53 protein-coding genes, 1 riboswitch and 1 other annotated feature (1 of these 55 running past the window's edge) are annotated in these 57671 nt (G+C 44.7%); of the genes, 20 read left to right on the plus strand and 33 right to left on the minus strand.

The window, feature by feature from the left end:
- The 10 genes from addA to pyrR form a co-directional block, all read right to left on the minus strand.
- On the minus strand, positions 1–2251 hold the 5' portion of the coding sequence (gene addA / locus FFM75_RS02090; protein ID WP_137627541.1) for a helicase-exonuclease AddAB subunit AddA. Its footprint begins 1502 nt before the window's first position; 2251 of the gene's 3753 nt are visible here — the first part of the coding sequence; it begins with the start codon at positions 2249–2251; the stop codon falls past the left edge of the window.
- Complete coding sequence (locus FFM75_RS02095) at positions 2244–5825, minus strand: PD-(D/E)XK nuclease family protein (protein ID WP_137627542.1); 3582 nt, start codon at positions 5823–5825, stop codon at positions 2244–2246. The genes addA and FFM75_RS02095 overlap by 8 nt, the downstream gene beginning before the upstream one ends.
- Positions 5826–5943: 118 nt before the next feature.
- Positions 5944–6582 (minus strand): orotate phosphoribosyltransferase, encoded by a 639-nt coding sequence (pyrE, locus tag FFM75_RS02100; RefSeq protein ID WP_137627543.1) that lies wholly within the window; start codon positions 6580–6582, stop codon positions 5944–5946.
- The gene (gene pyrF, locus FFM75_RS02105; RefSeq protein WP_137627544.1) at positions 6575–7300 is read right to left on the minus strand and encodes an orotidine-5'-phosphate decarboxylase; all 726 of its coding nucleotides are present in this window, start codon (positions 7298–7300) and stop codon (positions 6575–6577) included. The genes pyrE and pyrF overlap by 8 nt, the downstream gene beginning before the upstream one ends.
- The gene (locus tag FFM75_RS02110) at positions 7297–8214 is read right to left on the minus strand and encodes a dihydroorotate dehydrogenase (protein WP_137627545.1); all 918 of its coding nucleotides are present in this window, start codon (positions 8212–8214) and stop codon (positions 7297–7299) included. The genes pyrF and FFM75_RS02110 overlap by 4 nt, the downstream gene beginning before the upstream one ends.
- A gap of 11 nt (positions 8215–8225) precedes the next feature.
- Positions 8226–11402 (minus strand): carbamoyl-phosphate synthase large subunit, encoded by a 3177-nt coding sequence (gene carB / locus FFM75_RS02115; RefSeq protein ID WP_137627546.1) that lies wholly within the window; start codon positions 11400–11402, stop codon positions 8226–8228.
- The gene (locus FFM75_RS02120) at positions 11395–12489 is read right to left on the minus strand and encodes a carbamoyl phosphate synthase small subunit (protein ID WP_137627547.1); all 1095 of its coding nucleotides are present in this window, start codon (positions 12487–12489) and stop codon (positions 11395–11397) included. Before FFM75_RS02120 ends, carB begins: the two co-directional genes overlap by 8 nt.
- Positions 12486–13778, minus strand: coding sequence for a dihydroorotase (locus FFM75_RS02125; RefSeq protein WP_137627548.1), 1293 nt, complete (start codon positions 13776–13778; stop codon positions 12486–12488). The genes FFM75_RS02120 and FFM75_RS02125 overlap by 4 nt, the downstream gene beginning before the upstream one ends.
- Positions 13762–14718: an aspartate carbamoyltransferase catalytic subunit gene (locus FFM75_RS02130; RefSeq protein ID WP_137627549.1), complete on the minus strand. Its 957-nt coding sequence runs from the start codon at positions 14716–14718 to the stop codon at positions 13762–13764. The genes FFM75_RS02125 and FFM75_RS02130 overlap by 17 nt, the downstream gene beginning before the upstream one ends.
- A gap of 153 nt (positions 14719–14871) precedes the next feature.
- Positions 14872–15411 carry a bifunctional pyr operon transcriptional regulator/uracil phosphoribosyltransferase PyrR gene (gene pyrR, locus FFM75_RS02135; protein ID WP_137627550.1) on the minus strand — a complete coding sequence of 180 codons (540 nt, stop codon included), beginning with the start codon at positions 15409–15411 and terminating at the stop codon, positions 14872–14874.
- A 434-nt stretch (positions 15412–15845) separates the two neighbouring features.
- On the opposite strand from pyrR, the gene FFM75_RS02140 reads away from it, so the two are divergent.
- The 3 genes from FFM75_RS02140 (at position 15846) to FFM75_RS02150 (ending at position 20495) form a co-directional block, all read left to right on the plus strand.
- Positions 15846–17435, plus strand: a complete 1590-nt coding sequence (locus tag FFM75_RS02140; RefSeq protein ID WP_137627551.1) for a PucR family transcriptional regulator — start codon at positions 15846–15848, stop codon at positions 17433–17435.
- Positions 17436–17534: 99 nt separating this feature from the next.
- A riboswitch (purine riboswitch) is annotated at positions 17535–17633 on the plus strand.
- Positions 17634–17692: 59 nt separating this feature from the next.
- The gene (locus FFM75_RS02145; protein ID WP_137627552.1) at positions 17693–19033 is read left to right on the plus strand and encodes a nucleobase:cation symporter-2 family protein; all 1341 of its coding nucleotides are present in this window, start codon (positions 17693–17695) and stop codon (positions 19031–19033) included.
- 178 nt (positions 19034–19211) lie between these two features.
- Entirely contained in the window at positions 19212–20495 is a 1284-nt protein-coding gene (locus FFM75_RS02150; protein WP_137627553.1) for an NCS2 family permease, read from the plus strand.
- Between the two features lie 72 nt (positions 20496–20567).
- Here FFM75_RS02150 and purD read toward each other — a convergent pair whose 3' ends face one another.
- The 15 genes from purD to FFM75_RS02225 all read right to left on the minus strand — a co-directional run bounded on the left by purD (position 20568) and on the right by FFM75_RS02225 (position 36062).
- On the minus strand, positions 20568–21809 hold the full coding sequence (gene purD, locus FFM75_RS02155) for a phosphoribosylamine--glycine ligase (protein WP_137627554.1): 1242 nt from the start codon (positions 21807–21809) through the stop codon (positions 20568–20570).
- A 27-nt stretch (positions 21810–21836) separates the two neighbouring features.
- Entirely contained in the window at positions 21837–23369 is a 1533-nt protein-coding gene (gene purH, locus FFM75_RS02160) for a bifunctional phosphoribosylaminoimidazolecarboxamide formyltransferase/IMP cyclohydrolase (RefSeq protein WP_137627555.1), read from the minus strand.
- Positions 23370–23948 (minus strand): phosphoribosylglycinamide formyltransferase, encoded by a 579-nt coding sequence (purN, locus tag FFM75_RS02165; RefSeq protein ID WP_137627556.1) that lies wholly within the window; start codon positions 23946–23948, stop codon positions 23370–23372. It lies immediately after the preceding gene.
- Positions 23941–24960 (minus strand): phosphoribosylformylglycinamidine cyclo-ligase, encoded by a 1020-nt coding sequence (gene purM / locus FFM75_RS02170; RefSeq protein ID WP_137627557.1) that lies wholly within the window; start codon positions 24958–24960, stop codon positions 23941–23943. Before purM ends, purN begins: the two co-directional genes overlap by 8 nt.
- A gap of 15 nt (positions 24961–24975) precedes the next feature.
- Positions 24976–26421: an amidophosphoribosyltransferase gene (purF, locus tag FFM75_RS02175; RefSeq protein WP_137627558.1), complete on the minus strand. Its 1446-nt coding sequence runs from the start codon at positions 26419–26421 to the stop codon at positions 24976–24978.
- On the minus strand, positions 26406–28625 hold the full coding sequence (purL, locus tag FFM75_RS02180) for a phosphoribosylformylglycinamidine synthase subunit PurL (RefSeq protein ID WP_137627559.1): 2220 nt from the start codon (positions 28623–28625) through the stop codon (positions 26406–26408). Before purL ends, purF begins: the two co-directional genes overlap by 16 nt.
- Positions 28618–29298, minus strand: coding sequence for a phosphoribosylformylglycinamidine synthase subunit PurQ (gene purQ / locus FFM75_RS02185; RefSeq protein ID WP_137627560.1), 681 nt, complete (start codon positions 29296–29298; stop codon positions 28618–28620). Before purQ ends, purL begins: the two co-directional genes overlap by 8 nt.
- Positions 29299–29301: 3 nt before the next feature.
- On the minus strand, positions 29302–29556 hold the full coding sequence (gene purS / locus FFM75_RS02190; protein ID WP_137627561.1) for a phosphoribosylformylglycinamidine synthase subunit PurS: 255 nt from the start codon (positions 29554–29556) through the stop codon (positions 29302–29304).
- Positions 29556–30290, minus strand: a complete 735-nt coding sequence (gene purC / locus FFM75_RS02195; protein ID WP_137627562.1) for a phosphoribosylaminoimidazolesuccinocarboxamide synthase — start codon at positions 30288–30290, stop codon at positions 29556–29558. Before purC ends, purS begins: the two co-directional genes overlap by 1 nt.
- Positions 30291–30292: 2 nt before the next feature.
- Positions 30293–31423 carry a 5-(carboxyamino)imidazole ribonucleotide synthase gene (gene purK / locus FFM75_RS02200; RefSeq protein ID WP_137627563.1) on the minus strand — a complete coding sequence of 377 codons (1131 nt, stop codon included), beginning with the start codon at positions 31421–31423 and terminating at the stop codon, positions 30293–30295.
- Positions 31407–31889, minus strand: coding sequence for a 5-(carboxyamino)imidazole ribonucleotide mutase (purE, locus tag FFM75_RS02205; protein WP_137627564.1), 483 nt, complete (start codon positions 31887–31889; stop codon positions 31407–31409). The genes purK and purE overlap by 17 nt, the downstream gene beginning before the upstream one ends.
- Before the next feature lie 298 nt (positions 31890–32187).
- Positions 32188–33507, minus strand: coding sequence for an NADPH-dependent oxidoreductase (locus FFM75_RS02210; protein WP_137627565.1), 1320 nt, complete (start codon positions 33505–33507; stop codon positions 32188–32190).
- A gap of 18 nt (positions 33508–33525) precedes the next feature.
- Complete coding sequence (locus tag FFM75_RS02215) at positions 33526–34134, minus strand: NADPH-dependent FMN reductase (protein ID WP_137627566.1); 609 nt, start codon at positions 34132–34134, stop codon at positions 33526–33528.
- A 97-nt stretch (positions 34135–34231) separates the two neighbouring features.
- Positions 34232–35257: a lipoate--protein ligase gene (locus FFM75_RS02220; protein WP_137627567.1), complete on the minus strand. Its 1026-nt coding sequence runs from the start codon at positions 35255–35257 to the stop codon at positions 34232–34234.
- A 13-nt stretch (positions 35258–35270) separates the two neighbouring features.
- Positions 35271–36062: a tyrosine-protein phosphatase gene (locus tag FFM75_RS02225; protein ID WP_137627568.1), complete on the minus strand. Its 792-nt coding sequence runs from the start codon at positions 36060–36062 to the stop codon at positions 35271–35273.
- A gap of 146 nt (positions 36063–36208) precedes the next feature.
- Between FFM75_RS02225 and FFM75_RS02230 the strand changes: the two genes are divergently transcribed.
- Together FFM75_RS02230 and FFM75_RS02235 are read left to right on the plus strand one after the other, a co-directional pair.
- Entirely contained in the window at positions 36209–36844 is a 636-nt protein-coding gene (locus FFM75_RS02230; protein WP_137627569.1) for a carbonic anhydrase family protein, read from the plus strand.
- A gap of 42 nt (positions 36845–36886) precedes the next feature.
- The gene (locus FFM75_RS02235; RefSeq protein ID WP_137627570.1) at positions 36887–37696 is read left to right on the plus strand and encodes an alpha/beta hydrolase; all 810 of its coding nucleotides are present in this window, start codon (positions 36887–36889) and stop codon (positions 37694–37696) included.
- A gap of 700 nt (positions 37697–38396) precedes the next feature.
- Here the strand turns inward: FFM75_RS02235 and FFM75_RS02240 are convergent.
- The gene (locus FFM75_RS02240) at positions 38397–39371 is read right to left on the minus strand and encodes an asparaginase (RefSeq protein ID WP_137627571.1); all 975 of its coding nucleotides are present in this window, start codon (positions 39369–39371) and stop codon (positions 38397–38399) included.
- A gap of 213 nt (positions 39372–39584) precedes the next feature.
- Between FFM75_RS02240 and FFM75_RS02245 the strand changes: the two genes are divergently transcribed.
- The 8 genes from FFM75_RS02245 to FFM75_RS02280 all read left to right on the plus strand — a co-directional run bounded on the left by FFM75_RS02245 (position 39585) and on the right by FFM75_RS02280 (position 46008).
- On the plus strand, positions 39585–39983 hold the full coding sequence (locus tag FFM75_RS02245; RefSeq protein WP_137627572.1) for a 3D domain-containing protein: 399 nt from the start codon (positions 39585–39587) through the stop codon (positions 39981–39983).
- Between the two features lie 302 nt (positions 39984–40285).
- On the plus strand, positions 40286–41044 hold the full coding sequence (locus tag FFM75_RS02250; RefSeq protein WP_137627573.1) for an ABC transporter ATP-binding protein: 759 nt from the start codon (positions 40286–40288) through the stop codon (positions 41042–41044).
- A gap of 15 nt (positions 41045–41059) precedes the next feature.
- Positions 41060–42847, plus strand: coding sequence for an FtsX-like permease family protein (locus FFM75_RS02255; RefSeq protein WP_223876587.1), 1788 nt, complete (start codon positions 41060–41062; stop codon positions 42845–42847).
- Between the two features lie 22 nt (positions 42848–42869).
- Positions 42870–43148 carry a hypothetical protein gene (locus FFM75_RS02260; protein WP_137627574.1) on the plus strand — a complete coding sequence of 93 codons (279 nt, stop codon included), beginning with the start codon at positions 42870–42872 and terminating at the stop codon, positions 43146–43148.
- 31 nt (positions 43149–43179) lie between these two features.
- Positions 43180–43551 (plus strand): GntR family transcriptional regulator, encoded by a 372-nt coding sequence (locus tag FFM75_RS02265; RefSeq protein WP_137627575.1) that lies wholly within the window; start codon positions 43180–43182, stop codon positions 43549–43551.
- Complete coding sequence (locus tag FFM75_RS02270; protein ID WP_137627576.1) at positions 43548–44420, plus strand: ATP-binding cassette domain-containing protein; 873 nt, start codon at positions 43548–43550, stop codon at positions 44418–44420. The genes FFM75_RS02265 and FFM75_RS02270 overlap by 4 nt, the downstream gene beginning before the upstream one ends.
- A complete protein-coding gene (locus FFM75_RS02275; RefSeq protein ID WP_137627577.1) occupies positions 44410–45210 on the plus strand; it encodes an ABC transporter permease in 801 nt (266 codons plus the stop codon). Before FFM75_RS02270 ends, FFM75_RS02275 begins: the two co-directional genes overlap by 11 nt.
- 24 nt (positions 45211–45234) lie before the next feature.
- Entirely contained in the window at positions 45235–46008 is a 774-nt protein-coding gene (locus FFM75_RS02280) for a hypothetical protein (RefSeq protein WP_137627578.1), read from the plus strand.
- Positions 46009–46209: 201 nt separating this feature from the next.
- On the opposite strand, the gene FFM75_RS02285 is transcribed toward FFM75_RS02280, so the two are convergent.
- Entirely contained in the window at positions 46210–46680 is a 471-nt protein-coding gene (locus FFM75_RS02285; RefSeq protein WP_137627579.1) for a universal stress protein, read from the minus strand.
- A 177-nt stretch (positions 46681–46857) separates the two neighbouring features.
- On the opposite strand from FFM75_RS02285, the gene FFM75_RS02290 reads away from it, so the two are divergent.
- Both FFM75_RS02290 and FFM75_RS02295 read left to right on the plus strand, forming a co-directional pair.
- The gene (locus FFM75_RS02290) at positions 46858–47097 is read left to right on the plus strand and encodes a hypothetical protein (RefSeq protein WP_137627580.1); all 240 of its coding nucleotides are present in this window, start codon (positions 46858–46860) and stop codon (positions 47095–47097) included.
- Positions 47098–47177: 80 nt separating this feature from the next.
- Positions 47178–47597: a GtrA family protein gene (locus FFM75_RS02295; RefSeq protein ID WP_137627581.1), complete on the plus strand. Its 420-nt coding sequence runs from the start codon at positions 47178–47180 to the stop codon at positions 47595–47597.
- Between the two features lie 49 nt (positions 47598–47646).
- Here the strand turns inward: FFM75_RS02295 and FFM75_RS02300 are convergent, their stop codons facing one another.
- Positions 47647–48114, minus strand: coding sequence for a hypothetical protein (locus tag FFM75_RS02300; RefSeq protein ID WP_137627582.1), 468 nt, complete (start codon positions 48112–48114; stop codon positions 47647–47649).
- 214 nt (positions 48115–48328) lie between these two features.
- Here FFM75_RS02300 and FFM75_RS02305 point away from each other — a divergent pair, with 214 nt between their 5' ends.
- Together FFM75_RS02305 and FFM75_RS02310 are read left to right on the plus strand one after the other, a co-directional pair.
- On the plus strand, positions 48329–48652 hold the full coding sequence (locus tag FFM75_RS02305) for a hypothetical protein (RefSeq protein ID WP_137627583.1): 324 nt from the start codon (positions 48329–48331) through the stop codon (positions 48650–48652).
- A gap of 117 nt (positions 48653–48769) precedes the next feature.
- Entirely contained in the window at positions 48770–48955 is a 186-nt protein-coding gene (locus tag FFM75_RS02310; protein WP_137627584.1) for a hypothetical protein, read from the plus strand.
- Positions 48956–49040: 85 nt separating this feature from the next.
- Here the strand turns inward: FFM75_RS02310 and FFM75_RS02315 are convergent, their stop codons facing one another.
- The 3 genes from FFM75_RS02315 to FFM75_RS02325 all read right to left on the minus strand — a co-directional run bounded on the left by FFM75_RS02315 (position 49041) and on the right by FFM75_RS02325 (position 51926).
- A complete protein-coding gene (locus FFM75_RS02315) occupies positions 49041–50237 on the minus strand; it encodes a MalY/PatB family protein (protein ID WP_137627585.1) in 1197 nt (398 codons plus the stop codon).
- A gap of 50 nt (positions 50238–50287) precedes the next feature.
- Positions 50288–50519, minus strand: a binding site (T-box leader).
- A gap of 18 nt (positions 50520–50537) precedes the next feature.
- A complete protein-coding gene (locus FFM75_RS02320; RefSeq protein WP_223876588.1) occupies positions 50538–51071 on the minus strand; it encodes an NUDIX hydrolase in 534 nt (177 codons plus the stop codon).
- Between the two features lie 219 nt (positions 51072–51290).
- Positions 51291–51926, minus strand: coding sequence for an LVIS_2131 family protein (locus FFM75_RS02325; protein WP_137627586.1), 636 nt, complete (start codon positions 51924–51926; stop codon positions 51291–51293).
- Positions 51927–52111: 185 nt separating this feature from the next.
- Here FFM75_RS02325 and FFM75_RS02330 point away from each other — a divergent pair, with 185 nt between their 5' ends.
- Complete coding sequence (locus tag FFM75_RS02330) at positions 52112–52426, plus strand: hypothetical protein (protein ID WP_137627587.1); 315 nt, start codon at positions 52112–52114, stop codon at positions 52424–52426.
- 103 nt (positions 52427–52529) lie between these two features.
- Here the strand turns inward: FFM75_RS02330 and FFM75_RS02335 are convergent, their stop codons facing one another.
- Positions 52530–54251 (minus strand): glycoside hydrolase family 13 protein, encoded by a 1722-nt coding sequence (locus FFM75_RS02335; RefSeq protein WP_137627588.1) that lies wholly within the window; start codon positions 54249–54251, stop codon positions 52530–52532.
- A 156-nt stretch (positions 54252–54407) separates the two neighbouring features.
- Between FFM75_RS02335 and thrC the strand changes: the two genes are divergently transcribed.
- Both thrC and FFM75_RS02345 read left to right on the plus strand, forming a co-directional pair.
- Positions 54408–55904 carry a threonine synthase gene (thrC, locus tag FFM75_RS02340; RefSeq protein WP_137627589.1) on the plus strand — a complete coding sequence of 499 codons (1497 nt, stop codon included), beginning with the start codon at positions 54408–54410 and terminating at the stop codon, positions 55902–55904.
- Between the two features lie 15 nt (positions 55905–55919).
- A complete protein-coding gene (locus FFM75_RS02345) occupies positions 55920–56717 on the plus strand; it encodes a Cof-type HAD-IIB family hydrolase (protein WP_137627590.1) in 798 nt (265 codons plus the stop codon).
- A gap of 176 nt (positions 56718–56893) precedes the next feature.
- Here FFM75_RS02345 and FFM75_RS02350 read toward each other — a convergent pair whose 3' ends face one another.
- On the minus strand, positions 56894–57460 hold the full coding sequence (locus FFM75_RS02350; protein WP_137627591.1) for an NUDIX hydrolase: 567 nt from the start codon (positions 57458–57460) through the stop codon (positions 56894–56896).
- Between the last annotated feature and the right edge of the window lie 211 nt (positions 57461–57671).

A 57671-nucleotide genomic window follows, 5' to 3' on the forward strand; every position in this document is an offset into this window, starting at 1 on the left:
GGCGTTGTGGACCAGCAGGCATCCCACCCACATAATCTAGGAAGCCCGTCCGGTCATAAATCCGCCAAATCAGGGTCACTAATTGATTGCGCCGCGCTAAATCACGAAATTCTGTCAGTTGTCGCATAAACCGATCAACCTTATCAAAGACGACATCGCCGTAATTATCATGAGCTCGTTGTGGATAACTCGTGTGAAAGTCGCGCAGTGCTTGGAAATAATCACTGGTTTTATTTTGGATCCGTAAATAAACTAACTGATTTTCATCGAGCCCAACCATCGGCGACCGCAAGACCGCCACTAATGGAATATCTTGATACGGGTTATCAATAATCGACAACATCGACATCATAATGCGGATTTCCGTCGTTTGGAAATAGTTTTGCGCATCATTTACCACAATCGGAATATGCAGTCGTTTAAACACATCAATAATCGTCAAGTTATGGTTACGAGTCGGCACCAGCAAGGCCACATCACTATACCGTAATGGCCGATACGTTTGAGTGCCACGGTCATAGATTGGCTTAGCTTGGGCTTTTAAAGCCAAGATCTTTTGCGCAACCATCATGATACTACCTTCAGCCGGATCATCGATTGAAAAATCGGCTTCACTAGTATCGTCATCAGTTGTTTGGTCAGCCTGACCACTTTGGTAGAGCATCAAACTAGTTGTTTGTGGCAAGTCAGCGGGATAATCTTTGGGCCCATACTTCAAATAAGCCGCTTGATCGTATTCAATTTGACCAACTGGCGCATCCATCAATTGACTAAAAATCAAGTTCGTTAACTTATCCACATTTTCAACTGACCGGAAGTTTTCAGCTAAAACAATCCGCTCCCCATGTTCTGGGTGATTGCCAAAATCATGGTACTTGTGTAAAAACAACAACGGATCAGCTAAACGGAATTGATAAATCGACTGCTTCACATCGCCGACCATGAACATGTTGCCCGGTTCAGCTTGTGATAATAACTGTAAGATTCTTTCTTGTAAGCTGTTAATATCTTGATATTCGTCGACCATTACTTCTGAAAACTGCGCTTGTAATTGCGTTAACGCCGCTTGGCCACTTTCATTTTGACTCGTTAAAATTTGCAAACTCAATTGTTCCAAATCATTGAAATCTAAAACATGCCGACGCCGTTTTTCAGCGGCAAAAGCCGTCTTAAATGTAAGCGTCGCTTTGACTAATTCATGCACTAACGCTTCGGCTCCCGCCATAATATCTAAGACTTGTTGTTCATCGCTCACAAAGTAGTCGTCGGCTAATTTGCTCATTTGATCTTTGACTTCTTTAACCGACGCATTAACGGCGGTGCCAATCATCGTGCGCACCTCGTCATCTTTATACTTCTTAGCAATCGTCCCAATCTTAAAGTCCTGACAGATGGCCCGTAGTTCATTCCAACTTAAGTCTGCAACTCGAGCCACCAAATCAGCTAAAACAACTTGGGCTTGTTGTAAGTTTTTCACGGTCGCTGGCTTTAGATCACTGTTTTCTGCTTGATCTAAACACTGGGTGATCGTGGTTAACATATTTTGAAAGAGTGGTTTTAATTGCGGCAACACTTGTTGCTGATAAAAAGTCGAAGTCGTTAATTGGGCGCTGTCCACATGATAAGCTGTGGGCAATTGTTGCAACCAAGCTTTTGGATCTGGTGTGGATTGTGCAAAATCAAATAAGCGCATGACTAGTCGACTTAACCCATCGTCACTACGGTCATTAGAAAAGTTAGCCGTCAGTAGCGCAAATAAGTCACCGTCTTCGCCATACAAGTCTTCGCGCACCGTGTCCCAAACTTGGTCACGAATCAATAAGCCTTCAGTATTATCGGTCAACAAGCGGAACACTGGATCTAAATCAATCACATAGTAATACCGCTGAATCAGACGATTACAAAAAGCATCTAACGTACTAATATTGGCGACCCCTAACAAATTGAGCTGCCGCCGTAAAGGTTGAATCTCTGGACTAGCCAAGGTTGCTTTAGCATGTTGGTCTAGGAACTGCGCGATTTCCGCATTCAACCGCTTCTCCAGTTTTTGCTTCATGTGCTTGGCCGCCAAATTCGTAAACGTCACCACTAATAGTTGATCGACATCGATCCCGGCTTTTAGTTTCTGCATAATGCGTTCAATCAACACTGTCGTCTTACCGGATCCGGCCGAGGCTGACACTAACAAGTTATTCCCCTGTTGGTCAATCGCGGCTTGTTGACTAGCCGTATATTGCGTTTTATCACTCATGTTTGGGCTCCTTTCCAAAATCAGCGGCCAGTCGATCCAAAACTTCACTCGGGCTCAATGGGGGTAGGTCGCGATAATTATTTTCTGATAACATCGCATCAAATGCCATAATCGCCAAATATGGCGAATATTGTAGCGCTGTTTGTTTATCATTTAAGCGAATTGGATTTATCGCCACTTCACCAGCAAAAATCTGCTTGGCAGCCTCAATAATCAATCGCCGATTATTAGCCAACAAGTCATTTAATTGGTCTTCAGTAACCAATGGTGCCGTTTTAGTGCTGCCATACGCCCCATCCGTTTTACGACTAAACGGATAAATCTTTGAATGGTTGTAGCCTGTCTGTTTTGGTAAGTCCGTATCCAATTGCTGTAATAATTTAGGATCATCAACAACGACCCCTTTATACTTATTCGCCTTTAACAACGCTGCTTCAAATCCCGCTTTGGTTTCACTTGGTTTCAATGTTGGGTTTTGAATATGCATATATAGTGCGCCCGCCAACTTAATCTTGTCGGTCTCATTACCAACGATTGCTTGTTCATTAACCAAAACAGCGTTCAAATAGGTCAGCATCTGCATCGCCAAGCCATAATAAGCTTGTTGAAAATCAAATTTGTGTTGGGATGACTTGTAATCCACAATACCCAGATACCGTTGGTCAGCAACCTGAATTTGGTCCAAACGGTCGATTTTACCACGGACATGCACGCTATGCGTCTTATCCACTTGAAAATCTAGCGCTTTTAACCCCTGTTCTTTACCAACATTACCGAATAATAATTCCGTTTGTTGTGGGGTTGCCGTTGAATGTAGACTTTGATTGCGAATCGCAAAGACTAACTGCCGCACCGTATTCAGTAACTGCTGGCGTAAATAGGCCATCCGGTTAGAACTCGATAAAATGATGAATTGTGGCTGAGCCAAAACATCCAATGATACTTGATTTAAAAACTGTTCCAAAGTCGCATCGTTAACAGCTGATAACGTCAAGCCTTGCGCATGGACCAACTTGATCACACCATCTAGCACGGCATGGAAAAACTCACCGGTACTAGCTGGTGATAATTCAAACACATCGCGTTCACGCAACTTTAATCCGTATTTTAAGAAATACGCATATTGATTGCGGTAGAATTCTTCAAGTTTAGAAATCGAGGTATAAATTTGGTTGCCATATAACGCCTGCACGCTCTTTTTAGTCAACGGGGTTGGCACATTTCGGTAGCTCAAACCGGCCAAAAGTTGTTGGGCCAGTTGTCCAAATTCAACATCTTGACTTAACTCCCGGCGTAGCCAAACCCAAATGGGTGCCGGCCGCAGTGGCGCCCCGACATGGTTATGGTCAGCATTCGTGGTTAACACGTCACGATACACTTGAATCACATGAGTGATCGTCCGCCGCTTTGACCCAACAAATGGTGCAACTTTAGGTTTGGTTGGATCCGGTGCCGCAAGATAAGTGGGAACTTTCAAGTTGAAATGTTGTTGAATCTGAACCACGTAACTAGATAAATTCAATTCAGCTTCGTTATCATCTTTTAGTGGTGCACTCAAATACAATCGCTCAGTCGCCGTCAAAAATGCCAAATAATTCAAATAGCGTTCGTCACCCAATTGAACGACGGCTGAGTCGGCCAAATAATGGTCACCTTCTAGGTCGGCCAATGGTGCTTGTAACTTATCCTTGTCAGTATCGCTCAACAAATCATTGGTCATAATCCGGTCAGGCATCACTAAATCCGTTGCCCCAATCAATAGAACCACTTTGCGATTTTGACTTTGTTCGCGTCCGCTTTCTGAAATCGTGACCTGATCTAACGTCGATGGGATTTGCGCATACCCCGCACCTTCAAAGCCAGCTTGCAATAACGCTAAGAAGTCTTCAACCTCAAATGGGGCCGACCCTAACATCGTCACATAGTCATCCAACATCTCACAAAACGTTTGCCACGTTTGTTCAGGCTCACTCGCCGTTGTTAAATCACCAACGTCAATCGCTTGGTCGCGCCAAGCCATTAATTGTGTATCGACCCCATTTTGCATGAGGAAGTTCACCAACAACGTCGCCGCGGTCCGCCCATCTGGCGCGGCCGCAAGTTGCTTAAAAAATGGTGGTAACGTTTGAGCGACAAAATGGTGAATCAAATTGATTTGTGCAGTAATCGCCACATTCTCATCCGTTTCGATGCCGGCATCGCCCGCTGTAAATTGAAAATATTGCCAATCTTCCGCTTGCGTCCAGCGGCGACCGCTGTAACCACTCTTTAAAATAAAGTTTTCGGTTAAATCAACCGCTTGCCGATAAGCTTGGCGCGCCATGGGCTTGCCTTGAACTTGCGGTAACAGCAATTCCGTTTTTAAGACCCGCATCACATCGCGATATTGATACTGCTTGTCATTGAGATCAAATAGCGCACTGATTAACTCAACTAACGGATGATCAGCCATCGACCGCCGTAAGTCTAAGAAATACGGGATTTCCATGGCATGAAAGATGGGGGCAATCATCGTGTCATAACTCGTTAAGTGCCGCGTAACAACCAAAAAGTCCCGATAATGATAGCCCTGATCAGCCACTAATTGGCGAATCAAGCGGGCCACTTGCGCAACTTCAGTTTGACGGGTATCAGTCCGAAAAACGTTGATTGCTGATTTAGCCGGCGCCGTGGTCACCGGGTACCCGTGGCCACGCCACAAATCATCTAACGCTGCCAAGTCCGGTGATACCCGCACTTGAGTTGCTAAAACATCTGGCTTTTGGGTAATCTGGCGCACTTGGGCGTATTGGGACAACCGGTAATAGAGTCGGGCTGGTTGGTAAAACAGCGTCCCATTTAATGGTGCTTTTTTAGGTGCGGCTGGCAACACCAAACTAACCGTTACTTCGGCGCCACGCTCTAACATCGTTGTCAGTACCGCCTGTTCTTGCGTTGATAATTGAGTAAATAGTTCCAAATACACGTGGGTACCATGCAAGTCTTGATGTTGCAAGTATTGGCTCAACTGCGCCAAAACATCGGCATTCTTCAAATACTGACCCGCAGTGGCCGCATCAAAATCAGCATAAACGATTGCTAAATCATGTAACTTCGCTTGCAAATCACCGGCGGGCGCATTTTCTGCTAACTGAACAACTTCCGCTGGTGATAAATTCGCTAATTGTAGCTCATTGATTTCCTTAGCTAATTGGGTAATGAAGCCGGTCTGTCCCACTTCCCCACCAAATAAACGTAAATCATCGGCATGCGTGCGCAAAATTTTGAATAATAGCATATTAATTCCGGCACTTGATAGCCGCGGCAACTGATAAGCCGCTTCGTTTTTCATTAAATACCAGGCCAAACGTGTAAACGAAAAAATCTGCACTTGCGTCTGGGCGTATAACGCCGGTTGCGCCGCAGCAGTTGCCAATTGATTCAAGACATCGACTTCAGTATCGAATTTAACGTGGTTAGGCACTAAGTAAAAGAATTGATCTTGTGGTCGATCAGCGAGTCGCTCGCGCAGCAACCGCAATAATACTTGCCGATGATCGGCTTTAGCCGCACCTAAAACAAACTGTAAACTCACATTGAAACCTCCTCTATCATGAACAAACGTTCTCATATTTATGTTTAATTATCGCATATCTACGGTGACAAAAAAAGCGCATCGACTGAAAAGTCGCGCGCTTTACGATAACTTTAGATTAGTGTTGTTGGCCCCAAGTTGTTGGGTTTTGACGCCAAGCATGTAACGAGGCTAGCCCTGCATCGTCAATGTAATTAGCGTCATGGGCCACTTTAATTAAGGTCGTGTAATTTGACAAACTGAACAGTGGCAATTTAGCCGCGGCAAAGTTTGTGGTCGCAGCATCCAACTGATAGCTAAAGACTGAACCGACCGCTAAGATGTCGCCACCTTCAGCTTGAACCGCCTTAGCGGCTTGTAAGACACTACCACCAGTCGAAATTAAGTCATCAAGCATGACCACTTTTTGGCCGGCTTTTAGGACCCCTTCAATCTGACGCCCAGCCCCATGATCTTTAGGCTTTGACCGCACATAAATCAAAGGTAAATCTAAGATTTGCGCGACCCAAGCCGCATGTGGGATACCAGCAGTGGCAACCCCTGCAATGACTTCAGCCTCAGGATATTGGTCCCGAATAATGGCCGCAATCCCATTCGCGATATGATTACGAACTTCCGGATAAGAAATCGTTAACCGGTTATCCGTATAAATCGGGCTATGAATCCCACTTGCCCAAGTAAAAGGATCATTGGGCCGTAACGTCACGGCTTGAATCGATAATAAATCTGTTGCAATTGTTGCGGCAATTTCAGTCATGTTGTGCTGCACTCCATTCTGTCAAAATTTGTTGATAAGCTTGAACTGGATCACTAGCTTGTGTAATCGGCCGACCAATAACTAACCCATTACTGCCGACTTTTGCGGCCGCCGTTGGGGTCATGACCCGTTGTTGGTCATCGGCAGCGGCACTAGCAGGTCGAATGCCCGGGGTAATCCCAAGAAAGTCTGTGCCAACGGCTTGATGAATCGCCGCGACTTCTTGTGCCGAGCAAATCACCCCATCACAATCACTCGCTTGCGCCAATTGTGCGTAGTGCACGACGCTAGCTTGAACCGTCCCAGCAATTTGTTGATCGGTATTTAAAATCGTTTGGTTCGTCGAAGTTAGCTGCGTAATCGCCAATAATTTAGGTGCTGGCAACCCAGCATCATTAGCACCGGCTAACAGGCCACGCTTAGCGGCTGCTAACATCACGTGACCACCAGCGGCATGGACCGTTGTGTACCGAACGCCTAATCGGCCGATCACCCGCATCGCTGATGCAACTGTATTGGGAATATCATGTAGTTTTAAGTCTAAGAAGACGGCATGACCACGCGCCTGGACAGCTTTTACGATAGCCGGGCCTTCCGCATAAAACAATTCCATCCCAATCTTAACCGCTAATTGCTGGTCGCTTGGAAATTGATCTAAAAAGGCTAAGGCTGCTTGACCGGTTGGAAAGTCTAAGGCAATAAAAATTGGTCGTTTCATCCTTGAACCTCCGCAATTAAGTCTTGTAAGCTCTCAATCCCATATTTATCCATCGCAGCTGGTAAGCCCGCGATGATATCCGTGCAAGCCGTTGGCTGACCATACGTGGCCGCACCAACTTCAACTGCATTCGCACCGGCAAGATAAAATTCCAAGACATCTTCTGGCGTAAAGACACCACCGACACCGATAATTGGTAACTTCGTTTGTTGGCGAACGTCGTGAATCATCCGCACAGCTAACGGATGAATCGCCTTGCCTGATAAACCACCAGTCCCATGTGCCAAGATTGGTTGGCGGGTCTTTAAGTCAATCCCCATTCCAGTTAACGTATTGATCATCGTTAACCCACTAGCACCACCGGCTTCTGCCGCCGCGGCGATTGGAACGATATCCGTCACATTCGGGGTTAGCTTCATAAAGACTGGCTTATCAACGGCCATGACGATTTCACGAGTTAAGTTTTCAACCATCGCTGGATCGGTTCCAAAGGCCAAGCCGCCTTTTTCAACGTTTGGACAAGAGATATTGATTTCAAGTAACTTCACATTTGGGGCTGTCGCCATTTTAGCTGCGACCGCGACGTATTCATCAAACGTATTACCAGCTACACTGCCGACAATCGGTAAATTCGGATAGTGGGTCGCTAACCATGGTAATTTTTCACTCAAAACCACGTCAATGCCTGGGTTCTTTAACCCAATCGCATTTAACCAACCGGCCGTCGTCGGTGCCGTGGTTGGTCGTGGGTTACCGACTTTGGCTTCAGCAGTCGTGGATTTGATCACCAAACCACCTAAAGCCCCTAAGTCTAATTGTTGGGCCATTTGTTGGCCATAAGCCGCAGTCCCACTGGCTGGCATCACAGGGTTGTCGAGGGTCACCCCAGCTAAATCAACGGTTAATCGTCCCATACTATCTCCTCCTATAACGCTTGCGTGACAAACGATTGTGATTCTAAAACTTGTAAGATTGCAGCCACCGTATCCAACGCCGTAAACAATGGAATCCCATGGGCAATCGAGGTATTTCGAATTAACGCGCCATCATCAGCCGCATGTTCTTCATCTGAAACCGTATTAATAACGACCTGCACTTGACCGGCTTCCATTTGTTGTAGCAAGTCATGTTCACCGCCATCGATTTTATCAACCACTTTCACATCTAAGTCGTGGTTAGCCAAGTAAGTCGCCGTCCCAGTGGTCGCCATCAATTGATACCCTAAGTTATGGAACCGTTGGGCTAGCTTCAATGCTTCTGGCTTATCGTCATCACGAACCGTGATCAAGACATTACCATGTGCTGGAACATGTAACTTAGCGGCTTCAAAAGCTTTATACAATGCTTTTGACATCGTTTGGTCACTGCCCATCACTTCACCGGTTGACTTCATTTCAGGTCCAAGTAAACTATCGACCTGATTCAGCTTCGAAAATGAGAAGACCGGCGCTTTGACATGGACTAACCGCCCAGGCTTCACCAAACCAGTTTCAAAGCCTTGACTAGCTAAGCTTTGACCTAAGATGACCCGGGTGGCCACTTGGGCCATTGGAATCCCCGTGACCTTGCTTAAGAATGGCACCGTCCGACTCGCCCGTGGATTGACTTCAATCACGTAAACTTGTTCATCATGAATGACAAATTGAATGTTCATCATCCCAACACAATTTAACGTGATGGCTAATTGCTGCGTATAAGTTACGATTTGATGTTGGACTGCCGCCGATAATGATTGTGGTGGATAGACTGCCATCGAGTCCCCGGAATGGACCCCAGCCCGTTCGATATGTTCCATAATACCTGGAATCAAGACCGTTTCACCGTCACAAATGGCATCAACTTCACATTCCTTACCCACGAGATACCGGTCAATCAAGACCGGATGATCATGGGACACTTTAACCGCATTGTGCATGTAATAATCGAGATCCGCCCGTTTTTTGACGATTTCCATCGCTCGACCACCTAAGACATAACTTGGCCGGACTAAGACCGGATAACCAAGCTTATCAGCAATCGCTAAGGCCGTCGCTTCATCACTGGCAGTATCGCCAGCTGGTTGTGGAATAGCCAATTGCTTGATTACTTTATCAAATTCATCCCGGTCTTCGGCCCGATCGACATCAGTCACGCTAGTCCCGAGGATTTTAACCCCATGTTCAGCTAACGGCGCCGCCAAGTTGATGGCTGTTTGCCCACCAAACTGCACAATAACGCCAGTTGGCTGTTCTAAGTCAATCACATTCAAGACATCTTCTAACGTCAATGGTTCGAAGTACAACTTGTCTGAAATCGAGAAGTCGGTCGAAACTGTTTCGGGATTACTATTCATAATGATAGCTTCATAACCCGCTTTTTGAATCGCTTTAACCGAATGAACTGTTGCGTAATCAAATTCGACCCCTTGACCGATACGAATTGGACCTGAACCCAAGACCAAGACTGATGGCCGCTCCGTCACTTGACTTTCATTTTCATACTCATAAGTCCCATAGTAATAAGGCGTTGTTGATTCAAATTCACCTGCACACGTATCTACCATCTTATAAACGGGTTGTAAGTGATTATCTTGCCGGAATTGGCGTACTGTATCGGCCGTTTCATGCCAGAAATCGGCGACGACTTGGTCAGAAAAGCCATTCCGTTTGGCCGTTGTTAAGACCTCTAAATCATCGACATGGGCTTGTAAGTCACGTTCAATTTCAATGATATGCAATAACTTGTCTAAGAAGAACACGTTGATTTTCGTAATCTCCGCCAGTTCTTCAATCTTATACCCGCGACGAATGCCTTCAGCTAAGTAGAAGAGCCGGTCATCTTGCGCATGAATCAACTTATCACTTAACGTATCATCATCAACCTTAGCTAAGGCTGGTTCGTCAATATAGTTGACCCCAATTTCCAAAGAACGTACTGCTTTTAGCGTGGCTTCTTCAATATTTCGGCCAATCGCCATAACTTCGCCAGTGGCCTTCATTTGTGTCCCTAACCGCCGATCAGCATGGGTGAACTTATCAAATGGCCAGCGTGGAATCTTGCAGACCACATAATCTAGTGCTGGTTCAAATTCCGCATACGTGGTCCCAGTGACCGGATTCTTGATTTCATCTAAGTGTAAGCCGACCGCAATTTTGGCGGCCATCTTCGCGATTGGATAACCGGTTGCTTTTGAGGCTAATGCTGATGACCGGCTCACCCGTGGATTGACTTCAATGATGTAATAGTTAAAACTATTCGGATCAAGGGCAAGTTGAACGTTACAGCCCCCTTCGATCTTCAAGGCCCGAATAATCTTTAATGAAGCATCCCGTAACATTTGAACTTCACGGTCAGCTAAGGTTTGAACCGGCGCATAGACGATTGAATCCCCAGTATGAATCCCCACCGGGTCAAAGTTTTCCATGTTGCAGACGACCATCGCATTATCCGCAGCATCACGCATCACTTCAAATTCGATTTCTTTATAGCCGGCAATACTTTGTTCAATCAACACTTGTGTCACTGGCGATAACGATAACCCATTTTCCGCAATTGTCGCTAAGGCTTTGGCGTTTTCCGCAATCCCACCACCAGTACCACCCATGGTAAAGGCTGGCCGCACGATGACTGGATAACCTGTCTTTTCAGCAAAGTCCAACGCTTCTTGGGTCGTATGGGCAATCCCAGATGCGGGAACGGGTTCGCCGAGTTTTTCCATTAAGTCTTTAAATTGTTCCCGGTCTTCAGCTTGATCAATAGCACTAAGCTTTGTCCCGAGTAATTCAATTTTGAGTTCTTTTAAAATACCAGAATCGGAAAGTTCCATGGCCATATTCAACCCTTGTTGCCCACCTAAAGTTGGCAAAATGGCATCTGGATGTTCTTTACGTAAGATTTGTGACACAAACTCTAACGTAATAGGTTCCAAGTAAACTTGGTCAGCAATTTCTTTATCCGTCATAATGGTTGCCGGATTGGAGTTCACTAAAACGACTTCGTAGCCCAATTCTTTTAAGGCTAAGCAGGCTTGTGTCCCAGAATAATCAAATTCTGCGGCCTGGCCAATGATGATTGGACCAGAACCAATGACCATGATTTTATGAATATCTGTCCGTTTAGGCATTGAATTGGCTTCCTTTCCGAGCAGCTTGGTGCGCTGCCATTAAATCAATAAATTCATCAAAAATATGATCAGCGTCATGGGGACCCGGCGCTGCATCGGGATGATACTGAACCGAGAAGGCTGGATAATTCCGATGCCGAACGCCTTCAACCGTCCCATCATTGATTTCTTCATGTGTGATCATCAAATCGGTATTATCAAGTGAGTCACGATCAACCGCATACCCATGGTTTTGCGACGTAAAGTCGATCCGCCCAGTCGCAATCTCGCGGACTGGATGATTAAAGCCGCGATGACCGAACTTCATCTTAAACGTATCCGCACCATTTGCTAATGAGAACAACTGATGCCCTAAACAAATCCCGAATAACGGCACGTGTTGTTCCACTTCACGAATCATGGTGAGTGCTTCTGGCACATCCTTTGGATCACCAGGGCCATTGGTCAGCATAACCCCATCTGGATTTAACGCCATGATTTGCCCAGCAGTCGCATTGTATGGCAAAACGGTTAAGTTACAATGACGCTTAGCCAATTCACGTAAGATCGAATGTTTTAAGCCAAAATCAACCACAACCACGTTGGGCCCAGTTGCTGGATTCGGATAGGCATTATTAGTCGAACTTTCAGCGACAACCGCTTTATTTAAAACTGTTGCTTGTAATTGACTAACCGTGTCATCCTTGACTTCATCAACAATTGTGGCTTTCATCGCGCCAACTTCACGGATATGCTTGGTCACTGCTCGCGTATCGATATCGGCAATGCCTGGAATTTGGTTTTGCTTTAAATAGTCATCTAGTGACATTTCACTCCGCCAGTTGCTGGCCCGCCGTGCTAATTCGTGGACCACGATTCCTTTACACGTTGGGGTGATTGATTCATGATCATCACGATTAATGCCGTAGTTCCCAATCAAGGGGTACGTAAACATCAAGATTTCACCATTATAAGATTGGTCTGTAATGGATTCTTGGTAGCCGCTCATCCCAGTGTTAAAAACTAATTCACCAACCGTTGCGCTAGGCGCACCGAAACCCGTACCAGGATAAACGGTGCCATCAGCTAAGACTAAATATCGTTTCATGCGTGTTGATCCTTTCCATAAGCGACTTGGCCATCTACTAAGGTCATTAAGACATCGCCGTATACTTGCCAACCGACAAACGGTGAGTTATGCCCTTTTGAAAACATTTGATCAGCTTTAATTTCATATTGATGTTCTAAATCGATAATCGCTAAATCGGCTGGTGTCCCAGGTTTTAATTGCCCCGCTTGATGTAACCCGAATAATTGTGCTGGTTTAGTACTCATCAAGTCGATCAATTGACTAAGCGTCAAGATCCGGGTCTTCACAAAAGTGGTATACATGGTCGCAAACGCCGTTTCTAAACCGGTAATTCCGAAAGCAGCCGTGCGCATCGAACCAGCTTTTTGAGCATCCGTATGGGGGGCATGGTCAGTGGCAATCATGTCGATCGTGCCATCTAACAACCCGGCAATCAGGGCGGCGCGATCTTTTGGTGAACGCAATGGTGGGTTCATCTTAAGCATCGGATTATCCATGGTGATGTCTTCATCAGTTAACAATAAGTGATGGGGTGCCACTTCACAGGTCACATTAATCCCCGCCCGCTTGGCATCACGAACCACCCGCACACTTTCAGCGGTGGAAACGTGGCAAACGTGGTAATGGACCCCACTTGCTTCGGCAAGTAACACATCACGCGCAATTTGTGAAGATTCAGAGATTCCTGGAATACCAGGTAAGCCCAGTTTGTCAGCAACTGGCCCCGCATTCATGACCCCATCACCCTTTAATGATTCGTCTTCAACGTGAGCTGCGACTGTAAGTCCGGCTTTAGCCGCGCCACACATGGCTTGATACATTGTTTCAGCCGTTTGAACCCCGGAACCATCATTACTGACGGCAAAGGCCCCCGCTTGTTTAACCCCTTCAAAGTCAACCAGTTCTTCACTCGTTCGTTGCTTGGTGATACTAGCGTATTGGGCAACGTGGACATGCGCTTTTTGTGCATTTTCAGCAACCATCAGGGCTACTTTTTCGGGTGTGTCGGGAACTGGTTCAACGTTTGGCATCGCACCAACCGTCGTAAAGCCACCATGAGCTGCGGCCATCGTCCCGGTATCAATCGTTTCTTTATCAGTCAACCCAGGTTCACGTAAATGCACATGCACATCGACTAAACCGGGTGTCACAAAATGTTTGCCCGCACAAATCACGTGGTCCGCAGCGCCATATTTGGTATGCAACTCATGCCCCATCGCTTCAATATGACCGTTTTCAATCAGAATATCCGTTAACGTTAAGTGGCCGGCTTCTAAGACCTTGGCATCTTTAATTAAAGTTGACATTTTTTATCTCCTCCAATTGGTGACTATCTAACAATCCGCGTTGAACTAAGACGTGGGCAACCATGGCCATCCGAATATACATGCCATTGGTCATTTGTTGAAAGATCCGTGACTGGGGTGCTTCAACTAAGTCACTGGCTAACTCGACCCCACGATTAACCGGCGCTGGATGCATGATGATCGCTTGTTTTGGCATTTTCGCAGCACGTTCAACCGTTAAGCCATATTGTTGATGATAAGCTTGGGCGTCAAAGTCTGCATTCTTAGCTTGTGGTAATCGTTCATGTTGTACCCGTAAGAGCATCATGACATCCATCTCGCCAACTAACTCATCAATCGGGCGATACGTGCCGTAAGCGGCAAAATCGTCATTGAACCAAGCTTCTGGTCCACTGAAGTAAACTTCCGCGCCAAGTTGAGTTAATAGTGTCATATTGGAACGCGCTACCCGTGAATGTTGTAAATCACCAACAATCGCAATCTTTAACCCATCAAAGTGACCAAATTCTTCGTAAATCGTTAGCATATCAAGTAATGATTGTGACGGATGTTGACCGCTACCATCGCCGGCATTGATCAAGCTCATCGGTAATTGCGCGTCAATCAATGGTTGATAATAGTTATCGTGTGGATGGCGAATAACGGCTAAATCAACCCCAATAGCTTGAATCGTCTTCAAGGTATCCAGCAAACTTTCACCCTTCGTGACCGAACTCGTCTTGGGATCAAATGGAATTACTTGCATCCCTAACCGACGTTCTGCCATTTCAAAACTGGTATGGGTCCGTGTACTATTTTCAAAGAATAAATTCATCGCAAACGCTGGACGTTTCAAAGTCACCGTTAAGCCTTGCTTAAACGCTTGGGCCAAGTGAATAAAATGCATCACGTCCTGGTTATTAAATTGGTCTACACTGACAAGATAATTAGTTGCTTGCATGCTCTTTTGCCGTCTCCTTCTGTTTTTTTCCAAAGAAAAAAGTCTAGCTCCTGCAATTTGCTTGCAAAGAGGCTAGACTCCGATTAATCGACCACGCATGGTCAAACCGTTTCGTTCCTCTCTGGAAACAATTAAATGGTTAATGATTCAAATTTATTCTAACTTTTCAATACTAATCCCGTCGTGCCCGTCATGTTCTTCGAGCGCAACGCTAACTTGTTCATCTAAAGCGGTTGGAATGTTCTTACCAACAAAGTCTGGGCGAATTGGTAATTCACGATGACCCCGGTCAACTAAGACAGCCAAAGAAATCTTAGCGGGACGACCTTGGTCCATTAAGGCATCTAAAGCGGCCCGGACAGTCCGACCCGTAAACAAGACGTCGTCGACTAAAATAATGTGCTTGCTATTAATGTCAACAGGAATATCGGCACCATTTAACTTAGCTTGGCCTTGAACATCAATCGCATGATGATCATCACGATATAACGTAATGTCCAACGAGCCAACTGGCACATCGACACCTTCCAGCTGCTTCAACCGTTGCGCTAAACGTTGGGCCAAATAAATCCCTCGAGTTTTAATCCCGATAAAGACCAGATTTCCGACCCCTTTATTTTGTTCAATGATTTCGTAAGTGATCCGCGTTAATGCGCGCCGCATCGTCATTGCATCGACAACTTCTCGTGCCATCTTAGTCAGCTCCATTTCGATTTGATTACCACCTTGAGAACCGAAAAAAGTCCCCCCGTTTTTCCTGCGAAAAGCGTGGGAGACTCCTAGTTACCGTTCCCCTTGTTAGCCTCACAGGACTAATTTAAAGGTGCTTGTTTAATTGCAATAAGTGTAACTAAATGTGTCGAACGTGTCAAGGGGGAGATTCGACTTTAACGCGCAAGCCGATCAATTGCCGCACCGATTCGTTGAACAGCCACCTCACTTCATTAATATGATGAGCCAAAAATGCATCATCCGCGATCAAGTTAATGTAAATTCACGGTCACAGTTTGTTAAACCAGCCAATTATTTCATACTATTTTAATCTATTTTTCATTTATTTATAGTCAAACTACCAAATTATCGGTATACTACTTGTGAAAGATAACCAATTTTTAGGGGGATACGCCATGCGTTTACAAACACTTTTACAAACTCCAGCCATGCAACAGATGCGGGTCGTTGCAGGTGAACGCGGTCTGAAGCGAGAAATCAACAATATCGGCATGATCGAATCACCTGATATTGCCGACTTTTTAAAAGCCCATCAATTTCTCATTACTAACGGCTATCCTTTCATTAATACGACGACCAATCCAACGGCTTTAATCGAAGCCATGAATCAAGCTAACTGTGCCGGACTGGGCTTTAAGGATCGTCGTTATGTCGATCATTTGCCCAGTGATGTCATTGACCTTGCCAACGAACTCGATTTTCCAATTATCGTGACACCCGCTGACGAGTTGATTTCAGAAACGATGCGCAACATGTTAACCATCATTTTGAACTCCCAAACTGACGAACTTAGTCACATCGTGCAAGTTAATCAGACTTTGGCGGACTTATTAATTAAAGACCCGACTGATACGACCGTACTCAATAAATGTACCGAACTGATTGGTCATCCCTTGTTTTTAATGGATAGTCATTTTCGGGTAGTCAGTGCCTCGCAAAATTTACCCATGACGCGCAGTGCCTTAACTGACTTTTTACGTAATCAAACTAAAATCGATTATTTCAATCTACATACCCGGACAACCGTCGCCTACAACCATGATCAATTGACGATTATTCCGCTCTTTTCAGCCTATAAAGAAAATAAAGCCTTTGTAGGGGTCTTAAATCTAGATCCCCAAAATTCAACCGACCAAATGTTAGCCCAAGTCGTTTTAAATTCGTTAAGCTTCGTTAACAGTCGCGTCGACATGTTAAATGAATCCGCCTTTCGGAATCAAAGTGGGTTCTATCTAAATGTCATGGATGGGGGGATTTCTAATGACCTGGTCAATAAGACCTTAAAATCGCGGGGAATCGAACCAACCACTAAGTTTCACTGTGCCACCATTTTAGTGACCACGCACCACCAAACCTTGTTGAGCAACCATTTATTGGAACAGGTCCAACAGCTCACTCTGTGGTTCATTAAAGAATATCAAGCCGATGTCATTGCATTTTCTTTAAAGCAGCAACTGGTCTTACTCATTAACGACGATCAAGATGCCCAACACTTTTTAGCGGCCTTGGTCAACTTTATCCAGCCTAAATTAGATAAACAAGCCCGTTTGATTGCTGGTTATAGTTACTCGACTTTGCCCCTGACGGAACTCGCCACGATTTACAACGAGGCCGCCGAAGCACTCGCTTTAAGTAAAAATAGCCCGCACGCCATTACGATTTACCGACCAAAATATGTGAAAGAATTGATTTCCTTAATTCCTAGTAACGAGGCCAAGTCATTTGTGGAACGCGTTTTGGGTGGTTTAGTTGGTGGCGTCAGTGCTAATGAACAGTTAAACCTCTTAAACACCTTATATGGTTATTTTTATTACCATCAAAATATTGCCGAAGTGGCTGGTCACTTGTCAATTCACCGTAATACCGTGATTTATCGCTTGAAAAAAATCGAAAAGATGTTGCGTCTAAACCTAGATGATCCCGAACAAACCCAAACACTCGAAATGGCTGTCTTATTGTGGCATAACCGCCAAATACAAAAGTGAACGTTTTCATTTTCAACATTAGCTAGACTCGCGATTTCACGAACATTAATTTGTTCAATTCTGTTTGTATTCGGTTTTCATCTATGTTAAAATTATCCCATTCAAATACGAGTAATTGCCTATATAATGTCATGATATGGATGACGAGTTTCTACCCAACGCCGTAAACGTTGGACTATAAGCAAACGAGGCCATCCCGTTTGCCCGGGGTGGCCTTTTTTTCAGGCAGTTTCGCAGAATTGAGGAGGAAGATTTTTTTGAAGGAAGTAACCACGACGCCAAAAATCTCCAACGTCAAAGCGGCGATTTTAGGGTTTCAGCATTTATTAGCGATGTATTCAGGTGACGTGTTAGTCCCCTTATTGATTGGTGCCGCATTACATTTTAGTCAACAACAAATGACTTACTTAGTTTCAATCGATATTTTCATGTGTGGGATTGCGACATTACTACAATTAAAACGGACCCCCTTAACTGGGATTGGGCTACCAGTCGTCTTAGGCTGTGCCGTGCAAGCAGTCAATCCGCTGATTCAAATTGGTAAAACTTACGGTTTGGGCACGATGTATGGTTCCATTATTGGTGCCGGTATTTTTATCTTTTTAATTGCTGGGTTATTTTCAAAAATCAAGAGCCTCTTTCCACCAGTGGTCACTGGGTCATTAATTACCATTATCGGTTTTACCTTAATCCCAGTTGGGTTTCAAAACTTGGGTGGTGGCGACGCGACCGCCAAAGATTTCGGTAACTTGCCAGCACTCGGCATTGGCTTTTTAACAATTGCCATTATTTTATTAATCAATGTTTTTGCGAAAGGGTTCTTAAAATCCGTTGCCATCTTAATTGGGATTTTAGCTGGGACATTGCTAGCAGGTGCCTTTGGCATGGTCTCCTTAAAACCGGTTGCCGAAGCCAGTTGGTTCCATTTACCAACCCTCTTTTACTTTGGGACGCCGCACTTTGAGTGGTCTTCAGTTTTAACGATGATTTTAGTCTCACTAACCACGATGGTTGAATCAACGGGGGTCTTCTTTGCTTTAGGTGATATTACCGGTCGTAAGATCGAAAGTGATGATTTAAAACGCGGTTATCGTGCCGAAGGGATTGCCGTTATTTTAGGCGGTTTGTTCAACACCTTTCCTTACTCGACTTTCTCTGAAAACGTCGGCGTCTTACAATTATCAGGCGTCAAAACCCGTAAGCCGATTTACTTCTCTGCCATTTTCCTGATCTTCTTAGGGCTTTTGCCTAAGATTGGGGCTTTAGCAACCGTTATTCCAGACCCAGTTTTAGGGGGCGCCATGGTCGTGATGTTCGGGATCGTTGGGGTTCAAGGGATTCGGATGTTGGCACAAGTTGACTTCCGCAATAACAACAACTTGCTCGTTTCGGCGGTCTCAATTGGCTTAGGTTTAGGTGTTACCGTTGAAACCAATATCTTCCAATTTTTACCAAACGCCTTACAAATCATGTTAAGTAACGGGGTTGTCGTTGGGAGTTTAGCCGCGGTCTTATTGAACCTCTTATTCAATCGTCATGCCGTTGAGAAAAAGGTCGATGATGAAAGCATCGGTTTAAATGAAACTGAAGAAAATTAAATCACCAGTTAAGCTAGACAGCCCACGGGTTGCCTAGCTTTTTTGTTGCCCGCTAATAATCGGTTGGTACAAATTTTGTTATTCACGTAAAAAGCAGTATGTTATACTGAATAATTGTTGAATTGTTAACTTTTTATTATGTTAGGAGCGGGAGACAATTTTAGAGCAATTATTTCATTTGCGGGAAAACCGCACTTCAGTCCGTCGTGAACTGATTGGTGGCCTGACAACTTTTCTGGCCATGTCATATATCTTAGCCGTAAACCCCGAACTATTAGGGAGTGCCGGCATGAGCAAGACGGCGGTCTTTACGGCCACCGTGTTAGCAGCTATCGTCGGTTGTTTATTGATGGGACTTATCGCCAACTTTCCAGTGGCTTTAGCTCCCGGAATGGGTTTAAACGCCTTCTTCACTTATACCGTGGTGCAAGAATGGCACATTCCATGGCAGACTGCCTTAGCCGGTGTCTTGGTTGCTGGGATTTTATTCATCTTATTAACGTTATCCAAGCTGCGTGATAAGTTAATTAACTTAATTCCCAGTGCGTTAAAATATGCCGTTTCAGCTGGGATTGGTTTATTTATTGCCTTTTCTGGCTTACAAACGTCAGGGATTATCGTGGCTAACAAATCTAATGCCGTGGCTTTAGGTAACTTACACAGCCCAACGGTTTTACTTGCGATCTTTGGGATTATCGTCGGCGTGATGTTAGTGACTGCCAACGTCACCGGGGGGATTTTCTGGGGCATGTTCATTACAGCCGCTGTTGGGATGATCTTTGGGGTGATTCCATTGCCAACCGGGATCGTTAGTGGCGTGCCAAGTGTTCAACCAATCTTTGGTGCCGCGGTTACCCATCTTGGTCAAATCAATTCGTTTCAAATGATCATCGTCATTTTAACGTTCTTTATTATTGGGCTATTTGATACCTCGGGGACTTTGGTCGGTGTTGCGACCGAAGCTGGGATGGTTGATCATAAAACCGGTGAAGTCAAAGGCGTTGGTAAAGCGTTATTCAGTGGTGCCTTAGCGACCACAATCGGGGCCATTTTTGGGACTTCCCCAACGACGGCCTATGTCGAATCGACTTCCGGTGTTGCCGTTGGCGCGCGAACTGGGCTCTCATCTGTATTTACAGCCTTATTGTTCGTTATTGCTGCCTTTTTCTCACCCGTTTTAACCGTGATTACATCCGCAGTAACCGCTTCGGCATTAATCATCGTCGGGATTTTGATGTTATCAAACGTCCAATATATTGATTGGACAAAATTTGAAATCGCGGTACCAGCCTTCTTCACCATGATTATGATGCTATTAACTTATAGTATTTCAGAAGGGCTTGCCGTTGGATTCATTTTCTACCCGATCACCATGTCAGTTAAAGGCCGTTGGCGTGAAGTCAACGCGTTAATGTGGGCGATGATGGTCATCTTTATCTTATATTTCGCCTTTGTGGCTTAATCAAAAAACGGTTTACTTAACCATGATGGTGGTTAAGTAAACCGTTTTTGTGTACCCGCACTTCATTCAGGCTTAAAACGTGATTGGTTGTAGTCCCTTATCGCCAATATCATGTCGATAAACTAATGACCCAGTTTCTAGTTGTGACAATTGCTGATACACCGCTGTTTGAGCAGCCGTTAATGTTGCCGCTTTAGCAGTGACCATCATCACTCGACCACCAGCACTCACTAAGTGTGCCGGCGTACCAGCAACACTAGCGTAGTCAGCACCTGCCACCGTCGGCACTGGCACCCCTTTGGTAGGTTCACCGGGATAGCCTGGTGCGGCCAAGACGACACCCAGATAGGTTGCCGCGGTTTGCCAGCGCACCGTTGGTTGGCGATGTTGCAACAGGTCAACAATCACTTGGTAGAAGTCACCTTCCAGTTGGGGCAATAAGATCTGGGTTTCTGGATCACCTAGACGCAAATTATATTCAATAACTTGGACCCCGTGAGCCGTTAAAATACCACCAACATAGATGACACCTTCAAAACTCAACCCATCGGCTTTTAATCCTTTGATCGTGGGCTCAATAATTGTGGCAACCGTTTGTTGCACAATCTCTGGGGTAATTTGTGGCACGGGCGAATACGCCCCCATGCCCCCAGTATTAGGGCCTTTGTCATGATCAGCCAACCGTTTATGGTCTTGGGCCGTCGGTAACAAAACATACTGGTCACCACCCACTAAAACCATTTGTGAGAACTCAAAGCCGGCAACAAACGCTTCAATCAACACCGTATCGGTCTGGTCAAAAGCGGCAGTTAAGGCTTGTTCTGCTTGGGCATGACTCGTTGCCACCGTTACCCCTTTGCCAGCGGCTAAGCCATCCACTTTAATAACTTGCGGTAGCGCCGCCGTTTGACTATAGGCAATGGCCGCTTGTAACTCATGATATAACTGATAAGCGGCCGTTGGAATCTGGTGACGCTGCATAAAGGATTTGGCAAATACCTTAGAGCTTTCCAACTGGGCTGCGGCTTGATGGGGGCCAAAAATAGCCAGTCCAGCCGCTTGAAAATAGTCGACAATCCCAGCGGCTAATGGAACTTCGGGGCCGACAAACGTTAAATCAATCGTGTTTTGACGGACAAAGTCAGTTAAACTTGCAAAATCCATAGCCGCAATCGCAACTGTCTGAATGCCATCAAGCGTCATACCAGGGTTTCCCGGGGCACAATACACCGCGCTCACTTGGGAACTTGCTAACATTGCTTTAGCAATGGCATGTTCCCGACCACCGTTTCCAATTACCAATACTGTTGCCATCTTACCGCCTCCTTTACTTAAGTTCAATTAATGCCGGAAATGCCGGACACCTGTTGTGACCATTGCAATGCCATATTTATCCGCCATATCAATCGAATCCTGATCACGAATACTCCCACCAGGTTGCACGATAGCGCGAATCCCATGTTGAGCCGCAAATTCGACACAGTCATTCATTGGGAAAAACGCATCCGAAGCTAAAATGGCATTTTCATAACCTGGTTTACTCATGGCTTTTTCAATCGCGATTTTAGTTGAATCAATCCGATTCATTTGGCCTGAACCAACACCCAAGGTCCGATCAGCGGTTGTCACCACAATCGCATTACTCTTCACATGTTTGACCACTTGTTGGCCAAAGGCTAATGCCTTCAATTGCGCCGCCGTTGGTTGTTGTTTCGTCACCACCGTAAAGTCAGCTGGCGCTTCAAATTTAGCATCTACTTCTTGACGTAATAAGCCCCCGCCAACTGAAATCGTTTCAAACTTATCAGCAGTATGCGCTTGATCAAAGTCAACGGTCAATAACCGCAAATTTTTCTTTTTAGCTAAAACCGCATAGGCATCGTCGTCGAAGCTTGGTGCAATAATGATTTCCAAGAATAATTGATGCATCTTTTCAGCCGTTGCTAAATCAACCGGACGATTAGCGGCAATAATCCCACCAAAGATTGAAATCGAGTCAGCCGCATAAGCTTTATCCCAGGCTTGTTCTAGGTTATCCCCTAGGCCAACGCCGCATGGATTCATGTGCTTCATCGCGACAATCGCGGGTTGATCGTATTCACTGACCATTCGTAAAGCCGCATCGGCATCTTTAATATTGTTATAGGATAATTCCTTACCATGCAATTGTTGCGCATTAGTGATGGAGAATGGCGTTGGTAGGGCATTTTCATAAAAGGCCGCTTGTTGATGACTGTTTTCACCATACCGCAAGGCTTGTTTCTTATCGTAAGTCAACGTCAACTTAGCTGGAAATTCGTCAGTCGTCAAATATTGGGCAATCAAGGCATCATAGGCAGCGGTGTGTTGGAACACTTTAGCTGCCAGTCGTTGCCGGAACGTTGGCGTAATCGCATCGTCAGCCAAGGCCTTGAGGACGGCTTGATAATCAGCTGGATCAACGATTGGCAAGACCGCCGCAAAGTTTTTCGCAGCCGAACGTAACATCGATGGGCCACCGATATCAATTTGTTCGATAGCTTCAGCCTGCGTCACATCGGGTTGTTGAATGGTTGCTTTAAATGGATATAAATTAACCACGACCATATCAATTGGCGTAATCCCAGCGTCTTTTAATTGTGCCATATGGGCTGGCACATCGCGCCGCGCCAATAAGCCCGCATGGACATTTGGATGTAAGGTCTTGACCCGTCCATCCAACATCTCTGGAAAACCAGTGACGGTTTCAATGCCAATAACTGGAATTCCAGCAGCTTCTAAGGCATTTTTAGTCCCCCCCGTGGAAACCAGTTCATAATCTAATTGCACTAATCCTTTTGCAAAATCCGTTAATCCTTGTTTATCAGATACACTTAATAAGGCCCGTTTTGTCATTTAAATAGCTCCTTCATTAATGAGTGACTGTAAGACGTCTGGATAAAATTGATGTTCCACGGTGTGAATCCGGGTGGCTAAACTAGTGAGGGTATCATCTGGTTTTACCGCCACTGGTCGTTGGCCAATAATCTGACCGGTATCAATCCCGGCATCGATATAGTGAATCGTGACACCCGTTTCAGTGACCCCTGCAGCAAACGCATCTTCAATGCCATGCCGACCAGGAAAATGTGGTAATAAAGCTGGGTGAATATTCAAGATACGATGAGGATAGGCATTTAATAACGTTGGGCCAATAATCCGCATATAACCGGCCAATAGAATCGCATCCACCTGCGCTTTTTGTAACGCCGTTAAGATGATCTGCTCAGCCGCCGCCTTATTGGCGTAATCATGAAAATCGACGATTAACACCGGGACATTTAAGGCCTGCGCCTTTTGGATCACGGGGGCTTTAGGTTGATCGCAAATCAGTAAGGCAATCGTAGCCGGAATTGGGCGTGTTTTTATTGCATCGTGTAGCGCAATAAAGTTTGTCCCGTTGCCAGAAGCAAAAACAGCAAGTTGCTTAAGCATGCGCTGCCTCCTCAAAGACAACTGGCGTTGAACCGGTCGTCACTTGACCAACTTCATAGAAAGGTTGTTGTTGGGTAGTTAAAGTTGCTTTTACTGCCGCTACTTGTTCTGGATGAACAACTAGAACCATGCCTAAGCCGAGATTAAATGTATTTCGCACATCCGTAGTTGTCAGTTGCCCTAAATCAGCCAGCAACGGCATGATTGCGGGGATTGGCCAGCTACCCATTTGGAAATGGGCGGCTAATCCGGTCGGCAACGCGCGGGCCACGTTTTCGATCAGCCCCCCGCCAGTAATATGTGCAATGCTGGCAACCAACTTTTGCTTTAATAATGGCAACACACTCGCCACATAAATCTTGGTTGGTCGTAATAATTCCGTTTGTAACTCATGACCTAAACTTGGAAAGATATGATCCAGCGCAAAGTCATGTTGCTTAAATAAAATATCACGAACTAAACTAAAGCCATTAGCGTGCAAGCCATTAGATGGTAATCCAATTAAGACATCACCCGCTTGGACATTTTCAGGTTGCAACAAGTCGGCCCGAGTCGCGACACCTACGGCAAAGCCGGCTAAGTCGTAATGGTCTTGACCATACATATCGGGCATTTCAGCCGTCTCACCACCAATCAGTGCCGTGCCAGCTTGCTCACACCCGGTGACAACGCCTTGTAGAATTGCTTTTACGCGGGCCTGATCAGTATGACCGAGGCCCAAATAATCCAAGAAGAATTGTGGTTGGGCGCCTTGCGCTAAAATATCATTGACGCACATGGCCACTAAATCAATCCCAATCGTCGTGTGTTGTTTGGCGGCAATCGCGACCAATAACTTAGTCCCAACCCCATCAGTGCCCGCCACTAACACTGGCGCATCTGGGGCGTCACTCAATGGAAAAGCACCACCAAAGGCCCCTAATTGTGCGTTGCCGCTCATTTCTTTGACCGTTTTTAAGACTTCATAACCGGCATTAATATCAACACCGGCTTTTTTATATGCATCGCTCAACTGCTCACCCCCCAATTAGTGTGCTTGTTTTAACTGTAACTGCCGAATTTCTTCGTCATATTCAGCTTGATAATCATATAGTGGTGTTGGATAGTCACCATTAAAGTAAGCCATACATAGCCCACCATACGGTGCATCAACCTTTAAGCCAACCGCATCGATAACACCTTGTTCACTCAAAAAGCCTAACGAGTCAGCGCCAAAAGATTGACACATTTGGGGAATCGTTTGATTGGCAGCAATCAGTTCGCGTGTCGTTTGAATATCGATTCCGTAAAAGCAAGGGTAGCGTAATGGCGGTGACGCAATCCGTAAATGCACCGACTTCGCCCCGGCGTCCTTTAAGAGTTTGACGATTCGGCGACTTGTGGTGCCACGAACAATCGAATCATCGATTAAAACAACACGCTTACCCGCAACGACCCCTTTGACCGCTGATAATTTCATCCGAACACCTTGTTCACGCAACGCTTGGGTTGGTTGAATGAACGTTCGTGACGAATATTGATTTTTAATCAAGCCCATTTCATAAGGCAACCCACTGGCTTCAGCATAGCCAGTTGCGGCTGATAAAGACGAATTTGGTACGCCCACCACGATATCAGCATCAACCGGTTGTTCTTGTGCCAGTCGCGCTCCCATCCGCTTACGAGCTGAATGCACATTCACCCCATAAATATCTGAATCAGGACGGGCAAAATAAATAAATTCCATTGAGCAAATTGCCAATTGCGTCTCAGTCGTATATTGATCGATTTTTAAGCCATTACTGTCGATTGTTAACAACTCGCCCGGATGCACGTCTTGAATAAAGGTCGCGCCCACTGCATCTAAAGCGCAAGTTTCACTACAAACAACGTAACCACCCGCTGGCAATTGCCCAACAACCAATGGTCGAAATCCATTCGGATCTAAAGCTGCAAATAAACGATCATTGGTTAACAACAAGTAAGCAAAGCCCCCTTGAACCTGGCGCAATGCAGCTTTTACTTGACCACTTAGCGTTGGCGCCGTGCTACGACGAATCAAATGCATCAAGATTTCACTATCTGAACTGGCATGAAAGATTGCCCCGGCTTGTTCGAGTTGTCGGCGTAGACTCACTGCATTCGTCAAATTACCATTGTGTGCCAGTGCAAACTGGGCATCACTAAAGTTAAATTCAAGCGGTTGAATGTTTTCCACACCATGATTACCCGCAGTTGCATAACGGACGTGCCCAACTGCTGCCGTCCCCGTTAACCGGTTCAAGCGGGCTGGATCACGGAAGACATCGGCTAACAATCCCAATCCACGTTCTGACTTCAAAGTCCCAGCATCATTGGCGGTAATCCCAGCACCTTCTTGACCACGGTGTTGGAGCGCATGTAACCCAAAATAGGTTAATTGGGCCGCATCGGGTGAGCCCCAAACGCCAAACACCCCGCACTCTTCATTTAACCCTTTTACTTCAGTAGGCATGGTAAGGCCCCTTCCCAAAGTCGTTTGGCAAAACTCACTTTCAAATCAAAGGCTTGATCAGCGGTTTGAATAAACAACCGATCATCTGACGTTGTTTGCCCCAAATAAGTCGCATAGGGTTCCATTAAACTTTCAAATGCCGCCCGGTGTTCAGCGGTAACCGAAATAACAAAGCGTGATTGCGTCTCAGCAAAAAAGTTCGTTGATGGAATCTCACTGGTTAGCTTCACACCAAAGCCTTGACCAAAGCAGCTTTCAGCAATCGCCGTAATCAGCCCACCTTCTGAAACATCATGTGCACTGGCCACTAAGCCTTTTTGGATCGCCCGTAATAATAAACGTTGGTTTTGATTTTCAGTCACTAAATCAAAATCAAAGAGTTCCCCAGCAATTTTACCGGTTAACATTTTCTGTAACTCACTACCATTAAAATCAGCATCGGTCGACCCTAAAACATAGACCGCATCACCGGCGTGCTTAAAATCTTGCGTCGTGATATCACGTTGATGTTTAATCAAACCAACCATCCCAATCATTGGCGTTGGATAGATGGCTTCACCATTCGATTCATTATTCAAAGACACATTGCCAGAGATGACCGGGGTATTGAATAATTGACAAGCCCGGGCAATCCCCATCGCAGATTCATCTAAGTCATAAAATTGTTCCGGCTTTTCTGGATTACCATAGTTCAAACAATCCGTAATCCCTAATGGCAAACCACCGGAAGCAATAATGTTTCGTGCGGCTTCGGCGACAGCAATTTCGCCACCGACTCGTGGGTTCAAGTATAAGTACCGCCCATTGACATCAGTCGTCATTGCTAAGGCCTTATCCGTGTGTCGAATCCGAATCACCCCAGCATCAGAACCGGGTTTGATGACAGTATTGGTTTGCACTTGTGAATCATACGTTTCATAAATTGCTTTTTTAGACGCAATCGTTGGTTGTTGCAGCATTTTCTTTAATGTGCCAGTCGCATCGACTAGCCGCGGCATAAACTGATGGTGACTCTGCTTGTTTAAGCGACTAGGTCGTTTTTTATCCCGTTGATAAACTGGCGCTTTAGTGGCTAAGGCGTCAACGGGCACATCTGCGACCAGTTGGTCATGATGGAACAACTGGTATTGATGACCTTCAGTGACATGGCCGATCGTGACGGCATCGAGTCCATACTTTTCAAATACCGCATAGATTTCAGCTTCCGCACCGGCTTTAACACATAACAACATCCGTTCTTGTGATTCAGACAACATCAATTCAAATGGCGTCATCCCAGTTTCGCGTTGCGGTACTAAATCTAAATTCAATGACAAGCCACTGCCGGCTTTCGAGGCCATTTCAGCTGAGGATGACACTAACCCAGCAGCGCCCATATCTTGAATTCCAATCAACACCTCACGATGATCATGAATTACTTCTAAACAAGCTTCCATGAGTAACTTTTCCATAAATGGATCGCCCACTTGGACCGCTGAGCGTTGCGTTTCCTTGGCATCATTAAATTCTGAAGAGGCAAATGACGCCCCATTGATACCATCACGCCCGGTTTTAGCACCGACATAAATCACACTATTACCAATCCCAGTCGCTTGTCCCTTTTGAATATCAGCTTGGTCTAAAATACCAACACACATGGCATTAACGAGTGGATTCTTTTGGTAACTGGCGTCAAAAACCGTATCGCCACCAACCGTTGGAATCCCGATACAATTGCCATACCCCCCAATACCCGCAACAACTTGTGAGATCAAATACTTCGTATGGGCATCTTCTGGTTCACCAAACCGCAAGCTATCTAACAAGGCAATTGGCCGCGCACCCATCGAGAAAATATCACGAATAATGCCACCGACCCCAGTTGCGGCCCCTTCATACGGTTCCACCGCTGATGGATGATTATGACTTTCGGCCTTAAACACCACCGCTTGACCATCGCCAATATCAATGATGCCCGCCCCTTCGCCAGGACCTTCTAAGACTTGTTCACCTTGTGTCCAGAACTTCTTTAACACTGGCTTGGAATTTTTATACGAACAATGTTCACTCCACATGCCAGAGAACAATCCAGCTTCCGTATAATTAGGTAAGCGGCCTAAAACTTGATCAGTGATCAGGTGATACTCATCATCCGTTAAGCCCCAATCGCGGTAAGCTTTCGTATCCCGTAAATCAGTTGGTGTTAATTCCATACTTTTAAGCATGTGAGACCTCCTGTTGCTGGTTGGCAATCAATGATTGAAAGATACCTAGCCCATCTGTCGAGCCTAGAATCGTTTCGACTGCCCGTTCTGGATGTGGCATCATCCCTAAAACATTCCCTTGACGATTCATGATCCCGGCAATATTGGCCACACTACCATTTGGATTATCCACGTATTCAAATAAAATTTGTTGATGTGCCCGTAATTCAGCTAACGTGGCCTCATCACAATAGTAATTACCTTCACCGTGCGCAATCGGTAATTGAATTTGTTGGTTAGGTTCATAAGCTGTTGTAAATTGACTGGTCGTGTTTTTGACCACTAAGGGGCTTGTTTGACAAATGAACTTTGAAGACCGATTAGCTTGTAAAGCGCCGGGCAACAACCCCGCTTCCGTCAAGATTTGGAAACCATTGCAAATCCCCATCACTGGTTTGCCAGCAGCCGCAAACGCTTTGACCGCCGTCATAACCGGCGCAAACCGGGCAATCGCGCCACTACGTAAGTAATCACCGTACGAAAAGCCGCCCGGTAAAATTACCGCGTCATATTGATCTAAATTAGTCGTCGTCGCTGGCACTAAATCAGCTGGCATGTTTAAAATATCACGTAAAGCATTGACCATATCATGGTCACAATTAGAACCCGGGAAAACTGGTACGGCAAATTTCATGGCTTATAGCGCCTCCATCTCGGTAATCTCGTAACGGTACGTTTCCATATTCACATTCGCTAATAAACGATCACATAGCTCATCTACTTCGGCGTCCAATGGCCGATCGCTAGCAGCCAACTTCAATTCAAAATACTTGCCTAATACCACTGATTGAACATTGGTATAACCAAGGCGGTGTAACGCATCATTAACCGCTTCACCCTTGGGATCTAGAATTGATTCTTTATAGGTCACATACACTTTTACTAAGTACATTATTGTTGGCTCCCTTCAACCGCTGCTAGCCGGGTTAAGACTTCTTGATACACCGTCGTTAAATCGCCCAAGTTCTTACGGAACACATCTTTATCTAAAGACTGTTGGGTCTTTTCATCGACCAACCGACAACTATCTGGTGAGATTTCATCCGCCAATAAGACATGACCTTGATCCGTTAATCCAAATTCGATTTTAAAATCAACCAATTGGACGCCCATTTCAGCAAAAATGGTTTGTAATCGTTGATTAACTAACAAGGCTTGGCGCCGCATTTCCGTTAAGGTATTTTGCGTGGCAACCCCTAAAGCTTCAATTTGGGAGTCATTGATAAATGGATCATCCAATGCGTCACTCTTATAGAAGAATTCCATCACCGGCGTCGCGAATTTAGTCAAGTGATCAACGTCAAATTTACGTTCAAAACTCCCGGAAGCCGCATTACGAACTACCGTTTCTAGCGGAATCATTTTGACCCGGCGCACTAATTGAACGTGATCGGATAATTGCTGCACAAAGTGATTCGGAATCCCATGTTTAGCTAGGTCCTTGAAGATCAAGCTAGAGATTCGATTATTTAATAAGCCTTTTTGGTCGATTGCAACCTTGCGCTTCCCATTTAAAGCAGTCGCTTGGTCTAAGTATGCGACCCATAAAATATCTGGGTCATTCGTGGTGTACATTTCTTTGGCTTTCCCGGTATATAACAAATCACCTTTTACAATTGCAGTCATGCTCATTGAGCTCCCTTCAAGATATCCAATGTCGTTAATGCGTGATTCAAGTCCTGATCTAAAACCGTAATATGGCCCATCTTACGTTGTGGCTTAATATCAGCCTTACCATAATCATGAAAATGCCATTCGGGATGATTGATTAAGTTTTCCCGCGCAACCGTTAAGTCCGCACCTAACAAATTACGCATTACAGCCGGTTGTGTTTGGGTAATTGCCGGAATCGGCAAGCCACAAATACTGCGAATATGGGCTTCAAATTGTGAGATGTTGCAAGCTTCAATCGTATAATGCCCGGAATTATGAGGTCTTGGGGCCAGTTCATTCACTAATAAGCGATCATCTGGTAAAACGAAAAACTCGATACCCAAAACGCCGCGTAATTTCAGTGCTTCGGCAATTGAAACGGCGATTTTTTGCGCCGCATCATGAACCGCTGGGCCAACATTGGCCGGGGCAATTGTCGTATGCAAGATATGATGTTGATGTCGATTTTCAACTAATGGAAAAGTCGTAATGACCCCGGCAGCACTGCGCGTGACCATCATTGAGACTTCTGCGCGGAACGTTTGCCGGGCTTCTAAAATACAAGGTTGCGTTAATAATGCGAGACTCGCATCGGTCGGTGTTGGTTGATTTAAATCAGCTTGGCCGTGACCATCATAGCCACCAGCTGCTGTTTTCAGAATAGATGGGGTGCCAATTCGATGGCACGCATAGTTTAAAGATTGCGCATCGGTTACCGCCGCAAACGGGGTAACGGGGATGCCATTATCGTGTAAGAATTGTTTTTCATTGAGCCGGTTACCGGTAATATGCAGTAACGCGGTTCCTTGAGGGAGTGCCGTATATTGTTGCGCGGCTTTAAGTGCCGCTTCATCAACATTTTCAAATTCATAGGTTAAGACATCGCTACGTTTGGCGAGTTCAATTAAAGCGGCTTGATCATCATATGGGGCCGTGACTTGAAAGTCAGCAACTTGGGCCGCCGGAGCTTGGGGTGTCGGATCTAAAACACCGACGTGATAACCCATACTCTTGGCACTTAAAGCCATCATTTGCCCTAACTGACCACCGCCAACAATCCCAATCGTTGCAGGTGGTAAAATCGGTTGCTTAGAATTGGTGTTCACTTTGTTCAGCCTCCTGCCGTTGTTGTTGCCGAAACTCAAGTACTGCTTGCTGAATGTTCTGATCATGAAGTCCTAATATTTGAGCGGCCATTAAGGCAGCGTTCGTTGCCCCAGCGTTACCGATTGCCATCGTGGCAACTGGTACACCGCCAGGCATCTGCACGATCGATAATAGTGAATCCATCCCATTTAGCGCCTTTGATTGAATCGGCACACCAATGACTGGCAAAACTGTATTGGCGGCTAACATGCCTGGTAAATGCGCGGCACCACCAGCACCCGCAATAATTACTTGTAAGCCACGCTCAGCAGCTTGCTGGCCATATTGTTGCAACGTGTCTGGCATTCGATGTGCCGAAATCACATGCCGCTCATATTCAATCCCCAACGCGGTTAATTGGGCGGCAGCCAACTGCATGGTTGGCCAATCCGAAATGGAACCCATCACTAAACTAACCTTCGCCATCTCAATCCCTCTTTCCTTGTTTTCACCATTAGTTTAGCAAGCAAGGTCGTCACTGTCAACGAATTTCTTAACTTTATCTATAAATTAACATTTTAATGTTCGTGTTTAATAAAATAGTCCTAGTCAGTCAAACACTTAATATAATAATTTTTTTAGTTGAATTTACTATCAATTCATCGCTTAAGGCTGGAAAAGATGATTTTAATCGCTATCCTAATATTATTTTATTTATTAGTAAATAACCGAACAATAAAAAAGCAGCCATCACTTAAGATGACTGCAAACTGATTTATTAAATTTAGCTATTACTTGAAGCCCCAGAGACTTCATCAACATCTGGTTTAGTTGGTTTTGGTGCTGGTTCAGCATCAGCTGAGGCACCAGAAACTTCATCCACTGTTGGCTTTTCTGGTTCAGCATCACTAGAAGCACCGGAAACCGCGTCGGTCTTTTCTGGTTTAACATTAGTTGATGCGCCAGAAACGGCATCTGTATCGGCGTCAGGATCTTTAACTAACATTTGACCGGTATGCTTTAAGTAATATTGGATCATTGGCATAATGTCTAAGACTAATTCATTGATACCTTTGTATTCGCCTTGGGCATCATGCATCGCCTTGTAATAGTGCATTACATACTTATCGGGCCCCATGCCAGGTACTGGCAAACGGAACATGTCCGTTTGACCACTGCGTAGCATATGGATCACTTGCTTAACGTGTGGAATCGCCCGTTTAGGATGACAGTCAGCCATTGGGTTACCCGCTTGACCTGGTGTCCGTGAAGCCAACATGTCTTTAGCTTCCAAGAAGTGATTGTAATAGATGAATTGATTATTGGCATCCGCATAAGTCAATTCGATTGGCATTGAATTTAAGAAGTAATTCAACTGGTTGACCGTTAACAAACCACGATCTAACTTCACGTAGTCATCACCTTCAGCGGCATGCGTCTTTTCAGCCGCTTTTTCAACCCAGTCAGCAGCATGCATGTCCACGCCTTCAACGGTCGTTTCAACTTTGCCCTTAGCTTCTAGGTCTTCTGCTTCCCAACCGGGATCTTCTGGTTTATTCATCGTATTAATCACCTTCACAAACTTCATAAACTTCGTTAACGTTTCTTTTAAGAAGGATACTGTGCGGTCATCTTTCAAGTTTTGATTGTCATCAAAAGCTTCTTTAACATCGCCTAATAAGAATTCGTTACCAGGCATGACGATGGCATCAACACCGGGTGATTCTAAGATTTGGCGTAAGTTCAATTGAGCCCGCGATGAGCCTTGATCGTAGTAAGAAGCCCCAACGATCATCACTGGCTTACCCGATAGTGGATGAATGTTAAAGGATAACCATTCAATCACACTCTTTAAACTAGCCGTAATCGTGTGATTATGTTCCGGCGTGGCAATAATTACCCCATCAGCGGCCATAATTTTATGATTTAAATATTGAACCGCATCACCATTGGTTTGATCATCGCTTTGATTGAACAATGGCACATCGTTAATATCTAAAAGTTCAATATCCACTTGGTCACTAAAGTGACTCGCAATATACTTTAATAACATCCGGTTATAAGATTTATCTGCTACAGAACCGGCAATTCCAACTAACTTCATTAAATAAGACTCCTCTCGTTATAAGTTGGCCCAATCCAGGTCGTGAATTTCTTCGCGGTTGGCTTCGTTTGCGTGATTCAATTTTTTCGTCAACTCAACGAAAGTTTCAAAGTCACTAAACAATCCGGCCAATTTCGCTAACTTGGTTTGGTCAATCATGTTGCCATCATCATCAAATGCTTGTAATGAATGGCCTAACAAGAATTCAGAACTTGGCATAATGCGTGCCCGTAATTCTGGTGAATCTAAAATCTGACGTAAATGTTCTTGCGCCCGAGAAGTTCCCAATGCACCATATGAAGCACCAATAATCATCACTGGCTTATCAGCTAATGGATGGATGTAATATGACAACCATTCCAGTGCATTCATCAAAACGGCTGGTGCCGAATGATCATATTCAGGAGTACTAATAATGACACCATCAGCCTGATCGATTTTATCCGCAATTGCTTGGGCTGCTGCTGGAACTTGCTTATTTTCAGGCTTATTAAATAGTGGTAAACCTTTGATTTCAACGAGTTCAATATCAGCTTGTGCTGCAAAATGCTTTTGCATAAACTGCAATAACTTTCGATTAGTCGAATTATCAGAATTAGTACCGACAATCGCAACAAACTTGTGCATTTTAAATAACTCCTTTAGCTAATTAATTTAAAACAATATATTTTCCTGATTGCTGCCTATATTGTAAACGATTTCACGATATAAAGCAAAAGTATATTTAACTATTTTCAGAACCTTGATCAACAATTAATTTGATCAAGGAATCCCGGTCGATCTTACCAAAATAGTGCGTCAAATCAAACGGCGCTAACGCAGCGGTAACTGCGGCTTTCGTATACTTTACCCCCGTCAAACAATCTAATACGGGTTGGACCGGTTGTGCCCCAAAGAAATCACCGTAAACGGTGATGCCGGCAATGCGACTCTGCTCAATATGCAGCCGAAATTCGACCGTACCGGCTGGAAAATGGTTACGATGCGTGACTTCAAAAGCAGGTGATTGCCCATAGATCCACTCCCAGTTTTTAAAGTAACGTTGATTAAGCTCGGCCACCCCGTTTTGCGCCGCGGCATCTAGCGGATACGTTGGTGCCGTAGCTAAGTCCCGGACACCTAGAATCTCGCGGGCTAAAATATCACGAAACCCTTCAATCGTCAAATGCTGGTATTTCGGGTCTAAGTACGGCCGCAAATTCGTGACCCGACTTTTAACGGATTTGATGCCTTTAGAAGCTAACTTGTCAGCCGGCACATTTAACGCATGGCTAATCTGCGTTTGATCGACATCATACATCAATGTGCCATGTGAAAACATCCGGCCATTTTCCACATGCATGGCATTACCCGAAAACTTTTTACCATCAATCATTAAATCATTGCGGCCACTTAACTCGGCCCCGGTCGCACCCATCGCGTGTAGTGCACGAATGACCGGTTCAGTAAACCGTTTAAAGTTACCAAAACCATGGCCATCATCTTGGGTAATAAAACTAAAACTGACATTGCCTAAATCATCGAAAACTGCGCCACCACCGGATGTCCGGCGGGTCAAAATAATATCATGGTCGGTCACGTATTTTTGGTTGATTTCGGCCAAAACATTTTGGTAGCGCCCCACAATAATGCAAGGAGAATTGACGTAGAAGTATAAAATCGGTTCTGACAAATCGGCCTGTTCCATTAGATACGTTTCAATCGCTAAATTCGTACGTATGTCATGACTAGGACTCGTTAAATACCGCATCGTACCACTTCCTTTAGTCTAAATACAGTTGCCGCAAATCTGCTAATTCATTTTTAGTTAATTTTAATTCCGTCCGTAAATAATGTTGCATATTGCCTGATTGCCGTTTGATTTCGGCTAAAGCGGCATCCAAATAGTCACCATTTACTGACCACAACGCTTTAATACTCGTCAACATTTCAGGTGAGACGCCTTGTGCTTGGGCTTTAGCGACCATCCCGTTAATCCGCTTGATCGATGTTTCATTACTCAACAAGTAATCTTGGCGAATCGTTTGGGGATCAACGCCTAAAGCACTTAACAAATAAACGGCGCCCATCCCGGTCCGATCTTTACCCGCTGTGCAATGGAACAATAACACTTCATTAGGTTGATCGTTAGCTAACAAATTATCGAAAAAGCGTCGATATTCATTCTTCGCATGTTGTTCAGTGGCAATCATCCGATAAACTTTGAGCATATGCCGATAGCCACTATCAGGATGCTTTTCTAAGTTAGCCGTCATCTTGTCGGTACCATCTGAGTTCCGCGTTTCATCCACATTGAAAACTGGCGCAAATTGATACTTTGCATTACCAGGAACGCGATCGGGATCATCTAAAACTTCTTTAGGTGAACGAAAATCAATATCATAACGGACGCCGTATTGATCTAAAAATTGTAAATCAGCTTCCGTTAATTGACTTAAATTACCCGTCCGAATGACTTTTTGCCATTTTAATGTATGCCCATCTTGGGTTGGGTAGCCGCCTAATTCCCGGAAATTGATGCCTTGTTGCATTGTTAACACACGTTCTTTTGCCATGATACAGTCCACCTATTCTATAAGATTATCAATACTTTTATTCTACCATGGTCAGCCTACTTAGCGATTAGAAATGTTCACCATTAATTGACAAAGCTGTCAACGGTGAGAAAATAAAAGTATCACTTTAAACGGAGGTTTTATCTATGACACTCGACTATACAACCCAAGCCACTTGGCAACCAGTTGGCGGTGACCACCAATCCCCAATCGACATTGCCACGGCAACGGCACAACCATCACAATTATCTGCAATCAGTTGGCGCGGCTTATACCAAGCCAAAACCGTGATTGACGACACCACAACTTTAAAAGCAACTGGGACCGGTTTAGCTTATTTAAATGATCGGGATTTCACGTTTGACCAGATCCACTTCCACACGCCAGCAGAACACTTGATTGATGGCGTTGCCGCACCAATCGAATGGCACCTCGTTCATCGTAGCGCTACCGGCCAATTAGCTGTCGTGGCAATTTTCGGTCGGTTAGGCAAACCCAACGCGAGCTTCCAAGGGTTACTTGATCAATTCACCCCACAGACGAGTCACGACTTAACTGAACCCGTTGATTTAACCGAACTATTGCCGGATACTGGTACGGTTTATCATTACCTCGGGTCACTCACCACGCCACCATTAACTGAAACCGTTGAATGGTACGTTTGTGGTGACAGTGTCATGATTGGTGAAGCCCAATTAGCCGCTTATCAACACTTATTTGCGGCCAATAACCGCGCAGTCCAGCCCTTAAATGATCGGCCACTCATTGCTGAACGCTTCTAATTTTAATCATCGAAGCTTGATTATCTGAAATGAGGTCCGCATATGTCTAAAAAAATTATCTGGGGGCTCATGGCTTGTGGCGCGTTTCTACTCTTAATCATCGGGTTAGGTCTTAGCAATCAAATTCACAGTGACAAAACAAGCCATGTGATTTCTGATCAACAGCGACCACTAATTCTAGTCCCAGGTAGTGATAGTAAGCCAAGTGACTTTGATGATTTGATTGATCGCTTAAACGCCCAATATCAACATCCAGTCGTTAAGTTAACCATCACGGCAAACCAAAAAATCAGCTTTAATGAAACGCGCACAAAAAACACGCCCTTAAATGATACGATTATTGCCATTCATTTTGAAAATAGTACCGACAACAATGCCACAATGGTTGAACAGACGAATGGGCTCGCTAAGGCCATGCACTATTTACAACGTCGCCTAGGGTTAAAAACCGCGAATGCCCTTGGTTATTCTAACGGCGGCGTTATCTTAACTCGTTATTTGGCCGGCTTAGGTAATCGCCAGCCCATTCAAATGCAGAGCATCATGTTAGTTGGGACGCCTTTCTTAGGCACCAACACCAAAAAGCCTGACACGACGCTATTTACCCCCTTGCTTAACCATCGCAGTCAATTCAAAAGCTTGCATTCAGTCGTCAATGTTGCTGGCGATACTGGCAAAGGCACCGACGATATCGTGCCGCTAAGTAGTGTCACTGCTGGGAAGAAACTCTTTATGCACCAAGCTGAACGCTACACACAGATGACGTTTAATGAAGATGGGATTACCCATGCCAACTTGATTCATCAAAAGTATTTAGCCCGTTTAGTGCGGCAAAACTTGTTAAATCAGTGAGGTTAATCTTTAAAACCAGTATTTGGCATCAAAAACCATTTTGGTTCATAAAAGCTGCCAACATATTGCTAGTTTTTATGAGTTGAATCGTTCAAAAATGCATTTGCGGCAAAACCGTGACTACCGATGCTTTTCGCTTCCGGCCAGCAGTAATTCCAGTTGTCGTGGCGACCGGCGCGAGCCTAAAAAGCGGTCTCGCACCTCACTTTGAAGCTTGGCCCACCCCGCCAATCTTCAAAGCTGTCGGTGGTGTAAATGTCGGCAAAAATCGCCGGCATTTACACCACTTGCACGGCAACTTCCATTACTGCTGACCTCCAACTAAATTGAGCATTTCGTTACAACGCAAAGAAGTACGTACCCACTTGTGAAGTGCCCTACAATTGTTAGACGAGAAGTCTAATGATTGTAGGGCACTTCATTTAGATACGTACTTCTTTGTATTTTTAATGATAAGTGTAATTTAGCAACGACAACCTAGAAGCCGGTTAGCAAGCGTGAACGTGCTGAAATTGTTCTTTGGCGAGTGTTTTTCTCGGCTTAGAACAAGGACGTCTTTTGAGATTAGCGGGTTAGGCTAAGCTCAAAAGCGAGGCTAGCGACCGTACTTTGGCGCCAGTCGGTCCCTGCACGAGAACACTTGCTAACTGGCTGTCAACATTCGAAGACTTTTGTCTCCAACTCGTTTAATTAGTTGTCATTAAGAATTAGCAGTTGCGACAAAGCGAGCTAATTCGTCAGTCGACATCCCAGCGCTGACCCCAACTAACAGTTTAATCCGTGCTTTTTGGCCATTTAAGCCTTGGCAGAAAATCACGCCCATTTGTTTTAACTGGACGCCCCCACCTTCGTAATCATAAACATCTTGGGCAATACCGTTAAAACAGCGGGAAACTAGTACGACTGGGATACCCATATCGATTAATTTCTGCACAGCTGGCAACGTTACTGGCGGTAAATTACCGGCACCTAACGCCTCAATCACGACCCCTTGTGTCGTCGGTTGCGCGATGGCGTCAAATAATTCTGGCCCCATCCCAGCATAGGCTTTGATCAAAAAGACATTTTCGGCCACACTTTGAATCGGACAAACCGTCGACCGTAACAAAGATTCAAAGAAGACGACGCCATGCTTAGCAACTAACCCAATCGGGCCAAACGTTGGGGTCCGGAATGTGGCCACGTTCGTTGTATGCGTCTTCGTGACGTAACGGGCTGAATGAATCTCATCATTCATGACCACTAAGACCCCTTTATCGGCAGCATCCGGGGTACTGGCGGTTTGAATCGCTGTTTCTAGATTGTGTAGCCCATCTGAGCCAATCTCGTTAGCGGAACGCATCGCACCTGTCACGACAACTGGTAATTCATTTGGCAACGTTAAATCTAAAAAATAAGCCGTTTCTTCTAAGGTATCGGTCCCATGTGTGACCACGACACCATCGATGCCTTCATGGGCGGCTTTAGCAATCCGTTGCTTTAATTCCAACATCCGCGCCGGTGTAATATGTGGCGATGGCAAATTAAACACATCTTCAGTGGTTAATTCGATGTCATCAGCAAATGGATATTCATAACTATCTAATGGATTTTGTGCCCCGGGGGCCATATTACCAGCTTCATCGGCAGACATCGCAATTGTCCCACCGGTATGCAAGACTAAAATTTTTTTCACTGTTTTCCTCCTAATTAATCGCGCCTAACATCAGTACTCGTAATTTTAGGCTAGCCAGCTAGGGATTGCAATCACAAAAGCAGACCCCACGTAATCGAACTGTAACAGTTGTACATAAATTGTTAACTGGCAGTCACTGACTTGCAACCCCGACTCGCTATAATAAGAATCATTGTTAATTCGGGAAAAAATTTTTGGAGGAATGCTTACAATATGAAAACCATCGTTAAAACTTTAATGGTCGCTTTATTCGTCACAGTCGGCTTAATCACCGTCCAAAGTTTTTGTAATTCAGCCACCCCAGCCGTTGCTGCCGCGAGCCGCTTGCAAAAAGGTAAAACGTACGCTGTTAAAGCAACTGGTTACGACGCCGTTCGTTTAGGTGGTCGGACCGCGTCTGGTTATTTTGTAAACAGCAAAAAGAAAAAAGTCATCGCCGTTGATCCACGGGTCATCAAGTTAGGCTCAAAAGTCAAAGTTAAAGGTTATGGCACCGCCATTGCTGCTGATACTGGTGGTTTAATCAAAGGTCGGCGCATTGACTTAAATATGAGCACATCTAAAGCGATTCGCTTTGGTTACCGCACCGTCCAAGTTACCGTTGTCAAATAATGCAAGTCCCCTAAACCGCTGTCGCTAATGACGGCGGTTTTTATTTTTTGCCATGCTGGTTCATTAGTCGGTTAGTTACCTCCCCACTAAAGCACTAACTAACTAGGTCCAAAACTGGCACTGCTAACGCTAACGCAAAAAAAAGTGATCCCCGCAAAAGTCTGTTATCACAAGGCTTTTGCGGGGATCTTTTTTTTAAAATTCCGATAATAGTTGACAGTCAGGCTGGTTGCCTTTATAGTTAGTTACATAAGTAATTAACCAAATAACAAATCAACTTAAAAACAAGGGAGTTAGAAATTATGCCTACTACACCAATTATGACGGTTACCGACTTACACAAGACTTACGGTAAAGCCGGCAGCAAACAATATGAAGCCTTAAAGGGGATCGACTTCGACGTCCAACCTGGCGAATTCGTCGGCATCATGGGGGCTTCTGGTTCGGGGAAAACCACCTTACTTAATATGTTGGCAACTTTAGACCAACCAACTAGTGGTGAAGTGACGATCCACCAACAACCCATCACGCATTTGAAAGGGAACCAACTCGCTGACTTTCGCGCGAATGAAATTGGCTTTATTTTCCAAGATTTTAACTTACTTGAAACGATGACCGCTTATGAAAACATCGCCTTACCATTGATGTTACAAAACGTGGCTAGCAAAAAAATCAAACCAGCCGTTGAACAAGTTGCCACCCAATTAGGCATCAACGAATTCTTAAGTAATTATCCTAATGAATTATCTGGGGGACAAAAACAACGGGTCGCCGCGGCCCGGGCATTAATCAATGAACCCGCCATCTTATTCGGTGATGAACCAACTGGGGCGTTAGATTCTAAGTCCGCCCGCGAATTACTCGACATGTTCACAAAAATCAATCAAGAACAAGCCGTTTCAATCTTATTAGTCACTCATGACCCCTTCTCAGCCAGTTATTGCCAACGCATTTTGTTCATTAAAGACGGTCGCATCGGTCAAGAATTGCATCGTGACCAATTAAGCCGGACAGATTTTTACCAACAAATTCTTGATACCTTAGGGACATTCGAACAATAGAAAGGAGTCGTACCCATGTTTAAATTAGCATTAAGTGGTTTTAAACACCGGTGGCGAGACTATTTGGTCTTGTTCTCTGGTCTCGTCATGTCCAGTGCGATCTTCTATATGTTCGAAGCGCTCGCCACGAACCAAACGTTCTTAAAACAAAATAGCATGATCAGCATGATCAGCTTTGTGTTCCAATTTGGCTCCGTTTTATTAACGATCATTACGTTAGTTTACATCGGCTATGCCAATTCATTTTTACTCAGCATGCGCAAACGTGACTACGGGCTCTTTATGTTAGTCGGGGCTCGCAAAGGCAAAATCGGCCAATTGATTTGGGTCGAAACCTTATTTGTTGGGATTTTAGCAACCATCGTCGGGATTGCTTTTGGGGCCATCTTGACGATTGGTGTCAGTCATTTACTCGTCCAAGCCTTGGGCTTAACTTTGAAGCAATTTTCTGCTTGGTATACACCAGCTGCCTTAGTAACTTTAGTCTTATACGTTGGCTTATTCTTGATTGCCGGATTATTCAACTTGGTGGCATTAACTAAAACGCCAGCCTTGAAGTTACTCCATAGTAACGACCAACCAAACCGCCCACGCTTACATCCAGTACGACAAAGTATCGAAGTCATTATCGGCTTGGCTTCTATTAGTATCGGTTATTGGTCGATGGCCCATTTAATCGACTTGAAGATGGCTGGGATCGGCATTGCCTTAGTTACCATTGTCTTAGGAACGTATCTTCTCTTTAATGCCGTTTTCGTCTGGTTAGTTGTCTTACTCAAACGGTTCAAATGGGCTCAACGCGGGTTAAACAGTTTTACGTTATCCCAACTCAGCTTCCGAATTCGCAACTATACTAAGATTTTGTCGATCGTGGCGATGCTATTTGCCTTAGCCCTTGGTGCAATCACAACTGGGTTAGGCTTCCACCAACAAGTACCCATGATGGCTGCTGGTGGGAGTGCCTATGATTTAAGCTTGGTCAATCCAACCGCAGCGCAAAAGCGGACGGTTGCCAGCTTAAACCCAACGCGCCAAGCCACTTATCATTACAAAACCACTAGCAAAGTAGTCTATTACAACGCCGCTGAATTCGACCAACAACCGTTTTACACGGCCAATACGTCTGGCACGACGCATTTAAGTTTTAAATACGCCAAAAACAATGCCAAACAAATGAAAAAGAGTTTCTACAGTTATCAACTCGGCGATTTACAAACGCGTTTGAACGTGCGTAAAGCAGCTGTTTACTTGCCAGCCGCCGCTTACCAGAAGCTCAAGCAACCAGAAGCGCAATTACTCGTCTTTGCCACCAAAAACTTTCAAAAGCACTTTGCGACTTTTAAGCAATTAACTAAAGCACAAAATAAACGGGGTGCTAACTTACAGATTGCGGCAACTGGCGGCCGTTACTATGCCTATCAAGAATTTAATGGCATGTATTCTGGCCTTGAATTCATGGGCTTCTTCTTAGGAATCGCCTTTCTTGCCATGTTGGCTAGTTGCTTGATGTTTAAGATCTTATCCGGAGCTGCAGCGGACCGCCAACGCTACCGGATGCTCGATAAGATGGGTACGACGCAACGCCAACTCAAACAAGCCCTTCGCAAAGAAATCGCCGTCTTATTCGTTTTACCAGGAATCGTCGGCATCATTCATGTGTTGTTTGGCTTACAAATGTTCAAAGTCATTATGATCACCTCACCTTACACTGGCATCTGGTTACCATTTACGATTTTTGCCATTTTGTACTTAGGTTATTACTGGTTGACCATCTCAATTTACCAACGGATTGTTTTGCAATAAGCCCTAAAAGGAGGACTAAATCATGGTATACTTTGGATTAGTCGCGTTATTAATTGTCATTACGCCCTTGCACCGTTATTTATTTGCTCGCCGGCCTGCTTTTTGGCCCGGCCTATTAATGCCCGGCCTTTGGCTTGGCGTTAACGGTGCTTTGGCACTCATGATGCCTTATGAACATCAAGATATCTTATTAGCAGTTTTGGGGACCCTGCTACTACTTTCCAGTTGGGTCGCTGCTCGGATCGACCGGTCGGAACACATCTTAACCCCGACTCGGCACCATAAGATTGCAGCTAAGTAACGCGCAACCCACTGCAATGAGGTGAAAAAATATGCAGTTCAACTTTAATAGTACCGAACCGATTTACTTACAGGTTGCGGAACAAATCGAAGAGGCCATCTTCACCCAAACGTTTGCGGAAGGTGAACAAGTCCCCTCAACGACCGAAATTTCTAAAGAATTCCATATCAATCCAGCGACGGTTTTAAAAGGCATGAACATCTTGGTTGATGCCCAATTGATTGAAAAACGCCGTGGTGTCGGGATGTTTGTCATCGCCGGTGCGCAAGCGCGGATCGTTGAAAAACGGCGCAACCAATTTTACGATGACTACGTTAAAAACTTGGTCGTCGAAGCCCGGAAACTGCACATTACCAAAGACGAATTAGCAAAATTAATTGAACGGGGGTTTTCTACACAATGAGTATTCAAATTCAAGCGGTCAATCAAAGTTTCCATGGTCAAACCATCTTGGATAATATCAATTTGACCATCGAACCCCAAAAGATTTATGGGTTATTAGGCCGCAATGGTGCGGGTAAAAGTACATTGCTCAATATTATTAGCAATCGTATCTTTGCAACTAGCGGTACCGTGACTTTAGATGAAGACTCTTTAGTCGACAATGACCATACTTTGGGCCGCCTTTATCTCATGAGTGAAGTCAACCTCTACAACGAGCGCACGAAGTTAACCAAGTTATTAGATGTGACCACCCGCTTTTACGGTGATTTTGATCGTGACTATGCCACCCAACTCGCCGCTAAATTCGAACTCGATTTAAACGCCCGCTTTGGTAAACTGTCCACTGGGTATCGGACGATTTTTAAGTTGATTGTCGCGCTGTGTGTCCCGGCTGATTACATTTTCTTGGACGAACCCGTCTTAGGCTTAGATGCCAATCACCGTGAATTGTTCTATCAAGAATTGATTGAAACCTACAGTGAACGACCACGAACTTTCGTGATTTCAACGCATTTAATTGAAGAAATCGCCAACTTGATTGAACACGTCTTTGTCTTGGATCAACATCAGATTACGGTCAACGGCAGTGTTCCTGATATTTTAGACCGGTCATATGCGATTACCGGTCCTGACGCTGATGTTCGTCAGTATACGACTGGCCTCAATATTATTGGTCAAGACCAACTTGGCGGGATTACCGCGCATTATGTTTACGGCGCTTTAGAAGATGATCGGCCAATTCCAGATACGGTCAAGATCGAACATCTTGACTTACAGAAACTTTTTGTGAATTTGACCAATCATCAGGAGGTCGCTCATGTCAACTAAATTACGGGCGGTCACCCGCTATCTCATCAAAGAACAATTTCAACTATTGGGATGGACCTACCTGTGTTTATTCGCGGCTTTTGTGATTTTACCGTTTTTGATGGCTTTATTTACGGGTAATTTGAAGGGCTTTTCGTTTATTAGCACGGTATCAGATTTGGGCTTAGGGGTAGTCTTTGGCTTCTTCATCTTCATGACGATGTCCTTAACTTACGAGCATTTCAAACTGCTGATTCAAAACGGCATTTCTCGTAAGACCTTTTGGCAAGCTCGGATATTGACCCTGCTCGTAATGAGTGTTGCTGGTGAATTCATTGCCGCACTGTATAACTATGGTGTTACCGCTCCCGTCCATCATCATAGTGCGTCACAGTTTTTGGACGCATCAACGTATAGTCTATATGCCCACTATTTTGGGTCAAATCTGGCCATTAACTTAGGGGCTAGCTTCATTTTTAGCTGCCTATTCTTTATTGGGTTGGGGACCACGGGGATGGCACTAGGTAGCATCTTTAGTCTACTCACAAAATTTGTGCGGCGAATCGTGATCATCACGATTCCGATTCTTGGCTTTTTCTTCTTAGTCTTCGTCACTAGCACTGCCGCTGGTAATAGCCATTATAATTTTGAGGGCTTGGCCAACTTCGTCAAATTTTTGCTGGGGTATCAAGCAAATGGGGCTGCGGGGAATTTCAATCCTTGGCCGCCGATGTTAACGATGGTCATTGGGAGTATCATCATGGCAGGCATTGCTTATGCCTTCAATCGTAAACTCAGAATCAAACAATAAGCATTACTTTAGGGGGAACCTGATATGACAACTAAGACCCGGGCCGCAACTCGATATTTACTGCTTGAGCAATGGCAAAGCTTGTGGCAAGCACTGGTCTGGGGGTTAGGCTTATTCATCGGCTTGCCTTTTATCATCAGTCTCTTAACTGGTAATTTAGCTCATTTTAGTTGGCTAACCACCTTTCGTAATTTCGGCATTGGCTACATTTGGGCCTTATTTACTTTCGTGATGGCACTGCTCAATTACGATCACTTTAAACTGTTCATTCAAAGTGGACTAAGTCGCAAAATATTATACCGTGCCCGGTTATGGACATTAGCCATTATTAGTCTATTGGGCACATTAGTCGTCACTAGTTACGGGATAATTTTTTGGGGCGCATCGCGTTACTTAAGCTACTCTGCTTATGGGTTGTACAGTCAGCATTTTGGGTCGTTTGGCTTGAATCTAGGTAGTGCCCTCTTATTTGGTTGGCTTGGTTATTGTTTCATCGGCCTGATTGGGATGGTCATCGGCAGTATTGCCAGTCTCCTGACCAAGTCGCAACAAAAGCTGACACTCGCTGCAATTCCAGTATTGGGGACCCTATTATTGTTATTGCTCATTCATCTGTTTTCGCGGTTACCTGAAAACTACCATTTCGATGGGGTTGTGCAAGTTGTCTATTTTATCGCCGGTCACGCTGATCAAACAGGGTATTTTAATCCAACTGTCCCATTATTAAGCTTAGTCATTGTCGATGGCCTTTTAGCGGCCGCAGCGTACCCACTCATGCAACGACTTCATGTGAAGTAAGTGAACGGCATCACTTTGATCAGCACAAAACATCGAATATTAAACAACTCAAAATTAACGCCGTCAGATCAGCTGATCTGACGGCGTTTTTTATCGTCATTTGACTGATAAGCCTGTTTCAGCTGACAATCAATGATTTTTCGTCTGCGACCACTAAAAAAAGCCTGTGACAACAACCATCACAGACTCAACTATAGTTATTTACTTGTCTAAAATCGTGTTTTGTAAGTCCGTCTTAACCACAATTACGTCAGTTAAGGCATTCCGTTGTACATAAGTCGTCACAGAACCTTCTAAGACCCGTTCCATTGCATTTAGCCCGGTCGAGCCCATCATGATCAAATCATTATGGTGATCTTGAATAAAGTCTTGGGAGATAATTGGCTTAGGACTCCCCATGCGGATGTGGAATTCAATGTCATCAAATCCCGCTTTTTTGATTTGATCAACTAGCTTTTGTAAGTATTCTTCCGAATCTTGAACCAATTGATACGTGATATCACCATCAGCTAAACCGGCTAAGTTATAACCAAATTGACCAGGATCAATGACTGAAAGCACATCAATATGGGCTTGGTTCCGCTTAGCAACTGCCACAGCTTTATCCAACGCAGTTTCTGCCTGTTTAGAACCGTCCATTGGAACTAAAATATTCGTATATTCTTGTAACATCAGCGCCACACCCTTTCCATCTACTAATCCTATTTTAACATTGTTCGGCGATGAATGCGTTCTCAATTCATTGTCAGCCCGATGAAAGTGATTTTACACAACCTTTACACAAACAAAATCGTTGCTTTACATCTAGCTTCTACAATGAAATTAGTTCATTGAGAGAAGGGGTTCGAGATGTTAGCAACTGTTAAACTGACCAACGACTTGATTGTTAGTCAAACAGTCATCGTCGATGGGGAAATCACTTACCAAATTAAACTACAACGCCGGCGCTGGTTACCAACATGCTATCAACTGCGGCTTACCGCGACCACGCTACTAGGAACAATCACGGTTCAACGCCTTAATTTTACCGATTTAGCAGTTGCACAAGCTGCGTTTGACCACCAGCAAGTGACCTTAACCGCAAATTAAACAATTAACCCTGAACCTTGAATCGAGTTGTGCTAGGATTAGGTTTAAACATCTAATCTCGAAAAGTTTGGGGTAACAATATGATTAAGCGCGGGATCCAACTATGGCACCAATATCAAAGTGTCATTGCTTATTTATTTTTTGGCGGGTTAACAACGCTCGTTAACTTCGTCGTCTTTTGGCTATTCAATGATTTGATTCAATGGCCTTATCTCATTAGTAACGTGATGGCTTGGTTACTATCAGTCCTCTTCGCCTATGTCACCAACAAGCTATGGGTCTTTGATGCCGCAACACCGACACTAAAAGGTTTGTTGCAAGAAGCGGTCTCGTTTTTCGGCTTCCGGCTACTGAGCTTAGGCGTTGACGAACTCATTATGTTTACGGGGATTACATTGTTACATGGCAATCCATTACTCGTTAAATTAATCGATCAAGTGATCGTGGTCGTTTTAAATTGGTTCTTCAGTAAACTATTTATTTTTAAGCAACGTGATTAAAAAAAGCCAGCGAGCAATCGCTGGCTTTTTTCATTTTACTAGCCGGATCCTAACCCAACTTTTGATTTGCGATGTGTAGCTTATCTAAGGTCCCCATGACCTCGTCAATATTAACACTGTCCCAATTATAAAAGTTGAATTGGCGGCCACCCTTCATCTGAATCATCAGATGGCGAGCCCGTGACTCGTAACCGTTGCGAATTTCATTTTGAGTCGTTGTCATCTCGTAGTATTGAACTTGTGCTAAGTTGATCACGATGTCACCAATTCGAACAAACTTTGGATCCTGGCTGGTTGTTGGAACCACGACCCGGGTCCCATCGTGATGATGCTGGCATAAATCCATGGCAACTAAACCGGCTGCCGTTAGTGCCGGTTTAAAATAAAATTCTTGCCCTAATCGTAACGCGGCTTTCGTCGGCGCAGCGGCTAACGCAAATTTAAAATGATGCCCATGAAAATCGGTCAGAATACCTTCGTTAGCATTCAGGTTTAGTTTCGTTACATGGCCAATCATAGTGCTCCCCCTCCTTCCACCGATTAACGTCAATTTACCACGATCAACGCTAAAAAGCCCCTCTTTTTCCCGGAATCGTCAGTCTAGTTCGTCATTTCATCAAGTTGTACTTTCGGTTACTTTGTCAACCCATCAGTTATGCTAAAATTAGCGATAACTAGGTCGCTACGGCCACTTGAATTCAACCTAACCACTATCAGAGGAGCTGACTGGCATGACACTAACCACTACTGAAACAGATTACTTAATTGACTTACTAACTACCAAATTATTTGAACTATTGAGCCGCGTCACACGCTGGCAAACCCACAGTTTATCGCAAGCGCAATACGACCAACAGGTTAAGGAAACCTTAACCCCCAACCTCACACAGATGCGAGCCTTGGTTACCAAACTAACCCCTACCGCTGGTGATCAAACACAATTAGCGGCACTGCAACAAGGGCTAACCAAGCTCACGGCCGCAACGACTTATCAGCTCACGACCAGTCAATTGGCCCAGGCCAATGAACGCCGACTGAACCGTCACCGCCGTTAAATTTTAACGCGCTGACTCTTAACAAAAAATTCAAATTTCAATCACGAGATAGCTATTTTTGGCCGTTACAATATACTCATAAACTTGAAACATTCGAGATGGAAGAAGGAGGGCCCCATGTTCCTAATTGTATATTGTGCGCTTGCAATCGCGGTGTTTTTCTGGATGTTTGGCTTCACGACCGCCGCTATCATTATCGCCTTATTGACGCTCGCCTTGATTGGGTATGCGGCCATTCGCCGGCAAGTCGTCCGGAAACGCCTTCTAAAACAACACACGGCGACCAATAAAAGTCGTGGTTAACTTGATAAAAAAACTACTAAAAAAATGACGTTCACCTTAACTTGGTCGCATAACCAGTTTAAAGTGGACGTCGCTTTTTTATAAATTATTCAGTTAATTTGTTTAAACATTCAATGATGTTTTGCACGGCTTGATGGACATATTTCGGATCAGTTGCCAAATTCAGCCGGACAAATCCCTGATCATTCTTACTAAACCACTCACCAAAATCGACCGCTAAGCCACATTTTTCTTGAATGAATTCACGCGTGGCATCCGGTGCCAAATAAGCGCGTAAATCTAGCCAAGTTAAGTAGGTGCCTTGCAAGTCCGCCACAACTACTTTAGGTGCCTTAGCCGCTAGTTCAGTTTGCAAGTACTGGTAATTCGACCGAATAACCGCTAAAACCTGGTCAAGCCAATCAGCACCATGTTCATACGCGGCCTGCCCAGCCGTTTGCCCCAACACATTGACTTCAGTTTGATTATAGCGTTGCATATAATCATCATAGCGTTGCCGTAACGTGGCATTAGGGATAATCACGTGGGAGTTCAATAAGCAGGCGACATTAAAGGTCTTTGAAGGCGAATTTAAGACGATCACGTTATCTTGAAAACGCCCATCCGCAACAGTTAAAGCGGAGACAAACGGATGATTTGCTGGATCAATTTCGATATCTTGATGAATTTCATCAGAGATGACCAATACCTGATATTTAGCACAAAGCGCTAAGATTCGGCTTTCTTCTTCCGCCGTCCAAATCCGACCGACCGGATTATGGGGTGAACACTGGACAAATAAGCGGACCTCGTTGGCCTTGATTTTGGCTTCAATATCTTCAAAGTCCATCGTATAGTGACCGTGGTCATTGATCAGTTCAGACGTCACTAACTGCCGATGATTATCTTGGACCGCATCAAAGAATGGGTAATAAACTGGCGTTAAAATCATCACCCCATCACCAGGTTGCGTGTACGCATTAATGACCGCATATAGCGAATTGACGACCCCAGTGCCAAAGCGCAGCCAGTCTTTTTTGAGGCTTAGTTGATGCCGTTGTTGTTCCCAATTCAAAAAGGCTTCATAATACGTGTCTGGTGTAAAGGAATACCCATAAATACCATGGGCAACGCGCGCCGTTAGGGCTTGCGTCACGGCCGTTGGCACTTGAAATTCCATATCAGCGACCCACATTGGCAATAGATCCGGATTGCCATAGCGTACCCCTAAAGCATCCCATTTCAGTGAATTCGTATGTAATCGATTCGTCGCGTACTTTTTAACAAATGCAGCTTGATCCATTATAAAAACCCCTTTCGATCGTTAACAAAAAAACTTCGTCCTTAATTTGACTTAAGGACGAAGTTTGCACTCCGCGGTACCACCCAGCTTTACAGCTTGCGCTGTCTCAGGCTTGCCAGTAACTGACAAGCAATCTGGGTAACGGCGATTAATCCGAACTAACAGCTAAAGACCATTAGTTTCACTCCGAGTTCATCTTCATTCGGTCGACCTCATCAATTTCCACCAACCATTGACTCGCTGTCAGGTTGCCCGAACTACTCTTCTCATCAACGTATCATTTTTTAAGTTAAACCTAACTTACAGCGCGTCATCAGAATTGTCAACTGTTGGTAACGGAAATTGTGGTGTCGCTGGAATATCGTATGCCGCAATCACTTGGTCTTCAACAGGAAACGCCCCCGTCAATAAATACCGTTTGGCTTGCATCACTAAAGGTGAACTATTTGCCCAATTTAACTGCGCTAGTGGGACCCGTGCTGCCCCTGCAGACAATGCCGCGGTATAGGCTGGTCGTTGGGTCAATAATTGCCCACCAACTGGTTCCAATAAATAAAAGGTCTGAATCAAGGCTTGCCGGGGTTGATCGACCGCTAATGCGGGTAATGTCAACCGAATCGTACCTAATTGCTTAGCGATGGTGGTTTGTAAACCGGTCTGAATAGCAGTAATCTGACTAACAGTCGCACTAAGCGACGTATCGGCTGTCAGTGGTGCCGTTGCCAAATCATAACGATTGGTGAAGGGACCCGTCAGGTTTTTAGTGACGATTAAGCTAGTTTCATCGCCAATGATGCCACAGACATAGAGCGGATTAACTTGTTCGACTATCATCGGTTCGCTTCCTTCATTATTTTTCAATTAGTTACATTATTTTTTATATCGTCATCATTCAAATAATGGGTAAATATCCAAAAAATTGTAACTACTTAATTTTACTACTTTATATGGTGAACTAAAACCAAAAAGAAGCAACTGATATAAACATTTAATAACTTGTAACATTTTCAATAGAAAAGCAACCCGAACTTAATCGCGTTGCTTTTCGTTAACTTATTCAGTTGTTAAATCCGTCGTATTAATAAATGATTGTGCTGGCACGCGAATCAACCAGCGGGTCATCGCTTGATGACCCACGTGGACCCCTAAACCGTTCATGAACGTTGGTTTATACGTTGCCGTCATCTTAGCCACATAGGCTTTCGTATGCTGGCGGTCCATTTGGGCTAACTTCGTTTGTGACCACGGAATTCCCGCATCGGCCACTTTAGCTTGCTTCAAACTTGTAATCACGGTTGCTTTATTACTTGAAACCGTGTATTTGGCACCTTTTTCCCAATAGTTGTAAATGTGGACTGGTTTAGTCGCACTACCCCGATCAACCGCCACATAATACGACCCAGTACTACCGACCCGTAAAACTAAGGGTTGATAATCATACGTAATGCTGACCGACGAGCTTGAGAGATCAACACGATGGTTAAACGTGACGAAAAACATCCCGCCTAATAACCCAAAACTGACAACTAATTCACCAATCGTCAGCCATAAACTCGGCCATTCAAAGGTTTTTTTTCGCTCCACGATCATTTTAATGCGCCGTACCCGGATATTATGAAAGACCCACACTAACAGCGCCAGTACAATAATCCAAGCAATGATTCCAATCCAGTTCCATGCAGAAGTCATCAATTGCCAACCCTTTCCCATTTTCCTTGTTATTATGCTCTAATTGTAAATAATTCGCTTCCAAATAACAAGTAATGCCCCCAAACTTTAACAATTCGATTGTGAAAAAAATCACGGTAACGCTCCAAATGTAATCGAATTCATGGTAGAATAATGATATTAACTTGTAGAAAGAAGGAGTAGCGATGATCGCAGCATTGATTTATTGGGTCGTTGTCGTTGGACTAATCGTCTGGGGTGTTTGGATGGCGATTTTAACGGCCTATTGGGCTAGCCAAAAGCAAAACGGCAATATTTTCTTTATTGCAATTATGAATACATTAGGTCTCATTGCCGGCTTAATTGTTTGGTGGGTCTTCAATAACCAAAACTGGCAATACTACTGGTTATCCAGTACCGTCAAAACGACCAACTTATTAGGGATCGTCTTGATTTGCTACGTGGTCTTGATTGTCATTGAATTCTTCCAAGGCCGGGCTATCAAACCTGCTAAAGCTTAATCTAATTAAGTTAGAAAAAACTCGTCCATTTGGGCGAGTTTTTTTGTACGACTTATTTAAGCTTGTCAACGCTAATCATTTGAATTATCATGCCATTCACAACTTACCGAACTTGTAGACTAAAGCCGCCAGCGGCCAGTTGATCATCGGCTAACCCATGACTCAACACAGTTGTTGTGGCTGGCGCCAAAGCTTGCGACGTTGTCCCTAAATTAAACTGGCCAACAACTGTTTGGGTGGCATCTTGGCGTTGTAATTGTAATAACTCCCCGGTCAATTGCCAGCTTAACTGACTCGTGGCTAAGAAGGCTGCATTGGCTTTACGCCAAGCAATCAAGCGCTGAACCACTGGATACATCGCCGTTTGTTTTGGTGCTGGCTGCCAAGGCATGCAGCGGCGATTATCAGGGTCAGGTCCTCCCGCCAAACCAACTTCAGTTCCATAATACAAACATGGTGCTCCAGGTAACATCATCAACAACGTTAATGCTGCTTGCATTTTCACCGGATCATCATGTAATACGGTTAACATCCGGGCCGTATCATGCGTATCCAACGCATTGAACATCACTTGTTGATTAGGTTGCCGATATTGCATCAATTGTAAGTTAGTCTTACCAATATAGGCTTTAGGTGTTAGCTCATGATTAAATAAGCTTAAAATCGGTTGGGTCAATGGATAATTCATCAAGGCATCAAATTGACCATTGCCAACTAAACTGGGACTATCGTGCCATGATTCCCCTAACAAGTAAATATCTGGTTTAACGGCTCGTAAGGCACCACAGATGACCCGCCAAGTCCCATGATCAACTTCATCAGCCACATCAAATCGCCAAGCATCAATGTTCAATTGTTGAATCCAATAACTGGTAATTTGAATTAAATAATCACGCACCGCCGGATTTTGCGTATTTAACTTAGGCATGGTTGCCGCCGTGCCAAATGTTTCATAGTTCAGCTGCCCAGTTTCAGGATCTTGGCCAACCGGATAGCCGTGAATATGGAACCAATCTGCAAATCGTGACTGCGCCCCATTTTTGACCACGTCTTGCCATTGTGGTGAGGCCGTGCCAAAGTGATTAAAGACCGCATCTAGCATCACATGCATGCCACGCTCATGGGCCGCATCGACCAATTCTTGAAAGTCTTTTTTCGTGCCAAAATGTGGATCAATTTCAAAATGATCTAACGTATCGTACTTATGATTTGATGGCGAGGTAAAGATGGGACATAAATATAGCCCATTAATGCCTAAATCAGCCAAATCATCTAAGTGATCGATAATACCGCGCAAATCGCCCCCGTAAAAGGAATCGGTTTTAACCGGGCCACGCCCCCAGGCTTGAACCTGGGCCGGATCATTGGTCGTGTCCCCATTGGCAAAGCGTTCCGGAAAGATCTGGTACCACACCGTTTCTTTCACCCAAGCCGGTGGCAATTCTGCATCGCTGACATGCAAATAAGGTAAATGGAAATAATGACTCGTCGTGGCCCAAGCAGGCGCGCAATCATCAAAGAACCCATCGTCACCATAGCCAATTGTCTGGCCGGCTTGATCGGTCAATCGAAAGCCATAAATCAACCGATTCGTGGGCACGTTTAACGTCAATGTCCAATACTGATTGGCCTGGGTCGCTAACCCTTTTTCGAGTACCGCGGTCTGCATCGGGGCCCCCGTTTGCCACAAATACATATCGGCATACTTAATTTCAACTTTTACAATATCCGTTAAAGCTGTTTGGATCCGTAATAACACTTGATGGTCCGCTAAGACCGCTGTGTCTTCGCTTTCTGGGCGATGTAAAATTCCTGCTAATTGCATAAACGCAATCTCCTCCTTTTTCGTAACCGGTTACATTTTCAAATAACCAGTGCCCGTTGAAATTCACAATTTCAACGTTATTTTCGTGAAAACGCCCCCGCTAACTGGTAATTTAGTGTATGATTTAGACAAATTCAATTGAAAGGACGTCCATCCATGGAAACACTTTATCGCAGTACTCGCGAAACTGCAAGCCAAACTATGACGAGCTCCCAAGCCGTCCTGCAAGGGTTAACCCCTGATGGTGGCTTGTTCGTTCCCGTCACTTTACCACACGCCGACTTTGATTTCGACCAACTGGCTAATATGTCCTATCAAGCCGTGGCCTATGAGGTCTTAAAACTATTCTTTACCGATTATACGGAAGCCGAACTAAAGGCCTGCATTCAAGCGGCCTATGGTGATCAATTTGATGATCCCGCCATTGCGCCGGTCGCTAAACATGGCAAACAGTACTACTTAGAACTGTTCCATGGACCAACTATTGCCTTTAAAGACTTGGCTTTACAAATTTTGCCGCATTTAATGACCACGGCCGCAAAAAAGAACCAACTCACTGCCGAAGTCGTGATTTTAACCGCAACTTCTGGTGACACGGGCAAAGCGGCCATGGCCGGTTTTGCTGATGTCGATCAGACGCGCATCATCGTCTTTTATCCCCAAGCCGGTGTCAGTGCCATTCAAAAACAACAAATGGTCACGCAAGTTGGCGACAACACTTACGTCATTGCCATCAATGGGAACTTTGATGATGCTCAGACCAAAGTCAAAGAACTTTTAAATGATCCCGAATTACGGGCACAACTCGCAGCTAACCAGTTCCAATTCTCTAGTGCTAACTCGATTAATATCGGGCGTTTATTCCCACAAGTCGCTTATTATGTTTATGCCTATGCGCAAATGATCAAACAAGGCCAAATTAAAAACGGCGATGAAGTTAACTTCAGTGTGCCAACCGGGAATTTTGGTGATATCTTAGCTGGTTATTATGCCAAACAACTGGGCACCCCAATTCACAAATTGATTTGTGCCTCTAATCGAAATAATGTGTTAACTGACTTCTTTAATACAGGGGTCTATAACAAGAACCGCGAGTTCTTCTTAACTAGCTCGCCTTCAATGGATATCTTAGTCTCAAGTAATCTGGAACGGCTCGTCTTTTATTTAACTGGCGAAGATGCGCAACAAACCGCTGCGTTAATGGCTGACTTACAAACCAAGGGTGAATATCGGCTAACCCCAACGATGCGCCAAGCGATTACCGACTTTTGGGCTGGTTTTGTGACTGAAGGTCAAGACCAACATGAAATCAAGCATCTGTATGCACATCACCATTATACAATTGACCCACATACTGCGGTCGCTTCAGCGGTCGCCAAGCAATACCAATCAGCCACCAAAGATCAGCGACCAATGATCGTCGTTTCAACGGCCAGTCCTTACAAGTTCCCAAACGCGGTGTTAAGCGCGATTACTGACCAAGCGGACGTAACGGTTGACGGGCTAGCCGCCGTCGATCAATTACACGATTTAATTAAGACGCCGATTCCAGCCACCGTTGAAAATCTACGGACCGCCCCCGTTCGTCATGACCGTGTCAGTGAACCAGATGCGATGGCCGCAGCAATCAAAACAATTTTAAAACTGAATTAGAAGGGATTTTTAACTATGATTACGACAATTGCACTTGATTTAGATAATACGTTATTAACTTCTGATAAAACCATCTCGTTACGGACCGAGACTGTTTTAAAACAATTACACGCGGCCGGCAAGCGGATCGTCCTCTGTACGGGACGGCCAATCAAAGCGATCCAACCTTTTCTAAAACAATTGGCACTCACTAAACCGACCGACTATTCAATCACGTTCAATGGTGGTTTGGTCCAACAAAACACGACTGGCGATGTCTTAGCACGTAACAGTGTGACTAAAGCCGATATTCAACCACTTTATGATTATGCCAAAGCCAATCACTTTCCATTAGATGTCATTGACTTAAAGCAGGTCTATTCCTTAGTTGACCTCGGCAAATCGCCATACGAACAATTCATGAATGGTCTAATACCATTTAATGACATTACCTTTACAGCCCTACCAGCCGATGATCAATATGGTAAAGTTGTCAGTGCTTATGAAGACGTTGCGGCCATTCAAGCCAATTTACCGCAAGCAGTTAACGATAAGTTCCACGTCGTGCCTTCGCGCCGGAACTTACTTGAATACTTACCAGCTGGTACTGATAAATCAGCTGGTTTAAAAGCCTTGTTAGGTCACTTCGACGAAGATTTCGAAAACTTGATGGCCTTTGGTGATGAAGAAAATGACTTAGGCATGCTCAAAGCCGCCAAAGTTGGCGTTGCCATGGCCAATGCCATTCCAACGGTCAAAGCCGCCACCACTGATGAAACGTTGAGTAACGATGAGGATGGTGTGGCAGTCTTCTTAGAAAATTATTTTGACTAATTACGCTCATTAAAGCGCTGAAACACACCTTTGACTGCCACTTTCAGTTAGTCCTAATGTCAACTAAGCGTCCTATCCAAATACAACAAAGTCCCTGCCACAAAAATGTTGGTAGGGACTTTGTTGTATTGTTCAATGAAAATGTACCCTTAGGCGACAACATCTTGGTCGTCGCCTTATTCAGCAGTTCGTTCAAAATTCAAATACCAGTTCAATGCACACACGGCTTGTGCTGACCGTAATTTACCAGCCCGCATCAAATCGATCACTTGCGTCAATGGCACCAATTGCGTATTCACAAATTCATCCGCATCAAAATGCCGTTCACCATGTTCAGTTGGATCAATATGAGTCAAAATCAAATGGACGGTCTCATTGGTAAATCCTTCAGATGACGTGATGGCAGTCATCACCCGACTATCATGGGCAATATACCCAGTTTCTTCTTGCAACTCACGGGTCGCCGCAACTAAAGGTTGTTCACCGGGATTAATTAGACCGGCAGGCAAACTAATCGTTTCCGCATTCCGGCCGACCCGGTATTCTGTATTGAGCACCACTTGATCATCAGCGGTCAATGCTAAAATCGTGACGGCATTGCCATGGTCAATCAAGTCACGTTCCACGCGCAACCCATCGGGCGTTTCAATCGTTCGTTTTAACAAATTAAAGATTGGGCCTTGATAGACCTGTTCTTGTTTTAAAATCTTACCGGCGCGACCGGCTTTATCCAATGCATCCATTTTGTAACCTCACTTTAAGTCAAAACGTGCCAACAGCGCGATGGCGCTTGGCACGTTTTTTGTTTTTATCATTAATTAGGGTTGTGCCCCGCCTCTGATTGCGTCTAACTGAGGCCGGAACATGGTAAACAACTCACAACTGAGCCTCGCCAATTTTGTCTGTCAACTAACCTTAGACAATCGACTAATCAATTAGAATCATAGCCGGAAG

Source organism: Lactiplantibacillus daowaiensis (assembly GCF_005405085.1).
GTDB classification, from domain to species: domain Bacteria; phylum Bacillota; class Bacilli; order Lactobacillales; family Lactobacillaceae; genus Lactiplantibacillus; species Lactiplantibacillus daowaiensis.

Bases quoted from the DNA above. Each gene is read 5' to 3' on its own strand.
- pyrE (WP_137627543.1), bottom strand. From the start codon at position 6,582: ATGACTGAAATTGCCGCAACAATTGCAACAGATTTATTATCGATTCAA.
- pyrF (WP_137627544.1), bottom strand. From the start codon at position 7,300: ATGAAACGACCAATTTTTATTGCCTTAGACTTTCCAACCGGTCAAGCA.
- FFM75_RS02110 (WP_137627545.1), bottom strand. From the start codon at position 8,214: ATGGGACGATTAACCGTTGATTTAGCTGGGGTGACCCTCGACAACCCT.
- carB (WP_137627546.1), bottom strand. From the start codon at position 11,402: ATGCCTAAACGGACAGATATTCATAAAATCATGGTCATTGGTTCTGGT.
- FFM75_RS02120 (WP_137627547.1), bottom strand. From the start codon at position 12,489: ATGAAACGATATTTAGTCTTAGCTGATGGCACCGTTTATCCTGGTACG.
- FFM75_RS02125 (WP_137627548.1), bottom strand. From the start codon at position 13,778: ATGTCAACTTTAATTAAAGATGCCAAGGTCTTAGAAGCCGGCCACTTA.
- FFM75_RS02130 (WP_137627549.1), bottom strand. From the start codon at position 14,718: ATGCAAGCAACTAATTATCTTGTCAGTGTAGACCAATTTAATAACCAG.
- pyrR (WP_137627550.1), bottom strand. From the start codon at position 15,411: ATGGCACGAGAAGTTGTCGATGCAATGACGATGCGGCGCGCATTAACG.
- FFM75_RS02140 (WP_137627551.1), top strand. From the start codon at position 15,846: ATGCGTTTACAAACACTTTTACAAACTCCAGCCATGCAACAGATGCGG.
- purD (WP_137627554.1), bottom strand. From the start codon at position 21,809: ATGGCAACAGTATTGGTAATTGGAAACGGTGGTCGGGAACATGCCATT.
- purH (WP_137627555.1), bottom strand. From the start codon at position 23,369: ATGACAAAACGGGCCTTATTAAGTGTATCTGATAAACAAGGATTAACG.
- purN (WP_137627556.1), bottom strand. From the start codon at position 23,948: ATGCTTAAGCAACTTGCTGTTTTTGCTTCTGGCAACGGGACAAACTTT.
- purF (WP_137627558.1), bottom strand. From the start codon at position 26,421: ATGCCTACTGAAGTAAAAGGGTTAAATGAAGAGTGCGGGGTGTTTGGC.
- purL (WP_137627559.1), bottom strand. From the start codon at position 28,625: ATGCTTAAAAGTATGGAATTAACACCAACTGATTTACGGGATACGAAA.
- purQ (WP_137627560.1), bottom strand. From the start codon at position 29,298: ATGAAATTTGCCGTACCAGTTTTCCCGGGTTCTAATTGTGACCATGAT.
- purS (WP_137627561.1), bottom strand. From the start codon at position 29,556: ATGTACTTAGTAAAAGTGTATGTGACCTATAAAGAATCAATTCTAGAT.
- purC (WP_137627562.1), bottom strand. From the start codon at position 30,290: ATGACTGCAATTGTAAAAGGTGATTTGTTATATACCGGGAAAGCCAAA.
- purE (WP_137627564.1), bottom strand. From the start codon at position 31,889: ATGGCGAAGGTTAGTTTAGTGATGGGTTCCATTTCGGATTGGCCAACC.
- FFM75_RS02210 (WP_137627565.1), bottom strand. From the start codon at position 33,507: ATGAAGTTAGTTGGAATTGCCGGTTCTGTAGCAGATAAATCTTATAAC.
- FFM75_RS02215 (WP_137627566.1), bottom strand. From the start codon at position 34,134: ATGCACAAGTTTGTTGCGATTGTCGGTACTAATTCTGATAATTCGACT.
- FFM75_RS02220 (WP_137627567.1), bottom strand. From the start codon at position 35,257: ATGCGGTATTTAACGAGTCCTAGTCATGACATACGTACGAATTTAGCG.
- FFM75_RS02225 (WP_137627568.1), bottom strand. From the start codon at position 36,062: ATGGCAAAAGAACGTGTGTTAACAATGCAACAAGGCATCAATTTCCGG.
- FFM75_RS02230 (WP_137627569.1), top strand. From the start codon at position 36,209: ATGACACTCGACTATACAACCCAAGCCACTTGGCAACCAGTTGGCGGT.
- FFM75_RS02235 (WP_137627570.1), top strand. From the start codon at position 36,887: ATGTCTAAAAAAATTATCTGGGGGCTCATGGCTTGTGGCGCGTTTCTA.
- FFM75_RS02245 (WP_137627572.1), top strand. From the start codon at position 39,585: ATGAAAACCATCGTTAAAACTTTAATGGTCGCTTTATTCGTCACAGTC.
- FFM75_RS02250 (WP_137627573.1), top strand. From the start codon at position 40,286: ATGCCTACTACACCAATTATGACGGTTACCGACTTACACAAGACTTAC.
- FFM75_RS02255 (WP_223876587.1), top strand. From the start codon at position 41,060: ATGTTTAAATTAGCATTAAGTGGTTTTAAACACCGGTGGCGAGACTAT.
- FFM75_RS02260 (WP_137627574.1), top strand. From the start codon at position 42,870: ATGGTATACTTTGGATTAGTCGCGTTATTAATTGTCATTACGCCCTTG.
- FFM75_RS02265 (WP_137627575.1), top strand. From the start codon at position 43,180: ATGCAGTTCAACTTTAATAGTACCGAACCGATTTACTTACAGGTTGCG.
- FFM75_RS02270 (WP_137627576.1), top strand. From the start codon at position 43,548: ATGAGTATTCAAATTCAAGCGGTCAATCAAAGTTTCCATGGTCAAACC.
- FFM75_RS02275 (WP_137627577.1), top strand. From the start codon at position 44,410: ATGTCAACTAAATTACGGGCGGTCACCCGCTATCTCATCAAAGAACAA.
- FFM75_RS02280 (WP_137627578.1), top strand. From the start codon at position 45,235: ATGACAACTAAGACCCGGGCCGCAACTCGATATTTACTGCTTGAGCAA.
- FFM75_RS02285 (WP_137627579.1), bottom strand. From the start codon at position 46,680: ATGTTACAAGAATATACGAATATTTTAGTTCCAATGGACGGTTCTAAA.
- FFM75_RS02290 (WP_137627580.1), top strand. From the start codon at position 46,858: ATGTTAGCAACTGTTAAACTGACCAACGACTTGATTGTTAGTCAAACA.
- FFM75_RS02295 (WP_137627581.1), top strand. From the start codon at position 47,178: ATGATTAAGCGCGGGATCCAACTATGGCACCAATATCAAAGTGTCATT.
- FFM75_RS02300 (WP_137627582.1), bottom strand. From the start codon at position 48,114: ATGATTGGCCATGTAACGAAACTAAACCTGAATGCTAACGAAGGTATT.
- FFM75_RS02305 (WP_137627583.1), top strand. From the start codon at position 48,329: ATGACACTAACCACTACTGAAACAGATTACTTAATTGACTTACTAACT.
- FFM75_RS02310 (WP_137627584.1), top strand. From the start codon at position 48,770: ATGTTCCTAATTGTATATTGTGCGCTTGCAATCGCGGTGTTTTTCTGG.
- FFM75_RS02315 (WP_137627585.1), bottom strand. From the start codon at position 50,237: ATGGATCAAGCTGCATTTGTTAAAAAGTACGCGACGAATCGATTACAT.
- FFM75_RS02320 (WP_223876588.1), bottom strand. From the start codon at position 51,071: ATGATAGTCGAACAAGTTAATCCGCTCTATGTCTGTGGCATCATTGGC.
- FFM75_RS02325 (WP_137627586.1), bottom strand. From the start codon at position 51,926: ATGACTTCTGCATGGAACTGGATTGGAATCATTGCTTGGATTATTGTA.
- FFM75_RS02330 (WP_137627587.1), top strand. From the start codon at position 52,112: ATGATCGCAGCATTGATTTATTGGGTCGTTGTCGTTGGACTAATCGTC.
- FFM75_RS02335 (WP_137627588.1), bottom strand. From the start codon at position 54,251: ATGCAATTAGCAGGAATTTTACATCGCCCAGAAAGCGAAGACACAGCG.
- thrC (WP_137627589.1), top strand. From the start codon at position 54,408: ATGGAAACACTTTATCGCAGTACTCGCGAAACTGCAAGCCAAACTATG.
- FFM75_RS02345 (WP_137627590.1), top strand. From the start codon at position 55,920: ATGATTACGACAATTGCACTTGATTTAGATAATACGTTATTAACTTCT.
- FFM75_RS02350 (WP_137627591.1), bottom strand. From the start codon at position 57,460: ATGGATGCATTGGATAAAGCCGGTCGCGCCGGTAAGATTTTAAAACAA.